Below are 57,267 nucleotides of genomic sequence, written 5' to 3'. Positions count from 1 at the left end.
AGCGGGGTAACCCCCTCCCCCGCTGCAATATTGACAATGTATGTGCGCCGCCGCAGCTGCGGAGTACGTTCCATCGCAACCGATGTCTCGATCGCCGCATCCATCGTGCGCAGGAGACGGATCACGCGGCGCGCAACGGCGGCGCTCGCCGCCTCGAAGCGCAGACCGAGCCCGTGCGCTCCATCCGTCACCATGGAGGCGCCCATGCGCAGGAGTGCGGCAAGCTCTGCCGTCTGGCAGCACGCACGCTCCTCATCCGTGCGTGAGAGCGCGTTCTTTACATCCGAGGCAAAGGACGGCATCTCAGCTCACCCGCAGATCGTAGATCATGCGCATGACGTTGCGGCTGAGCTTGTCGGGATCGTGCCGCACGGCATCCGACTGATTGATGATGTCCGCTGCAACAAAGCCAATGCCGAGCGCATTGATCTGCGCCTCGTCCACCACAACGGGCGCAATTCCCTCCGCCGCGTACTTCTCACGCAGCGCATCGGAAATCGGCGCGTTGTTGACGAGCATAAAGTCGATTGCCCCGCGCCCCGCATGCCGCACGATCGCCTCCGCATGCATGGCGGCAGTATAGCCGTCCGTCTCGCCCGGCTGCGTCATGACGTTGCAGATGTAGATTTTGAGCGCACGGCTCTTCCGAAGCTCCTCTGCCACGCCATTTACGAGAAGGTTCGGCATAATGCTCGTATAGAGACTGCCGGGACCAAGGATGATCGCGTCCGCCGTGCGGATCGCCTCAAGCGCGGACGGCACAGGCGCGACATCTTGCGGGTAGAGGCGCACGCGGCGAATGCGCCCCTCCACCTCCGGAATATGCGACTCGCCCTCGACTACGGTGCCGTCTTCGAGGATCGCGTCGAGGCGCACGGACTGCTTCGATGCGGGAAGCACGCGCCCCTTAACCGCGAGAACCTTTGAGGACTCGCGCAGTGCCGTCTCCATATCGCCCGTGACCTCCGCCATCGCCGCGAGAAAGAGATTGCCGAAGCTGTGTCCCGCGAGATTGCTCTCGCCCGCAAAGCGGTGCTGGAAGAGCTTCTCCATCAGCGGCTCCGTGTCGGCAAGCGCGACAAGACAGTTGCGCAGATCGCCCGGCGGGATGATGCCGAGCTCCTCGCGCAGACGTCCCGAGGAACCGCCGTCGTCCGCGACCGTCACAACCGCCGTTACGTTGCTCGTCAGCTCCTTGATCCCGCGCAGCAGTACGGAGAGGCCGTGGCCGCCGCCAATGACCGTGACCGCAGGGCCGCGGCTCAGACGAGTCTTTTCGTAGACGAGATCAACGAGGCGCGTCGATGTCCCCTCCGGCATCAGCGCTGTGATGACAGAACGAATGATGTGGCGTGTTGCCACCAGCATGAGTGCAGTGCCGAGGAGGGCAACCGCCGCCCCCGCGATTGCCGTGAAACCGTAGTTGTAACTGCCCTGCCACGTATAGACGAAGCGGAAGATTGCCTCCTCGATGCTGTCGATGTATTTGTAGTTGAAGATGAGTGCAGCTCCAAGCCCCACACAGAGTGTCCCGACGGCAAAGACAAAGAGCCATCGTTTGAACCCCATGCCCGGGTAGAGCCATTTGATAAGATGCATGAATTACCCCTCGCTGACGTGCTCCTGCACCTCGTTCTTCATGAGATCGCGATGCTCGAGACGCGCCGCATAGCTGCCCTTGATGCGATCGTAGAGATGCTTTGCGATGAATACGCTGCGATGCATGCCGCCCGTACAGCCGACGGCAATGACGAGCTGGCTCTTGCCTTCCTTCACATAGTTGGGCAGGAGGAAGTCAATCATCCCGTCGAGCTGTTGCTCGAACTTCTGCGTCACGTCCCACGACTCGATGTAGGAAGCGACCTGCGGGACGGTACCGCTCTTATTGCGCAGCGAATCCACGTAGAACGGATTCGGCAGGAAGCGCACGTCAAAGACAAGATCGGCATCGAGCGGGATGCCGTATTTGAAGCCGAACGAGAGGATATTGACATTCATCTCCGCGTCCCGCCCCGGCGTATCGTAGTGCTGACGGATGATGTCGCGAAGCTCCGCCTTGCGCAGATTCGATGTGTCGATCAGCTGCGTCGCACGCGCACGCACGGAAGCGAGCTGTCCGCGTTCGCGCGTCACTCCCTCCGAGATGCGCGCATCGGGTGCGAGCGGATGCGGACGGCGCGTCTCCTTGTAGCGGCGAATGATGACGTCGTCGGACGCCTCGATGAAGAGCAGCTCATAGGCGACATCGCCCGCATCCAGCTCTCCGAGGACGCGGACGAAATCATCGAAGAACTCACGGCTGCGCGTGTCCACAACGATCGCCGCACGGCTGATCTGTCCGTGTGTCTCGCGGCAGAGGTCGATGAACTTCGGAATGAATACCGGCGGAAGATTGTCCACGCAGAAGTAGCCAAGATCCTCCATATAGCGTGCCGCGAGCGATTTTCCGCCGCCCGACAGCCCCGTCACGATCACCGGGCGGAATTTCTCCGTCGCCCGTTTTGCTTCCCCCATCGTACTCACCTCACAGTACAAATTTCTCAATCGCAGCGGCAATCCCATTCGCATCGTTCGATGCCGTCACATAACGGGCGCGCTCTTTTGCCCCGGGGAGACCATTCGCGGGAACGACGGAGAACGCACCCATCGAGAGCATCTCAAAGTCATTGTCCGCATCGCCCGCAACCATCACCTCGTCAAGGCTGAGCCCCATCGCGTCCGCGAGCGCCTGCACGCCGACCGCCTTGTTGATGCCGGGTGGGTTGATGTCAACGCTCGTGCCCGTATTCTGCTGCGGCACAAGGCGTCCGCCGAAGTGTTCCCGCACCTCGCTGACGTAAGAGTCAACCCCGTTCTCCATCTCACGGAGGACGAACTGCGGTACGTTCTCCGTGTAGCTGAGATAGTCGTTCCCAACCTCCGTCACCACGAAATTCGCCGTCGTTCGATAGGCGGCAAAGCACTCTGCACGGTACTCCGGCGCGTAGATCTCGATGCCGTTGTACCAGTTCACGTACCAGCTGCGCTCGTAGGCAAATGTCAGAAACTCTCGTGTAAGTGCAGGCTCAAAATAGCGCGCAAAGAGCGGATCGCCCTTCGCCGTTCCGACATATCCGCCGTTGCAGCAGATAACGGGCGCATCGGATGCAATGAGGCGCGCGAAGTAGAGCGCCGAGCGCAGCATGCGCCCCGTTGCAATCGTCACCGTCACACCGCGTGCCATGGCGCGCGCGATGATATCCTTCGTGCGCGTCGTGATTTGCTTTTCCGAATTGAGCAGAGTCCCGTCCAGATCGAGCGCAATGAGTTTAATTGCCATGACTTAGCCCCTCGTCATTGGTACGGGGGCATCCGCTCCCATGCCGAGCACATAGTGGTAGATTGCCGCTGCAAGCCCGTTCTCCTCACAGGAGAGCGTCTCGTAGTCCGTCACCTCTTTGACCTCGGGGAACGCGTTGCCCATCGCAACGCTCTTGCCTGCTGCCTTCAGCATGGGCAGATCGTTGTACGCATCGCCGATCGCCATCGTTTCCTCGATGGCGATGCCGAGTTTGCCCGCAAGAGACTTCAGTGCCGATGCCTTGGAGATGCCCTTCGGCACAATCTCGATCAGATGATTCGCTGAGCGCATTACATCCACTCGTTCGCCGAATGCAGCAAGCACCGCCTCCGCGCGCGTAAGCGTCACTGAAAGCTCCTTTGTCACGAGAACCAGCTTGCAGTTTCCTGACGTGTGTGCAAAGAGGCCGTCCCAGCCGACCGCCTCGCCCGTGAGTTTCTGCGAATTCTCATAGAAACGTGACTCATCGCACGGCTCGACATAGCGCAGCACGCCGCCGCTGTAGCTCTGAATGTACCATCCGCGCTCCTTGCAGAACGCGATGAGATCATGTGCAAGCGCGGGATCGACCGTGTGCTCCTCGTAGACACACCCGCTCGGGCTCTTGATGAGCCCGCCGTTGTAGGAGATGATGGGCACATCCACGCCGAGCGCCTCGGCAACGGGCAGCGCCGCCTCGAACATGCGCCCCGTCGCAATCGTCACCGTGACCCCCGCCTCCGCCGCGCGGCGCACCGCCGCGATATTCTCCGCAGAGACCACATTGCCGTCCGGCAGCATCGTCCCGTCCAGATCTGATACAAACAGCTTTACCGCCATTTCATCCCCTCCTGTATCCCATTTTCATCAACTGCTGACAAATCCCATTCCCCTATGTTATAATACCACGAAACAAATTATCGAAAGGAGGCGCGCCGTGCAGAACCTGTTCCGTCAACTCGTCATCCTCATCGCCCTGCTCCTCATCCTCGTCGGCATCTTCGGTCTCTCCTACACCTACCAGATCGACCATCGCACAGCGCGCAGCCTCTCTGCCTACGCACGCATCGACTTTCAGACATCCTACACGGGTGAGGGGCGGCTCGAAGGTGCAACCCTCACGCTGTGGGACTACCGCTTTGACGAGGCAAAACTCCTGCCCGACGTTGTCCTCTACACGGACGGTACCGCATGGGAAATGAAGGCATCTACCAAGTATACGCCGCGTCCTGTGCCCGAGGCGGACAGTCCGTACAAAAACGAGAATAAATTCTTCGTCGAACTCCCCCGCGCCAGTCTCCCCTCCGTCCGCAAGGCAACGACCATCCGCGTCCGCTTCTGCTACGACAACGGACAGGCCATTGACCTGCCTCTGAACGAGCCCGATCTTGCCTACTGGCAGCGTGAGCTTGGAAAAGGCATCTAAAAGCTATTGTACTGTGATCGAAAACATTCGTCAAGGCAAGGAATCCCAATGAAGAAAAACGATCTTGTCCTCATCGGCGCACTGCTCCTCCTCTGTGGGATCGGTGCCGTATTTTTTTTCACACGCACGGACAATGAAATACGGCATGCCGTAATCACACAGAACAATGTGCAGCTCTATGATATCCCGCTCACGGGACACACGGGCACGGAGGAGATTGTCATTGCGGACGAGGACGGAACGAACACCATCCGCATTGAGGGCGAAACGATCGCCGTCATCCATGCCGACTGCCCTGACCTCGTCTGCGTGCACACGGGCAAAGCATCGAAAAAAGGCGACGTGATCGCCTGCCTCCCGCATAGACTTCTGATCGAAGTGAAATGATATGAGCAATATTCACCGAATCACACACATTGCACTCCTCACCGCACTCTCCCTCATTCTCTTCGTACTTGAAGGCTTCCTCCCCCTGCCGCTGCCCGTACCGGGCGCAAAGCTTGGGCTCGCCGCCATTGTCACGCTGATCGCGCTCTGCATTCTCCCGATGCGCGATGCTGCACTGATGCTCACACTGCGCATCCTCCTCGCCTCTGCTCTCGGCGGCGGACTTGCTCCCCTGCTTTACAGTCTCGCGGGCGGCGCGGCGAGTTTCGCGGCGATGGTGCTGCTGAAACAGCACTCGCAGCTGTCCATCGTCGGCATCAGTGCGGCGGGCGGCTTCCTGCACAACATGGCGCAGCTTCTCGTCGCCGCTGCTGTCATGCAGACCTCCGCACTCTTTTCCTACGCTCCCGTGCTCGGCTTCGTCGGGATATTGACGGGCATCGGCATCGGCATTGCCGCACAGACGATTTTACAGAAAATTTATCATAATTTTGCAAGATAAACATTCTCATTTTCATTGTTTTATGCTATACTCTCATTAGCAGATTTTTCTCTCTACTATCATAATTTTAAGGAGGACAATCCAAATGGAGTATCGCATCGAACACGATTCCCTCGGCGAGGTCAAGGTTCCGGCGGACAAGTACTGGGCGGCGCAGACGGAGCGCAGCTTTGAGAATTTCCCCATTGGCATTGAGAAGATGCCTGCCGAGATCATTCACGCATTCGGCATTCTGAAGAAATCCGCCGCGATTGCAAACAACAAGCTCGGCAAGCTCGACGAGAAACGCTTGAACGCCATCAAGGCGGCCTGCGATGAGATCATCGCGGGCAAGCTTGCGGAGCACTTCCCGCTCGCGGTCTGGCAGACGGGCAGCGGCACACAGTCGAACATGAACGTCAACGAGGTCATCGCGAACCGCGGCAACGAGATCGCAGGCGAAAAGATCCTGCACCCGAACGATCACTCCAATATGTCGCAGAGCTCGAATGACACGTTCCCGACGGCGATGCACATCGCAGCGGTCATCGCCATTGAGGACGGCCTCTTCCCGAGCATCGATCTCCTCGCGAACACATTCCGCCGCCTGATGAAGGAGAACGAGGGCATCGTCAAGACAGGGCGCACGCACCTGCAGGATGCCGTTCCCATCTCCTTTACGCAGGAGATCAGCGGCTGGCTTGCCATGCTCGAGCAGTCTAAGAAGCAGCTGCAGGCAGCACTGCCCTTCCTCCACGAACTCGCACTCGGCGGCACCGCTGTCGGCACGGGGCTCAACACGCCGAAGGGCTTCGATGTCGCCGTCGCACAGGCGGCAAGTGAGCTGACGGGCAAGAAGTTCGTCACCGCGCCGAACAAGTTCCACGCGCTCACGAGCAAGGACGCAATCGTCTTTGCACATGGCGGACTCAAGGGACTCGCCGCGAACATGATGAAGATCGCGAACGATATCCGCTGGCTCGCAGCAGGGCCGCGCTGCGGTCTCGGTGAGATCACGATCCCCGCGAACGAGCCGGGCAGCTCCATCATGCCGGGCAAGGTCAACCCGACGCAGTGCGAGTCCGTCACGATGGTCGCCGTACAGGTCATGGGCAACGATGCCGCCATCGGCATTGCCGCCTCACAGGGCAACTTCGAGCTGAACGTGTTCATGCCCGTCATGATCTACGACTTCCTCCAGTCCGCACGACTCCTCACCGACTCCCTCAAGTCGTTCAACGACCGCTGCGTCACGGGGATCACGGCGAACCGCGAGAAGATGCACGAGAACCTCCACCGTTCGCTGATGCTCGTCACGGCTCTGAACCCGTACATCGGCTACGAGAACGCTGCGAAGACCGCACACAAGGCATTCGACGAGAACATCAGCCTCAAGGAGGCGTGCGTTGCCCTCGGCTTCCTCACCGCCGAGAAGTTCGACGAGGTCTTCCATCCCGAAGAGATGGTGTAAGATTTACGTTTCCTCATGAGAAAAGACCTGCTGCAAAAAAGCAGCAGGTCTTTTTGCGTGCTTCCTAAACTGCTAAAAAATCCGGATTAAGCACGCGCAGGGTCTTGCGGTCATAGTCGATGATCCCCTCGTCGCGCATGTGGCTCATCTCGCGGCTGAGTGCGCTGCGCTCCACGCCGAGGTAGCGTGCAAGCTGGGTCTGGTTCAGATCGCGTACAGCGGTACCGTCCCCCTCAACAGAGATCGCCTGCAGATAGACGCTGAGCTTTGCGCGGATGCTCTTCTGCCCCATGATGCGGATCTTGTGCTGATAGAATATGCCCTTCTGCGAAATTCTGCGCAGCATATTCAGCGTAAAGCGCCAGAGATGCGGATCGCTGCACGAGGAACGCTCGTAGAGCTGTCGAAACTGCAGGCGCAGGATCAGCGTATCGCTGAGTGCCTTGACGAACATACGGCTTGCCGCGAGATTCGCCCCCTCCATCGTCTCGCCGAAACTCTTGCCCGCCTCGAAGATATTCATGTCGATCTGGTCGGCGTTCTCGTTGAGGAACGATACCTCGATTGCCCCTGTGAGGATGATGCCCGTCACAATCGGCGGACGCCCCATGCGCATGATATCCGTCCCCGCCGCATAACGCTTCATCTCGCCGCCAAGCGCATTCAGAAGCACCGGCAGAGCATCTGCCGGGATTCCCTCGAACAGATCGTGCTGCAGCAGGAGTTCTGTATGCGGTGCCAGTATTTCATGCGTCAGCATAGTCCGCTCCTTTCCATTGACAGAGAATAATTATCTATCATTATAAGAGGAATCCTGTACTTTGTAAATGAGATGCACATTTTTTCCACAATATTTCTCTTCACTGTTTCAAAAAATGCTATAATAACAACAGTCATATAAATTTCAACAGAAACGGAGCATATCCCATGCAGAACACATCATATCAAAATCTCATCATCGGCTTCGGCAAGGCAGGCAAGACGCTCGCGGGCTTCCTCGCGAAGAAGGGCGAAACGGTCGCCCTCGTCGAGCGGTCAAAGGAGCGTTACGGCGGCACCTGCATCAACGTCGCCTGCATCCCGTCGAAGTCGCTGGAGTACAGTGCACGGCTCTCGGCAGCGGCAGGCGGCGACTTTGCGGCAAAGGCGGAGCGCTATCGTGCGGCGATTGCAGAGAAACGCCGCCTCACAGCGATGCTGCGCGAAAAGAACTACGCCAAGGTGACAGGGACGGGTGCTGTCGTCATTGACGGAGAGGCCTCGTTTGTCGATGCACATACCGTACGCATTGTCGGCGCAGACGGAGAGCAGACCGTCACGGCGGACCGCATCTTCATCAATACGGGTGCACTGCCCTTCGTCCCGCCGATCGAGGGTGCGGCAGAGAGCATGCACGTCTACACGAGCGAGACGATGATGGAGCTGGACGAGCTGCCCGAGAAGCTCGTCATCATCGGCGGCGGCTACATTGGGCTGGAGTTCGCATCGTACTACGCCAACTTCGGCTCGTCCGTCGCCGTCGTACAGGACGGCGATGCCTTCATTCCGCGTGAAGACACGGAGATCGCCGCACGCGTCCTGCAGCACACAAATGATCGCGGCATCCATATTCTGATGGGGGCGAAGGTACAGCGCATCGAGGACAGTGCCGGCGGTGCGAATGTCGTCGTGCAGACGGCGGACGGAGAGAAGACGCTCGCGGCGAACGCCATCCTCATTGCAACGGGCCGCCGCCCGAACATCGAAGGGCTGAATCTTGCGGCGGCAGGCGTTGCTGTGACGGAGCGCGGTGCGGTCGCCGTTGACGAGCACCTCCGCACGAACGTACCGCACATATGGGCGATGGGCGATGTCGCGGGCGGCCTGCAGTTCACCTACATTTCTCTCGACGATTTCCGCATTGTAAAGGATCAGCTTGCGGGCAGCGGAACACGCACAACGGCAAATCGCGGAGCCGTCCCCTACTCCGTCTTCCTCGATCCGCCGCTCTCGCGCGTCGGTATGACGGAGGCACAGGCAGAGGCAGCGGGCTTTGACGTACGCATCCTCCGCCTTGAGGTCGCCGCCATCCCGAAGGCACAGGTCTACAAGAAGCCCGCCGGCATTCTCAAGGCAGTTGTTGACGCAAAGACGGACACGATCCTCGGTGCTCATTTCTTCTGTCCCGAGTCGCAGGAGATGATCAACCTCATGAAAATGGCAATCGACCACGGCATCACTGCCGCCGCGCTCGGCTCTGCCATCTACACCCACCCGACCATGACCGAAGCACTGAACGATCTGTTCAGCTGAAAAGGAGACGACGATGACATTCGCGCACAAAGCCGCGCGGTACTGCTTCGCCGCCATATTCGTTCCGCTGCTCTTTCTCGGAGCGGAAGCTGCGGCGGCCCCCGAGGCAGCACCCATGCAGCCGACAAGAACCGCCCCGTCCGAGCACACCGAAATTCGGCAGCTGACGATGGAGTTCCGCCACCCCGTCACGGACGGCACACTCATGCGCATGATCTGGCAGATTGACGGTTTTGTCAAGGATGCATTCTCGGCGGAGGAAATCGCAGAACAAGGGCTGGATCCGAACGCTCTCATCCCGTGCCTCGGGGAATTTGTCGCCAAGGAGTTCACAAACGGCCGCCGTCTGGATATCCGTGAGAGGTACATTCCTTGGACACCCGAGCTCGAAGCGAGCCTGCATAAGATCATTTCCGAGCGAAATATTGCCGCCGAGAACGACTACGGCGCACGCGCGGAGACCGTGACGAACCCCGCCTATAACATCCTCATCGCCTACGCGGACGGACGCAGCCTTTACATCACCTCGGAAGGGCAGACGCTGAACGAACATGAGGCGGGTGTCGAGGATGCACTCCTCACATGGGCAGACGAGGCATTTGCCACAGGCGGGAAACAGACGCCATGAACACATGGAAGCGATATATCAGTGCTGCTGCCCTTATCCTTGGGCTTGCTGTCCTTCCGCACTGTGGATTTGGTGAAACATCCGCCGTCCCCGAAGTGCGCGGCATCGTTCTCACAGGCGAAGCGAAACAGGCGTACATCAAGACACAAATGGACGCACTCTACTGCCCGCCTGAGGACAAAAAACCTGCGTCGTTCACCGCCCCCGAGGGCTGGGCATATGAAAAGACCTCCATCGGAAACGTTCCGGTCGAGCGTCTCGCACCACCGAAACCAACCACCAAGAGGGTTGTGCTCCAACTCCACGGCGGTGCCTATATGAGCGGTCTCACGGATCTCTACCGCACGTTTGCCGTGCGTCAGGCAGAGTGTACGAACGCACGCGAAATATACTGTGTGGACTACCGACATGCACCGCTCCATCGCTATCCTGCTGCACTTGAGGATGCGGCGACGGTCTATCAGGGGCTCCTTGCGCACGGGACACGCCCCTCAGATATCATCATCTTTGGCGACTCTTCGGGCGGCAATCTCGCCGTAGCACTTGCGCTCCACCTGCGAGACAAGGGGTTGCCGCAGCCTGCGGCACTCATCCTCCTCTCGCCGTGGGCGGACTTCGAGCACAAGGATGGCACGTCACGCACGGAGAACTTTACCAAGGACAAGGTGCTCGGTGAGGGCACACCGTTTGCGCCCCACTTGCGCAAAACACCGCCGTATGCTGGCAGCCTCCCGCTCGACGATCCGCGCCTTTCTCCGATTCACGCCGACCTCAGCGAACTGCCGCCGATGCTGATCCAGACCGGCGGTTACGACCTCCTGCTGACGGAAGACGAACAGCTTGCAGAAAAAGCGAAGGCGGACGGAACGTCTGTGACATTCACCGTCTATCCCGAAATGCCCCACGTCTTCCCGCTCGTTCTGCCGGAACTCGCGGAGAGCATCGCTGCATACGAGGAGGTACGGGACTTCGTCAATCGATATACGATGAAACAACCATATTAAAATACAAAGGGACATTCTGCCACAATAACAGAATGTCCCTTGTTTTTTGCAAAAAGAGAGTCTAAACATCCATTACAAATTAATATATCACACTGAGGTCCGATCTATATGAATTTCAACAATATCCCCTGTAAGTTTTGATACCGAAAAAGAAAGATACCCCACACCTTTTTCGTTATAGTAATAGTAAACATCGCACTGAGAATTTGTAAACACCCTATCTGCCGTTCCATAAACATCCGTGAGACGATATGCAGGATCACCTACGGACACATCATCAAACGTAACAAGACCAGGTTTGGTTGCAGTAGCCGTAAGGAATTTATATCTACGATGAAGAATTGACAATCCTGAATCCCAATTCCATCGAGTATATCCAGATGCAGATGAATCGACATAATCAGGTCTTCCATATTTATCTTTAATCTCTTCAAGGGTTGTCTTCATTCCAAGACCGTCTAACTGTATTCTAGATGGTAGAATTGTTGCTTGTGCAATACTAAAAGGAGTAAAACATATCATTGCAAATAGAGCCCCAATCAGAATTTTTTTCATGATCCTTTCTCCCAAAGGTAAGCTTTTCTAGGCACAGTGTAAATATACTCCAAAAGTATAGAAATGTCCACTTGTCAAACAAGTAATTTTTCACAACATTAATCGCTATTGTGAAAGATAATATTAGTATTTCTTCCATGCTAGACAGCATTGTATATAAACAAGCGGGAGATATTGTCACTGCGACAATATCTCCCGCTTGTTTTCTATCATGCCTCTCTGCGATCGAACGGTACCTGTCCGAGCTGCAGATCGGGGTTGTTCTCGCGAATCCAGCCAAGTGCCCACTCGTTATTCACGAGAAGGACGGGGTTGCCGTTGCGGTCATGGACGAACATGCCGCGATCCGCACCGCGCAGATCGGCGGGCTTGATCGTGCGCCCGTCGGGGAACGCCAGCCAGCGTGCCGTCTCGAACGGCTGCATCTGCATCGTGATCTCCGTGTTGTACTCGTTTTTCAGCCGATACTCGAGCACCTCGAACTGGAGCGTGCCGACCGTGCCGACGATGTAACTGTCGAGCCCTGCGCCGACCTGCTCGAAGAGCTGAATCGCGCCCTCCTGCGTGAGCTGTTCGATTCCCTTGACGAACTGCTTGCGCTTCATCGTGTCCTTTGCCGCAACACGCGCAAAGCGCTCGGGCGGGAACACGGGGAAGTCCTCGAACTTGAACTTGTGCGCGGGGTCGCAGAGCGTATCCCCGATGCCGAATACGCCGGGGTCGAACAGCCCCACGATGTCGCCGGGATATGCCGTGTCGATGATCTGGCGATCCTGCGCGAGGAACTGCTGCGGCTGTGCAAGCTTGATAAGCTTGCCCGAGGGTGCGTGCCAGACGCTCATATTGCGGTCGAACTTGCCCGACGAGATGCGGATAAATGCGAGGCGGTCACGGTGCGCAGGGTTCATATTCGCCTGGATCTTGAACACAAAGCCCGAGAATTTCTCGTCGTCCGGCTCGATCACGCCGTCCGAGGACATACGCGGCGCGGGTGTCGGCGCAAGCCTGATGTATTCCTCGAGAAAGTTCTGCACGCCGAAGTTCGTCATCGCCGAGCCGAAGAACATGGGTGTGAGTTCGCCCGCATCCACGGCTGCGCGGTCGAACTTCTCACCTGCGTCGCGCAGCAGTTCGATATCGTCAGCGAGCGCCGCGGCAGCATCTGCGCCGACACGCTCCTTCCACGCAGGATCGTCCATCTCGAATACCTCAGAGACACGCGTTTCCTGCCCGTGCGTCACGTCCTCGGCAAAGAGCTCGATGCGGTTCTTCTCGCGGTCATAGACACCGCGATAGGTGCCGTCCGTCCCGATCGGCCAGTTCATCGGATACGAGCGGATGCCGAGGACGTTCTCGAGTTCATCCATCAGGTCAAGCGGCGCTTTGCCGAAACGATCCAATTTGTTGACGAACGTGAAGATAGGGATGCCGCGCTGACGGCAGACGCGGAACAGCTTGCGCGTCTGCGCCTCGACGCCCTTCGCCGCGTCGATAATCATGACGGCGCTGTCCACCGCCATCAGCGTGCGGTAGGTGTCCTCGCTGAAGTCCTGATGCCCCGGTGTATCGAGGATGTTGATGCGGTAGCCGTCATAGTCGAACTGCAGGACAGAGGATGTGACGGAGATACCGCGCTGCTTTTCGATCTCCATCCAGTCGGAGACGGCATGACGCTGCGTCTTGCGCGACTTGATCGAGCCGGCGAGATGGATTGCGCCTCCGTAGAGGAGCAGCTTCTCTGTGAGCGTGGTCTTGCCCGCGTCCGGATGTGAGATGATGGCAAATGTGCGCCGTTTTGCTATTTCGCGCGCGAGTTCTTCTTTCAATTCTGCCATAGTCTCCCCTATTTCAACGTCAATGATACGGGGCAGTGATCGCTCCCGAATACATCCGCATGGATCTCTGCCGCTGCGATGCGGCCCTCCAGCTCCTCGGAGACGAGGAAGTAGTCGATGCGCCATCCCGCATTTGTCTCACGCGCGTGGCGCAGATACGACCACCATGTATAGGCTCCTGTCTTGTCCGGATAGAGAGCGCGAAAGGTATCGACGAACCCCGAAGCAAGAAGCTCCGTGAATTTGCCGCGCTCCTCGTCCGTAAAGCCCGCATTGCGGCGGTTGCTCTTCGGATTTTTGAGGTCGATCTCCGTGTGTGCAACATTGAGGTCGCCGCAGACGACAACGGGCTTTTTCGCACGCAGGTCAAGCAGGAAGGCGCGAAAGGCATCCTCCCATGCCATGCGGTAGTCGAGGCGTGCGAGTGCGTTCTTCGAGTTTGGTGTGTAGACGGTGACGAGATACACATCCTCGTACTCCATTGTGATGACACGCCCCTCGTGGTCGTGCTCCTCGATGCCGATCCCATAATTGACGGAAAGAGGCTTGATCCGCGTAAAGATCGCCGTACCCGAGTACCCCTTCTTCTCCGCGCTGTAAAAATACTGCTCATAGCCGGGCAGATCGAGGATCGCCTGCCCCTCCTGCATCTTCGTCTCCTGCAGGCAGAACGCATCGGCATCGAGTTCCTTGAAGGACTCCATAAAGCCCTTTTTGAGGGCGGCGCGCAGTCCGTTGACATTCCATGATACAAAGCGCATGGCGTTCCTCCGTCAGAGCGTCTTATACTGCGAAATCGGCCAGAAGACAATCATCGCCTTGCCCTTTATGAGGTCGTACGGCACGAAGCCGACATCGGCAAAGCGACTGTCCTCGGAATTGTTGCGGTTGTCCCCCATAACGAAGACACGCCCCTCGGGTACGGTGGACTTCGGGTACTCGCTGCGCGTCTTTTCGAGGATGTAGTCCTCCGTGAGCAGCTGATCGTTGACGAGCACGCGCCCCTCGCGGATCTCAATCGTATCGCCCGGTGTCGCGATCACGCGCTTGATGAAGTCACGGCTCGGGTCGCGCGGATACTGAAAGACGAGGACTTCGCCCTTCTCCGGCGGGCGGAATCGGTAGATGAATTTATTGACGACGAGGCGCTCCTCCGACTCGAGCGTCGGACGCATGGACGGGCCGTCGACGACGTAGAGCTCCACGATAAAGGTACGGATGAACATAGCGAGTGCAACGGCAACGACGATGGAGATAACCCAGTCTTTGATTTCGGCTGCAGTCGATGTTTCCTTTTCCATAAACTCCTCCTCTCAAACAGGAACACAGAGCAAAATAGGGACTGCCGCAGCAGTCCCCATCCATTCTGAATCAGCGCTTTTCCCGAATGCGAGCCGCCTTGCCCGTAAGTCCGCGCAGATAGTAGAGCTTCGCACGACGGACGATGCCGCGGCGCGTCACCTCGATCTTTGCGATACGCGGGGAGTGCACGGGGAAGAGACGCTCAACGCCGACGCCCGATGCAATGCGGCGCACGGTGAAGGTCTCGCGCACGCCCGTGCCCTGGCGGCCGATCACCACGCCCTCGAACACCTGAATGCGCTCGCGCGTGCCCTCGACGATGCGCGCATGGACGCGGATCGTATCCCCCGGTGCAAACTGCGGGATGTCGGAGCGAAGCTGCTCCTTTTCAAGAACCTCGATGATATTCATATGTTTCCTCCTTCGTTCGGACGTTCATAGACAGCTCATGCCGCCCAGCGGACCATCCACACACATACTCAGTGACTATAGCATAAGATGCGCCTTCACGCAAGAAAAATTTTATCAGCTCTTATGATGCCAAACGGCTCAGTGATCCCGGAGCCCCGCCGTATTCATCTCGGAGCGATTGCCATCACGCATTTTTTCTTTTGACTTCTGACGCGGACGGCGCGGCGGCATATGTGTCTGCCAGTCCGGCTCGCAGGTGATGCGGTTGCGTCCGTTCTCCTTCGATTGGTAGAGCGCCGTATCCGCACGCTTCACTATGTGTTCTGCCGTATCTGCCTCCGTGCCGTACCAGACGGCAACGCCGCCGCTGCACGTCACCTGATCCGAGGGATGGATATGTGCCGCAGCGACCGCCTCGCGGATCGTGTTGGCAAACGCCTCCGCCTCCACCCCGTCGTAGTGGAGGCAGAGCAGAATGAACTCCTCGCCGCCCCAGCGGATGAGGATGTGCCGACGATCAAGAAACCCGCTGATCGTCTGCGCGAACCCCACGAGCACCTCATCGCCGACATCGTGCCCGTAGGTATCGTTGATGTGCTTGAAATGATCGATGTCAAGCATGATAACGGCGAACGGCTCTTTAATCTCGAGCGAGATCCGCATGAAATCTCGCGTCGCCGTCGAGAATTTGTTGCGGTTAAACACGCCTGTGAGCGGATCGACCTCCATGCGTTTCGTCACCGCACTGACCTCATTCTCAAGGCTCGCGGAGAGTTCGGTAAGGTAGCGCTCATGGGCGGCACGCTCCAGAATCAGCTGGACGATAAAGAAGCCGATCGTATAGATGCCGAACGGAACGTAGTACGTATGCCATGCAAAGAGCCGATACTGAAGTGCCATTCCGTCAATCACAGCAAGCCCCGAGAGTGTGCCGAACGCAATGAGGAGCGAGCGGCAGCGCTCATTGCCGGCTTTGTGGCACGACCAGAGCCAATACCCCGTCATCAGACCGCAGACAAGAAGTGTGGGATAGAAGAAGAACCGCATAAGGTACAGCCCGTTCTGCCCCGAGAATTCCAGCAGCACGGCAAGCAGGAGAATGATTCCATAGACGAAGGATGTTTGAAGGATGTTCTTTTGATAGCGTTCGTCAATCACTCTGTAGATGAGCAAATTCGCAGAAAGCGGGATAAGGTAGGAAAAAACAAGCTCCACGTCCAGCCAGAGCACAGGCCAGTCAAACCACAGGAGCACGACACTAGATGCACTGAACATCCAAACAAAGAAGACGAACAAGACGACAATCATGCGCAGGTAGAGATCCCTGAGATCCGTCTCTGCAAAGAAATAGACACCGAGGAGCAGAATGAATACGAGCAGTGCAGTAATGCCGCTGACATAGGGAAAGTCGTAGACAAAGACATCCTCGATCTGATGTGCGGCGCGGTCCAGCTGAACGCGGTCGAACTGTCCGAGCACCCATATGTTATCGGAATGGATCTGCATAATGAGATGACGCCCGACCGCCCACGCAGGCAAATCGACGAGATGCCACTTCCGACCGTAGGAGCTGTTCTGATCGTTGAGATCACCGTAGCGGTAGATGGAGACCCCATCGAGGAAGATCTGCACACCCTGATCCGTCGTGGTGAAGAAGAGACTCTCGTCGACACCCGTATCGGGCGGAATGTAGACGCGCACCCAGACATAGTGTGTCCCCTCGGGGACGGCGACGCCGAACTGCGGATTGAACTGCCGCCAACGCCCCTCTTCCTTGGGAAACGCAGGAACTGTCTTCGCCGCATGTGCATCGGACTGCGGCGTGTTCGTCTCCCAGTACTCCCATGAGAGCTTCGAGGTCTCAGCGGAAACGGTATGCCCCATGCAAAGAAGCATGGCAAAAAAAAGCACCTGCACGAATACACATAATTTCTGATTCATGTTCCGCTGACCTCCTCTCAGAATTATTTCGTTGTAAAAGAATAAATACTTAATAGTTATTAGTAAGAAAGTCCCAACAACGTTTTGCGCACCACATCTTCCGGCACATCGCTGTGCACGGAGACGGTTCCGATCCCCTCGGCAAGTACCCAATGAATACGCCCGCCCACCGTCTTCTTGTCGTGAAAGAGATCGGCGTACATCGCATCTGCCGTCACGCCCTCGGCAGAGTACGGCAGTCCCATGTCGCGGATCAGGTCGTTGATACGGATGCGTTCACCGTCCGCGAGGAGTCCCATCTGCACGCTGATATCCGCCGCGCCGACCATGCCGATCGCGACCGCCTCGCCGTGCCGATAGCGCACATAGCCCGTCTCCTTCTCAATCGCGTGGGCAATCGTATGACCGAAGTTCAGGATGCGTCGGAGCCCGCTCTCGCACTCGTCCTGCCGCACAACATCCGCCTTGATCTCGCACGAGCGCGCAATCATATGCACCGCTGCAGCAGGTTCAAGGGCGAGCACGTCTGCGCGGTTCTCCGCAAGCCACGCAAAGAAATCGGCATCGCAGATGATGCCGTACTTGATGATCTCGCCGAGCCCCGTCGCAATCTCGCGCTTCGGCAGACTGCGCAGGAAATCCAACTCCATAAAGACCGCATCCGGCTGGTAGAAGGCGCCGATGAGATTCTTTCCGAGCGGGTGGTTGACAGCGACCTTGCCTCCGACGCTTGAATCAACCTGTGCGAGGAGACTTGTCGGGAACTGGATGAAAGGTACACCCCGCATATAGGTGGCCGCGACGAAGCCCGCAAGATCGCCGACCACGCCGCCGCCAAGCGCGATGATCGGCGAGCGCCGATCCAGACCAAGCTCAATCGCGCGCGTAAAGAGATCGTTTGCCGCCGTGAGGCTCTTCGAGGACTCGCCCGCCGGAATCGTCGCGATCTCTGCCTGCACGCCCGCACGGACAAGCAGCTCCGCAGTCTGTGCTGCATAGAGCGGCGCGATGTTCGTATCCGTGACGAGCATGCCGCGCGCGGAATACCCCGCCGCGCGCACGAATGAAATGATTTCATCGGCGAGCCCGCTTCCGATCACGATTGGATAGCTGCGTGCCCCAAGTTCGACTGTTACCTTGCGCATATCATTTTCTCCAAATCCGCAGTGCCTGCAGGATGTGCTCCGCCACCTCGAGCGGCGCGCGGCCGCTCGTATCAATCGTGATATCTGCCCCATCGTAGAGGCTCTTTCGCTCTTCGAGCAGCTGCACGACCGCCGCACGGCGATCGCCCTCGTCCACATGATCGAGGACGGGACGTGTGCCGCGTGCCCGCGTCCGCTGAAGGATCGTGTCAACATCGGCGGTCAGCGCCACAAGGATCCCGTTTTGCCGCAGCAGCGCGATATTTTCGGGATCCTTGACCGTGCCGCCGCCCGTTGCAATAACGAGATTTGCACGCCCCGCCGCATCGCGCACGGCTTCCTTCTCGCGTGCGCGGAAATACGACTCACCATGCTGTGCAAACATTGCAGGGATGCTCATGCCGTGCTGCTCCTCGATCTTTCGGTCAAGGTCATGGAAGGCACAGCCGAGCCGCGTGGCAAGCAGACGCCCAATGCTTGTCTTGCCCGTGCCCATAAAGCCGATCAAAACAACGTTCTTCATCGGTTCATCCATCGACTTTCCAGCCGCTCGCGGTAGGCGGCGAGCGAAGCTGTGAGATCGGTCATGGAGTCCGCGTGGAACTGCGTGCAGATCGCGTCCGCGAGGACAAAGGAGACCATCGCCTCACCGACCACGGAGGCGGCAGGAACCGCACAGGCATCGCTGCGCTCCTTGCTCGCCGAGACCGCTGCCCCCGTGGCAAGATCGACCGTCTGCAGCGGTGTCATCAGCGTCGGAATGGGCTTCATCGCCGCACGCACGACAAGCGTCTCTCCATTCGTCATGCCGCCCTCGAGTCCGCCTGCGCGATTCGTCTTGCGGCAGGGGCGGCCGTCCGCTCCCCGGTGGATCTCATCGTGGACCTCGCTGCCCGGCAGATGCGCACACGCAAAGCCCGCGCCGATCTCCACGCCCTTGATCGCCTGAATGGACATCACGGCACCGGCAAGCCGCCCGTCAAGACGCCGATCCCACTGCGTATGGGAACCGAGCCCGACGGGCAGGCCGTGCACAACAACCTCAAATACGCCGCCGAGCGTATCGCCCGCTGCCTTCGCCTCGTCAATGCGCGCCTTGATACGCGTCTCAGCCGCGGGGTCGCAGCAGTTCAAATCGCTGCTGTTCGTCACACCGACATCCTCATCCCGAATCGCCGTGCGATCCACCGTCACACCGCCGATCTCCGTCACATGGGAGGCGACGGTCACGCCCATAGCCGCAAGCAGCTGACGGCAAACCGCACCGACGGCGACGCGCATCGTCGTCTCGCGGGCACTGGAGCGTTCGAGGATATCGCGCGCGTCCGCACGGTCGTATTTCAGCACACCCGTAAGATCGGCGTGCCCCGGACGAACGGCAGTTACCTTTGCGCCCGTTGGTTCCTCAAAGGGATCCATGCGCTCCGTCCAATTTGCAAAGTCATGATTCACAACCTGCAGCGTGATGGGCGAGCCAAGCGTCTCGCCAAAGCGCAGTCCCGAAAGAACCTCGACGCGATCCGTCTCAATCTTCATGCGGTCGCCGCGCCCATACCCACGTTGGCGGCGCGCAAGCTGTTCGTCGATCGCCTCGCGCAAAACACGCAGCCCCGCCGGCATTCCGTCGAGAATCGCCGTCAGTGCTGCGCCGTGTGATTCACCACCCGTGACAAACCGCAGATGCCCCATGCACAGTCCCCCTATACAATCTGTAAGTATTTTTGTCTATACGTAAACTAAATTCGATAAAAGACGGTCTTTTCCTGCAAATACATCCGTCTTTGTTATGCTGCAGGAAGCCCCCGCAGACACTACTGCTGCACACCTCCTGCGTATGCAGCAATGTGAAGAAGAAGAACGCCGTGCAGTTCCGCCCCCTCTGCCGTGAGTGCAAAGGAGGCAGCCTTGGCACAGCGTTCTCCCTCCTGCACGGCACGCAGAAAGGAAAGCACTGCGAAATAATTCCCACGGAACTTGAGTTCAATCGGTTGAAGTACAATCTCTCCCGCAGTCTTGACAGGCTGCGGCGCAATCCCCTCAATCGTCACACCGCTGCGCCGTGCAAGCACCTCCACGGTGTGAATGAACTCCCCCTGCCCGCCCTCCTCGGGCAGAGCGTCTGTCAGGCGCGCCTGCCGCACACGCAGCTTTGCCTCTGCCTGTTCATCCGTGCGCAGCATCTGCTGGTATACATCGATGCGCGTGAGCATTGCCTCAGCCGCTGCACGCTCGGCGTATGCCGCATCACGCTGCGCCGTAAAAAACGGTGCGAGCACGAAAAGATAGAGGAGGAGAAGGGCAAGCGCCCATATCAATGCGATCTCGATACGCTGCCGCTCGGATAACTGTCCCATTGCGCCTCCCTACCAACTGCTGTGCAGAACAAAGTGAATGTGCTCCGGTGCATCAGCAGACTGCTCCTGCACCGCCTGTTCGAGCATGATATCCGCAGGGAAAAAGGCGTCCTCCTCCATCGTCCCCATCCACGCGGCGAGTACCGCATAGTCTGCCGCGTTCCCCTCGATCCGAACTCCGTGCTCCTCCGCGTAGATCCCCGTAAGCTGCACTCCCTCCACCGTCACGGCACCAAGATGCACAAGCAGAGCGCGGGCCGGCAGAGAGGCCGCCGTAAACTCTGCCAGAAGCTGCTCCCGCTCCATGACAGCGCTGTGCAGCGCGAAGAACTCCTCCATGCGCAGACGCTCGGACTGCCGAAGTGCAAGCTCCTCCTCCGCGTGCGCGCACGCCGTACGCGCCGTCACGCAGGCGGCAAGATCTGCCGTCACCTGCACAAGAAAGAGCGCGGCAGCAAGAACGGCGATCAAGACAGACATCTGTGGCCGCAGCGCTCCAATGAGGCGCGGCGGCGCAGACCAATACAGATGCTCCGGCATTCCCCTACGCACAAGGAGTCCCGCATAGACGGCAGGAGCAAGCATATCCTCTTCCATTGTCTCCCACGGCATACGCGGCGCACACACGCCCTCAATCTGTGCCGCCAGCACATCGTTTGTCGGCGGGCAGACGGTGAGCCGCCGCAGATCGAGCCCCGCAGCGGCAAACGCAGAGAAGTATCCCTGTATACGTCGCTCCTCCATACGTGCAGTCCAATAGCACGGCGGCGCAGTGTCCGGCAGCTCCATACAGCAAAGCCGCATCTCATCGGACAGTGGTGTCCCCGCCTCATCCGTCTCAGCGCGCAGCGACCAGAGGAGCGCCTCCCTTAGTTCCGTGCCCGTCAGCTGCACGGGCAGGGTGCGCTCCTCCGTGTGGGCTTCAGACGAGGGGAGTGCAAGAGAGAGCGGCAGCTTCCCCCATCCCGCACGCAGGATCTCCTCCCGTACCGACAGGGAGAGCGCCGCTGCATCCGTAAGTGCGGGACAGGGCCCCTCTGACACGCGCGATTCTGCCAGTGTCCATGCTCCCCCGCGCTCCTCCGTGGAGCACAGACGGGCAAGCAGCAGTCCGCGTTCAGAGGGATAGATGCCGACTGCCTCGCTCGTCACCCACGGCAGCCTAATACCAGCGGCGCCAGACATAGCGATCTCCCTTCTTTTCCATGCGCCCGCGAACCGTCTTTGCCCGCGTCCAGTCCTCTCCATCGGGGATCCGCGTCCCCGCACGATCGACAGCTGCTGCGATCACATCGAGGAACTCCCTGCCGCTGCGCTCTTTCGACCGTTCAATATATACGTGAAGTTCAATCCCCGCCGCCATTGGAACGCCGTCCACATCGACACGCGTTCGCTCCCCCACGTTCGGCACAGCATACCGCTCAATCTGCGCAGCAGCCGTCTCCACACCGCTCTCGGCGGCGAGGCGCAGCTGCATCTCACGCTCATATTCAGCAGCGACACTGCTGCCGCTGCGCATGAACTGCATCGCGGCGAGACCAAGCAGGAGCACCGTCATCAGTATGCAAAGCCCGATTGCGGAGATCGCGCCGCGTTCGTTCCTATTTCTCACCCATATCCTCCCGCAGATAGACAGAAGTCGCAATGCTGTACGTGCGCCCTGTCTCAACGCTCCGCCCCGTCATCTCAATATGATAGAGGCGCGGATAGTGCCGATCCTCCTGCACAGAGAACGCCGTGATGCGCACCCGTGCGCCCACGAACGAGCCCGTGATGGGCGCCGTCACCGCATTGAACACCAACCGTCCCTCATCACTGAGCCAGTAGTAATCCAGCGGTGCACCGTCCTTCGTTGCCTGCCGCATTTCATACACGCCTCGCTGACGCTCTCCGATATGATCGGACAGCAGGGCGGACTCCACAATCCGCGCAGCGGCGATCTGCATCTCCTGCCGCAGCTCGGCATCGGCAATCTCGCGCTGATAACTGCGCCAGCTCCACACGAGGGCAAAGGCGAGAAAGGTCAGCAGCAGCGCGAAAATCGGCAGACTGACGGCAAGCTCCATGAGCAAAACGCCCCGCTCATCCTTCGCGTCCCTGTTAGGGACTGCTTTGCACCTGCACATGACGCGTCAGCCTCCGCACAAACTCTGCCTGCTCCTCGCGCCCCAAAATCTGCCACGAAAGGCGCAGAGATACATCGTAAAACTCCTCTGTACGCGTGACGATCTTCTCGACGTGATAGCGGTGCTCATGCGACTGGATCTCCGCAGCCTCACTCAGCGGCAGTATTCCCTGATCCAATTCCGCCTCCATCAGCGAAAATTGCGCCCGTGCAGCAAGCGCTGCCTCTGTACGCGCAGAGGCGAGATCTGCAAGGAGCGCCGTCCGTGCAAAAATACTCAGTGCCGCCGCAGTCGCGAGAACAAGGAGTCCGAGCACAGCGGTCTCGAGAAGAATCCATCCGCGCTCCTCATCAGCCCTCATCCACCGCATTGTCCTCTCCTCGGTGCAGACGAATCCGTGCCGCACGATCAATCACAACGCGCAGCGCCGCCTCCTCATGTCCCGCAGCATAGACGCGAATCGTCATGTTATGGCTCCCGTCCGCAATATTTCCATTCCGATCGAATATGACAGGCGTCTCCGTCGCCGTATCCTGCTTGAATCGTACGAGCGGCAGCAACGTATAGGAACGCACATCCTCACCGAAGGGACGATGCAGCGTATAGCCGTCAGCGCGGATGTTGAGACGCGGTGCGCGTTCCCATGAGAGCCTCCCTTCCAGCATATAGAGCGGCATCGCTGTCGTCCGGCTGATCGCCTGTATGCGGCGCAGTTCGCCGATGAGGTGCACTGCCTCATACTCCACAGCCGCACGTGCATAGAGGGTAAACGCGGCGGGAAGCGCCGTCGAGAGCAGTATGCCGAGCACGGCGAGCGCGATGAGCACGTTCAGCAGCACCGTTCCGCGCATATCAACGCGCCGCATTACAGCGCCCCCCAGTAGAACTGCCAGAGCTGCGCCCCTGCGACAAAGGCGATATAACCGCCGACCGCGAGAAACGGCCCGAATGGAATTCCGTCACGCCGCCCTTTTCGTCCAGTAATCAGGAGAAACGCGGCTGCGATGCCGCCCAGCATAAATGCAATCCATACGGCGATCACCGCTGCCTCCCATCCGAGCCAGACACCGAGCGCAGCGGCAAGTTTGATGTCGCCGCCGCCGAGTCCGCCATGAGCCACGATATACAGGCAATAAAATAAGACGCCGCAAAGCGTCCCACCAATCAGTGCCTCCCACAGAGGAATCATCTCTGCGAGTGCCGGAACAAGCCCAAACACGGCAAACGGAATGGTGATGCAGTCGTAGAGCATACCATCCCTGATGTCGAGATAGGAGAGCCAAATGAGCACCGCAGAAAAGGCCGCGCCGCACAGGCTGCGCGGATGCAGACCAACGAGGAGCAGAATGCCGACCACGGAGATCAGCCAGAGTACAACAAGCCGCAGGCGTTCATGGGGTGCGGGAAAAAGCGTCTGCGCCTCTTCCTGCATTCCATACGCCTCCTTTACTTCTTCGCGTGAAACTCCTCCGCCGTATGTCCCGCACAAGTTGCGCGCCAGACATTGTCCTTCTTCTCGATTTTATAGGTCTGACCTTCCATCGAGAGTTCCTGCGCGCCAACGTGCACATTACCCGAGGGCGGCTTGAGATTTTTGATGTCGGTCACATATTCTGTGAGATCATCGAGGCTCTTCGGCGGCTGCCCCTTCGTCGTCTGATAGAGCACCACCGCCGTATCGAGCGCTGTGAGATCCGCCTGCACCTTCACCGTATTCGCCGTCACCATGGCAGCCGAAAAGCGCGGCACGGCGATGGATAGAATCACCGCCAGGATCATGACGGCCAGCAGCGTCGACAGAAGCGAGAATCCTCTCTCATGGTGCGGCGCGGCTGCACGTTTACTTAAAGTCGACAAACTCATCAATGCGTGCACCGCCCTTCGCCATCGGCTCCACGAAACTGCGCCACACATCCATTACGATTACGCGCGGATGCACAGCGTCCTCGAGAGCGGTGCGGAGTGCCGCAGCGAACTCCTCCTGCGTCGAAACTGCGACCGCCCTGATACCGAAACTCTCCACGTATTTTACATAGTCCATCTCGTGATCGAGCTCACAGGCGATGTACCGCTCCTCGTAGAGCACCTTCTGCAGCTGCCGGATCATGCCGAGACTGCGGTTGTTCACAAGGATCGAGAGAATGGGCAGGTTGAGGCGCGCAATCGTGTAGAACTCATTGCCCGTCATCTTGATTCCGCCGTCACCCGCAATGTGAACCACGCGGCGCCGATCGCCCCATGCGAGCTGTGCGCCCATTGCGGCAGGGAGACCATAGCCCATCGTGCCGAGTCCGCCCGACGTCAGCCATGTCCGCGGTTTCTCCACGCGCAGGTGGAGTGCCGCCCACATCTGATGCTGTCCCACGTCCGCCGCATAGGCATACGCCTTGCCCGTCGTGCTCTGCGCCACCTGATGCAGAGCCCACGGCACAGTCAGACGCCCGACGTGATAGTCGTAGTCATACTCCTCCTGCCATGTACGGATCTGCTCCCACCATCCAGCGAGATCGCTCTTCGGCGACTGGCGCATGAGAAGTCCGAGGATCGTACGCATATCGCCCGCGAGGCCGAGACTGTTTTCGATGTTCTTGTCGATTTCGGCGGGATCGATGTCGATGTGGATGAACTTGCGGTTTGCCGTATACTTGCTGAGATTGCCCGTCTGACGGTCGGCAAAGCGGCTGCCGATCGCAATGACGAGATCGGCAGCTCCGATTGCGTAGTTCGCTGCCTTTTCCCCGTGCATTCCCGCAAAGCCAAGCATCTGCGGATGCGTGCTCGGTACGGCCCCCATGCCCATCAGCGTGTGCACCACGGGCAGATGGTATTTCTCGATGAATGCCGTAACTTCCGCCGAGGTTCCCGCCGAGATCACGCCGCCGCCCACGATGACCAGCGGATGCTCTGCGGCGACAATCTCCGCCGCCGCCTCTGCCGCACAGATCATAAAGTCTGCATCCGGTTTGCCCGGCGTGCGCACGCGCGGCTCCTCCGCAGCATAGGCAACCTCTTCAAAGAAGAGGTTGCGCGGCACATCGAGGAGCACGGGCCCCGGCCGTCCGCTGCGTGCAAGTTCGAAAGCCTGACGGATCGTCGGCACGAGATCCGCCGCATTTTTAATTTTATAGTTGTGCTTTGTGACAGGCATTGTCACATCGAGAATATCTGTCTCCTGAAAGGCATCGCGTCCGAGCATGGCGATGTCCACCTGCCCCGTGATCGCGACCATCGGGATCGAGTCCATGTACGCCGTCGCGAGTCCCGTCACAAGATTCGTTGCGCCGGGGCCCGAGGTTGCGATGCAGACCCCGACGCGCCCTGTTGCACGGGCATAGCCGTCTGCTGCATGTGCGGCGTTCTGCTCATGCGTCACAAGGATCTGGCGCACGTCGTCCTGTGCGTAGAGGGCATCATAAAGCGGCAGGATCATCCCGCCGGGATAGCCGAATACCGTGTCCACGCCCTGCTCGCGCAGACACGCCAAAACAGCCTCCGCACCTCTCATACACGCACCTCTAATCTACGATACAATGATAAGAATATTATAGCATATGTGATACAACTATTGCAATAATATTTCCCGCGCCCACGAAATCTCTTCTTTACACTTCTTCTCTGTCTGCAGTATAATTATTGTGTATAATTTTATAGATTCCGCACTTCATCGAGATAGAGACATCGACAAGAGGTTCAAAAGCACTTTCGAATGTCTTTTTCTCTACCGCCCAAAGGGGAGTGTGTACAGGGAGATGAATGCGGAGGGAAAGGGGTATAGAGAAACATGAAGGATGAAATCTTTAGTGTGCTCCAACGCGTCGGGCGCAGCTTCATGCTGCCGGTCGCGATCCTGCCGATTGCAGGTATCCTGCTCGGCATCGGCGCGTCGTTCACGAACCCGACAACGATCGAGACGTACGGGCTCGGCGGTGTCCTCGGTGCGGGCACGGCGCTGCATTCACTGCTCTCGATCATGGCGAGTGCAGGCAGCACGATCTTCGGCAATCTGCCGATCATCTTCGCGGTCGGTGTCGCCATCGGCATGGCAAAGGCGGAGAAGGAGGTCGCGGCACTCTCGGCGATGATCGCGTTCTTCGTCATGCACACCGCCTGCAACGCAATGCTGAAAATCGGCGGACAGATCCTGCCGGACGGTTCGATTGCACCGACGGTCCTCGAAGGCACGATTGCCTCCTCCTGTGGTATCATGTCATTCCAGATGGGCGTGTTCGGCGGCATCATCGTCGGAATCGGCGTGGCGTGGCTGCACAACAAGTATCACAAGATCGTTCTGCCGAATGCACTCTCCTTCTTCGGCGGTTCGCGCTTCGTCCCCATCATCTCGACGATTGTCTTCCTCTTTGTCGGCATCGCGATGTACTTCCTCTGGCCGCTCGCCCAGCAGGGCATCTTCGCCCTCGGCAGTCTCGTCACGGGTACGGGCTACATTGGCACGCTGATCTTCGGCATCGTCAAGCGTGCACTCATCCCGTTCGGTCTGCACCACGTCTTCTACCTGCCGTTCTGGCAGACGGGCGTCGGCGGCTCAATGATGATCGACGGGCAGCTCATCCAGGGCGGTCAGAACATCTTCTTTGCACAGCTCGCCTCACCCAACGTCGCGCATTTCAGTGCGGACGCGACGCGGTATTTCTCGGGCGAGTTCATCTTTATGATCTTCGGTCTGCCGGGCGCGGCACTCGCAATGTACCACTGCGCACGTCCTGAGAAAAAGGCGGTCGCGCGCGGACTTCTGCTCTCGGCGGCGCTCACCTGTATGCTCACGGGCATCACGGAGCCGATCGAGTTCTCCTTCCTCTTCGTGGCTCCCGCACTTTTCGCCGTGCAGGTCGCACTCGCGGGCGCGGCGTACATGATTGCACACATGCTGAACATCGCCGTGGGACTTACGTTCTCGGGCGGTCTCCTCGATTTCTTCATCTTCGGTATCCTTCAGGGTGAGGCAAAGACGAGCTGGATGTACGTCATCCCCGTCGGCGTGATCTACTTCTTCCTCTACTATTTCATCTTCCGCTGGATGATTCAGCACTTCAACTTCAAGACGCCGGGCCGCGAGGACGACGACGAGGAGACGAAACTCTTCACAAAGGCGGACTATCAGGCACGTGAGGGTGCGGGCGGATCTGCCGCCGACGGAGCTTCGGGGGACGCAAAGAGCGCTGCGATCGCGCGCGGGCTCGGCAGCAAGCGCAACATCACGTCCGTCGACTGCTGCGCAACGCGTCTGCGCTGCTCCGTGGAAGACTCCTCACTTGTAAATGAAAAACTGCTCAAGGCGACGGGCGCGGTCGGCGTCATCGTCAAGGGCACGGGCGTGCAGGTCATCTACGGACCGCAGGTCGCCGTCATCAAATCGAACCTCGAGACCTATCTTGAGACAGCCCCCGATGTCGAGCCGGAGGACGATGTGCCTGCCGCAGCCGCCGTTGAGGAACATCCCGCCGCTGCAGAAACAACAGCAGCGGCTCCCGCAGGCGAGGGACGCACACTTTGCAGCCCCGTCACGGGCACGGTGCATCCGATCACGGAGGCGCCCGACGAGGCGTTTGCAAGCAAGATGATGGGCGACGGCTTCTTCATCTATCCGAGCAAAGGAGAGGTACTTGCGCCCGACGACGGCGAGGTGGTCTTTGTCTTTGACACGAAGCACGCCATCGGCATGAAGAGCGCGGACGGCACAGAGTATCTGCTCCACATTGGCGTGGACACGGTCGCGCTTGGCGGCAAGGGCTTCAATGTCTTTGTCGAATCGGGACAGCAGGTGAAGAAGGGCGACAAGCTCATGGAGTTCGACATCGACTACATTCGTGAGAATGCGAAATCCGATGCCTGCCTTGTGATCTTCACAGGACTGCCCGAGGGCACAAGCATCGAGATGACTGCTACGGGCGAAGTCACGGCGCTCGATCCGGTTGCTAAGTTCTGATATCTAATTTTCACCCAAAAGGGACTGTTGCACGCAGTTAGAAAACTTCGTGCAACAGCCCCTTCTTTTGTGGTATTTGTGACTTGAGAAACATTTCCAAAGTGAGATTCTATGTTATAATAACGCAAACACAATAATACAACAGGGGGAATTTCAATGAACAATACAAAGGCACCATTCCGCTATGACATCGTGGGGAGCTTCCTGCGCCCCGCCGCTCTCATGAAGATGCGTGAGGCATACGCCGCAGGAAACGCATCGGCAGACGATCTGCGGCAGGCGGAGGATGCGGCGATCCGTGATCTCGTCACAAAGGAGAAGGAAGTCGGGCTCTGTGCCGTCACGGACGGTGAGTTCCGCCGCCGCTACTGGCACCTCGACTTTCTCGCGGCACTCGGCGGCGTGGAGGAGATTGGCGCCGCGCATTGGTCGGTCGCATTCAAGGGCGCACAGCCAAAGGCGGCAACGGTAAAAATTGTGGACAAGGTGGACTTCGGCGCACATCCGTTTCTCGGTCACTTCCGTTTCCTAAACGATCTCGCAGGCGATGCCGTCGCCAAGATGACGATCCCCTCCCCCAGCATGCTGCACCTCATCTGCTGCGTGTGCGCGACGGACTACACGCCGATTCCGCGCTACGAGAACGAGGATGCGCTCTTTGAGGATATCGCACTCGCCTATCAGAAGGCAATCCGTGCATTCTACGAGGCGGGCTGCCGCTATCTGCAGCTCGATGACACATCCTGGGGCGAGTTCTGTGATCCGGAGAAGCGTGCAGCGTACGAGGCGCGCGGCTTCGACCTCGACCGCATCGAGCGCGCCTACGTCACGATGATCAACCGTGCATTGGAGGCAAAGCCTGCGGACATGACGATCACCATGCACATCTGCCGCGGCAATTTCCGCTCGACATGGTTCTCCTCGGGCGGCTACGAGCCCGTCGCGGAGATTCTCTTCGGCGGCTGCAGGGTCGACGGCTTCTTTCTCGAATACGACTCCGACCGCGCAGGTGGATTTGCCCCACTCGATCACATCAAGAATCAGCGCGTCGTACTCGGACTGGTCACCTCGAAATCGGGCACACTCGAAAAGAAGGAGGATATTGTCGCACGCATCCATGAGGCGGAAAAGCACGTTCCGCTCGATCAGCTCTGCCTCAGCCCGCAGTGCGGCTTCTCCTCGACCGAGGAGGGCAACATCCTGACGGAAGAGGAGCAGTGGAACAAGCTGCGCTTCATCAAAGAGGTCGCGGAATCGGTTTGGAAATAGAAAACTTCATCGTGTAAAGTGCAAAACGGCGACGCATCAGTCATCTCGACCGATGCGTCGCTGTTTTTTCTATTCGTATTTACTTGATAAACCCGACCTGCTTGCAGATCTCCGCGCACGCTTTTTCCTTGCGTTCGTTGAAGATCACCTTGTTCTCCTCGAAGATGTTGCGCCCGTGACTGTCGATGGAGACGATGAGGGGACCAAACTCCTTCACCTTGCACGTCCAGAGAGTCTCCGGCATGCCGAGGTCGAGCCAATTCGCAGCGACAATCTCCTCGACGCATTCGGCGGCGACAACGGCGCAGCCCGCCGGGAATACACAGTGGAGCGCCTTGTGGTCGCGGCACCCGCGCATCGTGCCGTCCTTCATGCCGCCCTTGCCGATGATCAGGCGCACGCCCGTCTCCGCGATGAACGCCTCCTCAAATTTCTCCATACGCATACTGGTCGTGGGACCGACCGTGACCATCTCATACTTTCCCTCGCCGTGCTTGCGGATGATCGGTCCTGCGTGGAGAATCGCGCCGTCCTTTACGTCGACGGGAAGCTTTCGTCCCTCCTCAATGACGCGGCGATGCGCCACGTCGCGGCAGGTTGTAAGGTATCCCGTGAGGTAGATCACGTCACCGACGTTGATGTCCGCGAGATCTTCGGGCTGAATCGGGGTTGTCAGAACTTTCTTCTCCATCAGAAATCCACCTCCGCGTGTGAGAGAATCCTATAGTCGAGGTTCCTGTCAAAGACGATGTGTCCGCGCCTGTGTGACCAGCAGCCGACGTTCACGGCGACGCCGATCACAGACGGATGGCGCGCGCTGTTCTCGATGTTGACACCGAGCACGGAGTGCTTCCCCATCAGTCCCTGCGGTCCGAGGCCGATGGCGTTGATGCCGTCCTCAAGCAGCTGCTCCATCTTGGCGGCGCGCGGGTTCGGATTATGCGAGCCGATCGGGCGCATGAGCGCCTTCTTCGAATGGAGTGCCGCGACATCGACCGATGTGCCGACACCGACGCCGACGAGGAGCGGCGGGCAGGCGTTCAACCCGTAGCTCGTCATGACATCGAGAACGAAGCGCGTCACGCCCTCGTAGCCCTCGCCCGGCATGAGCACCATCGCCTTGCCCGGCAGCGTACAACCGCCGCCCGCCATGTACGTATGGATCTCGATGTCGTCACGCTCGGGCACGATCTCCCAGAAAATCGAGGGAATCTGCTTGCCGACGTTCTTGCCTGTGTTGAACTCGTCAAACGTCTCCACGGCGTTGTGACGCAACGGTGCATCCACCGTCGCCTGCACGACCGCTGCGTGCAGGATCTCCTCCATCTCAGCCATGTACGGAAAGTTCGACCCGCATTTGAGAAAGAATTGCGCTGCACCCGTGTCCTGACAGCTCGGGCGGTTCAGCTTCACCGCAAGTTCCTGATTCCTTTCCATCGTTTCATAGATGGACTTTGCAAGAGGAGCGTCCTCCTGCGCGGCGAGTTCCGCGATCTTTGCGCGCACATCGTCCGGCAGCCGTTTGCCCGTGTACGCCACGAACTTTGCGAGCACATCCGTCATGCGCGCAGAGGCTTCCGCTTTCGTCATAGAAATCTCTCCTTTATCCTAAGAAAGCACTGATACCAATACACAGTTACCAAATCCCGAGGATCTTCCACCAGACGGAGCCGATGCCGATCCATATAATGATGTTGATGACGGAGCAGACGAAGCCCAGCTTCCACCACTGCCCCTGCGTCACATAGCCCGCGCCGAAGTAGATGGGTGCCGAACCCGTGGAGTAGTGTGTCAGCCCCGCCATGAGGTTCGAGAGGAAGGCGAGCCCAAGTGCCGCAAGATAGGGAGGTGCGCCCGCCGCAACGGCAACGGCGAGAAATGCCGCGTACATCGCCGTCGCATGCCCCGACAGACTCGCAAAGCCATAGTGACTGTAGAGATAGACAAGGAAGAGAATGCCGAGAGTCAGCCCCCATGAGACGCCCGTCATCGCCCCCGTAACGCTTGCTGCGAACCACGGGATGAAGCCGATCTTGTTCAGTGCACCCGCGAGGCTCACAATGCCGCCCATCCACATCATACCGTCCCACGCGCCCTTTTCCCCCAGCACATCCTCCCATGTGAGGACATCCGTGAGGAGCATCGCCGTCACACCGAGGAGGGCGGCAATGGTCGCGTTCACGCCCGTGTAGCCCGACGTACTCCAGAGGAGGAGCGCACCGACAAAGATGCCGCAGATGATTTTCTCATCCCGCGTCATTGCGCCCATCTCCGTGAGTTTTTCGCGCGCAAGTGACTGTGCCTCGGGCGTCCTCTGAATCTCGGGCGGATAGAGCTTGTAGAGCACATAGGGCAGAACAACCATCGAGAGCAGGACGGGCACGATGCCCGCCATCGCCCAGAGCCCCCACGAGATCTCAAGCCCTGCCGTGTCCCGTGCGAGCTCCGCCATCAGAGGATTCGGTGCGCACGCCGTCAGAAAGGCGGCGGCGATCGGCGCATCCACTTGAAACGACACGACGAGGAGGAACGCGCCGATCTTTCGTGCCGTCGCCCCCGGCTCCGAGCCAAAGACCGAAGCGAGGCTGCGCACAATGGGAAAGAGAATCCCGCCCGAACGTGCCGTATTCGACGGCGTTGCAGGCGCGATAATAAAATCACTCAGAACGAGGGTGTAGGCAAGTTTCAGGCTGCTCGACCCGAATTTCAAAATGAGATAATATGCTATCCGCCGCCCCAGCCCCGTCTTGATAAAGCCCTGCGCGAACAAAAACGCCGACACGATCAGCCAGATCACCGTATTGCTGAAGCCCGCCAGCGCCTCTGCCGGCTTGATCGTATTCGTCAGTGCTGCAAACGTGATTGCCGCGAGCGCGACCGTCCCGAGCGGGAACGGCTGTAAAATAAAGCCGAGGATTGTGCCCGCGAAGATTGCGAACAGATGCCAAGCTGCCGGTGTCAGCCCCTCGGGCACTGGCAGGAACCAGAGGACGGCGATTAGTCCCGCCGTCAGAAAACATCGTACTCCCTTGCTCAAAAGAGTCCCCTCCCGTGATGATAATACACATTGTTTTGAGCGTTTATGCGCCCATTCATCCGAGAGAGTCTGCGCAGACCCTTTACTTATTTTGCATTATACGCTATCCTTCCTTATAAGTCGAATACGTAAATTCCTATTCTCTCTATAGGAAAATAGTTATAAGGAGATAGCTTTATGGAGTTCCGACAGTTTCGCTACATTTTGAAAATCGCCGAGGAGGGTACGCTCTCGCTCGCCGCGAAAAAACTCTACATCTCACAGCCGTCGCTCTCGCAGTTGCTCGCCGCGCAGGAGAAGAAGATCGGTGCGCCTCTCTTTGACCGCGGCGGCGCACGCCTCACGCCGACCGCCGTCGGCAGGCTCTACCTCGAAACGGCGCGCTCCATCATCGCGCTCGACGAGGCGTTTCATCAGCAGGTGGATGACTGCGTGCACGGCGCGGCGGGCGACGTGACACTCGGACTCACGCAGTTTCGCAGCACACATCTCCTCGCGCCCATGCTCCCCGCCTTTTGCGCGAAGTATCCGAAGATCACACTGCATCTGCGCGAGAACACAACCTATCGCCTCGAAGAACTTGCCGAGGCTGGAGAAACGGACTGCATCATCTCGTTGCTGCCGATCAATGAGCACCGCTTTGACTATGATGTACTCTTCGAGGAGCGGCTCCTGCTCGCTCTCCCGCCCGCGCATCCCGCATGCGCGTCACTCGGACTGTGCCCCGGAGTGCGCAAAAACATGCCCAAGGTGTCGCTCGACGCGCTCCGCGAAACACCATTTCTACTGATGCACCGTGAGCAGAAACTCCACGATACGCTCTTCTCTCTCTGCGAGGCGGCGGACTTCCTGCCTCAGATCACGCTCGAAACGCGCAGCATGAACACGGCGCACGCACTTGCGGGTGCGGGACTGGGTGCAGCGATCCTTCCCGAGACGCTGATTGCCGCCGCGCCGCCCGCGCATCCCCCCTGCTACGCCGCCATCGAGGGGGATCCGCACCGCACAATCATCCTCGCCCGCGCAAAGAAACGTTACCTGCCGCGCGCTGTCAATATTTTCCGCGAGGAGCTGCAGGCGTTCTGTGCGAAGTGAACACGAAAAAAGATTGCTGCAGGAAGCTTTTTACTTCGTACAACAATCTTCATTTATCGGTGGTGATTATTTCACGACATCTCCGTGCCAGTCCTTGATGCCGCCCATCTCGACAATGTTCGTGTAGCCCATGTCGGCAAGTTTCTGCGCCGCCTGCTGGCTGCGCGAGCCGCTGCGGCAGTAGACGAAGATCCTCTGATTCTTGTCCGGCAGTTCCTTCGGCGGTGCTCCTCCAATGGATTCATTCGGGATGTTGATCGCCTTCGGGATATGTCCGTCCGCGAATTCCTTCACCGTCCGCACATCCACAATCAGGTACCCCGACTCTTCCGCCATCATCTTCGCCGCCTCATCCGAACTCACGCGCTGAAATGCTGCCATGCTTTGCTCCTTTCCGCCGTTCGTCTCGGAAGACTGCGCACTTCCGCAGCCACAGAGTCCAAGCGTCAGTACACTCAGACAAAGAATCATAACTAATTTACTCATATACAATACCTCACAATCAATTATTTCTCAATCGCGCCGTGCCAATCCTGAATGCCGCCCATCTCGACAATATTCTTGTACCCCATATGCGCGAGCCGATTCGCGACGTTCATACTGCGGATTCCCTTGACGCAGTAGACGAAGATCGTCTGATTCCGGTCGGGCAGCTCCTGCGGCGGCGCCTCGCCGAACCGCTCCATAGGGATATTGATCGCATGCGGGATATGCCCCTCTGCGAACTCCTCCGGTGAGCGCACATCAAGAATCAGATAGTCCTGCGTCTGCTGCATGAGAACCTGCGCCTCATCGGCGGTGATGCGCCGATACTTTGCCTGATCCTTCCGCTCCTCTGCCGTGTCCCCGCCACAGCCTGCGATGGTTAAGCCAATCACAATGAGCAGCAGTATTGCCAAGATCTTTCCCATAGATTTCCCCCCAAACTCTCTGCCGCACAGCGGCAATCTATCGAAAGAATACCATGATCGTACCGCCGATCGTCGGCAGCGCGACAATCCAGAACCGCAGCACGGGCAGAGGCGCAAGGTGCGTCAGCTTTGCCCCGAAGAACGAGCCGACGGAGAGTGCAGCGAGGGTCTGGATGAAGATCCACGGCTCGAGCTGTCCGTAGAGGATATAGCCGATGCCGCCGCTGATCGAGATCGGGACAATGATCATCATCGTCGTCCCAATCGCCTGCAGAAGAGGCACACCAAAGACCACCATGAGCGCGATCTGGATGTACGCCGCAGAGCCAATCCCGAACGCACCCGAGAGCACGCCACAGACGAAACCGACGGGCAGCCCATAGAGATAGAGCCGCCGCCCCGTCAGGAGTTCCTCACGCACGTTGATCTGCCGTCCGAGCCATTCCGCCTGATAGATGCGCAGATAGAGGAGGAATGCGCTCGAGAGCAGCATAAGCCCTGTAAACAGGCTGAGATTTGGCGCCTCGATGTGGTTCGAGAGAACGGCACCGATGAGCGCCCCGATGAGTCCGCCTGTACCGAGCACCGCACCCGTCTGCGGCACGACTTCACGCTCGCGGTAGTGGCTGACCGCGCCCGAGAGCGTGGTGAACGCCATCGAACCGAGCGCGACGGCGAGCGCCTGATGAATGGGAACACCAAACCCCACCACGAGCAGCGTGATGATGACGCCGCTCCCGCCCGCCCCGACAAAACCAATGATTCCCCCCATGAGAATCATGGATAAAAAAAGCATAACACTCTCCAACAGGCGCATGAATTGCTGCGCCCCTCCCCCATAAACACAAAAGGAGCTGCATAGCAGCCCCTATCTATATACGATGGTGACGCCTATGGGATTCGAACCCATGAACCCGCCGTGAGAGGGCGGTGTCTTAACCACTTGACGAAGGCGCCGAAGAATTGGTGACGCCTATGGGATTCGAACCCATGAACCCGCCGTGAGAGGGCGGTGTCTTAACCACTTGACGAAGGCGCCACATTATGTCAACAGGAGATACTATATCATGGAATCAGGAAAAACGCAAGCACTTTTTTCGTGTCACAGGTCATGCCGAAAGCTGTGCCAGTGCGGCTTTCAGGCGTGCAAGCCCTGCCTCCCTGCCGAGGATAGCAAGGATCTCCGTCGCGCCGCCCGGCGTCACCGCCTGCCCCGCTGCCGCAATGCGCAGGATCCACATGACCGTGCCCTTCTTCCAGCCCTCACGCTCAATGCACTCCTCGAGCAGTGCGTAGAGCAGATCGTTCTCCCAACGCTCTGCGGGCAGCGCCGCGAGAATCTCAATGAGTTCCGGCAAGAGTTCCTTCGCCGCATTCGGGGTCACCTTGTTGCGTTTGTTCTCGTAGAGCGCGGCATCAAAGGGCGGAGTCTCGATGAGGAATACGATCGCGGGACGCACGTCGCCGAGCTTCGTGACACGCGTGCGCAGAAGGCGTGCAATCGCTCCCCACTGCTCTGCGAGATGTGCAGGCAGTTCTCCCGCAAAGGGACGCGCGGCGGCGGCAAACTCCTCGTCCGTCATCGCCTTGAAGTACTCCCCGCTCATCCAGCCGAGCTTGTCATAGTCAAAGACGGCAGGCGACTTAGACAGTCCTTCGAGGGAGAACGATTCGATCAGCTCGTCCATTGAAAAGACTTCCTGATTCGTTGTCTTCGGGCTCCATCCGAGGAGCGCCACGTAGTTCACAATCGCCTCGGCAGGATAGCCCATCTGCACGAGATCGTCAAAGCTCGTCGCGCCGTGGCGCTTCGAGAGCTTGCTCGTCTTACCCGTCGCATCGTCGCGCCCCATGACGGGCGCGAGATGGACGAACACCGGGGCCTCCCAGCCGAACGCCTCGTAGAGGAGGACGTGCTTCGGCGTTGAGGTAATGAACTCCGTCCCACGGATGATATGTGACACCTTCATGAGGTGGTCGTCAATGACATTCGCGAAGTTATACGTCGGCATGCCGTCACGCTTGAGGAGTACCTGATCCTCGAGCTCCGTGTTCGGAATCGTGACGCTGCCGTGGAGCACGTCGTAGAATGTCGTCTCCCCGACGAGCGGCATCTTCTGCCGAATAACGTATTCCTCACCGCGTGCGAGATGTTCCTCCACCTCGGCGGCACTGAGATCACGGCAGGTGCGCGGGTAGCCGCCGAACGACTTCTCACCGTCTGCGGGTTCCGCCTCCTCCGTATGATGACAAAAACAGCGGTAGGCGTGCCCGCTCGCCACGAGCTGCTCCGCATATTCCCTGTAGATCTCCATGCGTTCGCTCTGCACATAGGGGCCGTAGTCCCCGCCGATGCCGTCGGGTCCCTCGTCCGGCACGATGCCCGCTGCATCGAGTGTACGGCGGATGAAGTCTACCGCGTCCGCCACGTAGCGATTGCGGTCGGTATCCTCGATGCGCAGGATGAATGTACCGTCGTTTGCCCGCGCAAACAGCCATGCATAGAGTGCAGTGCGCAGATTGCCAATGTGCATATAGCCCGTCGGACTCGGTGCAAAACGGGTGCGAATCTCCGTAGTTGTCAACGTATTTCCCCCTAAAAAGCAGATCAGCCGCGCAGATAGCTGCACAGTGCACGGAACATGATGAGCGAACTCATCGCACCCGGATCCTCAATGCCGATGCTGCGCTCACCGATGAGCGCAGCTCTTCCGCGCCGTGCCGCAATGGTCTTTGTATACTCCGCGCCCGCGCGCCCCTCGTTCAGAGCATCCTCGAGGCATTCGCGCAGACTCTTCCCGTCCGCATTCTCCGCGCGGAATGCATCGCGGATCGGGATGAGCGTATCGAGCATCGTCTTGTCCCCGCGCTCGGCGCGTCCGCGCCGCTGGATCGCTTCGACCCCCGCCGTAAAGAGTTTTTCAAAGCTGTGCACGTCGAGCCGTGTTTGATCATTCACTGCCTCGCCCGCACGCACGAAGGCAATGCCGTAGAGCGGTCCCGCTGCACCGCCGACATTCTCGATAAATGCGCGCCCGATGTGATGAAGCACATCGCTTACCGGGGCTTCAGCAGGCAGCTCTGCCAACCGTTCCCGCGCCGCCGTAAATCCGCGCGCCATATTCAGGCCGTGATCCCCATCTCCGGTCTTTGCATCCAGCGCCGTCAAGTAGTCTTTCTGCATCATAATCGCGGTGATGACTGCATTCACCGCATCCCGTACGTTTGCCATCTCCATCGCACCAGCTTTCCCGAAATTAGAGTTTTCCATATTCTCATATCTATTATAGCACGGTATTTTCCATAGGAAAAGAGGGTACATATATTTCGATGAAGTTTTCCGAAAAGACAGATTTCAAATTGTTGGAACAAATTGTTATTCCTGTATTTGTCAAGTCTTGCGGCTCATTTTTTTTTATGTTATCATAATGCCAAGAAGGTGAGCCTTAGATGTGCGTATGCCTTAGCAATGTCTAACCTACAGATCTTTTAGGGAACTCGAATTGATTCCGGTGAGCGCGACGCTCCTTTGGAGAACGCGTTAGTCGGACTTAGGGTACCCACCTGCTTTACGCAGGTATAGACATATAAGTCATACGGCATTTCAGACCCCTCTTGTGGTCAGAGTGGAACTGCCCTTGCGGCGGCTTCATTCTGACCTTTTTGTGTGCGGTGTATGGCAGGATTTTTTTGAAAAGAACCGAATAAGTAAAAATAGTATACGTTAGTTTTCAAGGGAGATCGAAATGCCGGATCTGGATAAGACAAACGAAGAGATACACGCAGATACGCCTGCGAAGAAGCGTGGCCGCCCGAAAAAACGCGTGCAGGAGGAGATGGAGGACACCACCGCCAAAAAACGCGGTCGTCCAAAGAAGGTCGAGGCGGGTGTCGTGCACGCTGCATCACACCGTGAGCGCCCAAGTGAGCTCGTCTTTGCACTCGACATCGGCACGCGCAGCGTCATCGGCATCGTCGCCGAGCAGCGGGAGGGTCTCCTCCACATCCTCGCCACCGAGCGCATGGAGCACAAGACGCGTGCCATGCTCGACGGACAGATTCACGACGTGCCGCAGGTCGCCGCCATCATCCGCGAGGTCAAGCGCCGCCTCACCGAGCGCACGGGAGCGCTGAGCAGTGCTGCCGTAGCGGCGGCGGGACGTGCGCTCTACACAATGACCGCAGAGGCGGAGCAGGATGTCACGGGCACGATCACGCCCGCGCAGCAGCGTGACCTCGACTTTGCGGGCGTACAAGCGGCGCAGAAGAAGCTCGCCCATTCGCATACGGTCGACGATCCCACGCGTTACTACTGCGTTGGCTACAGCACGATCCGCTACACCCTCGACGGCAACGACCTCAAGACCCTTGTCGGTCAGCGCGGCAGACATGCACAGGCAACCGTCATTGCAACCTTTCTCCCGCGTCAAGTCGTGGACTCAATGCAGTCCGCGCTGCGCGAGACGCACCTCGAGATGCGCGCACTCACCCTTGAGCCGATCGCGGGCATCAACGTCCTCATCCCGCCCACCATGCGCCATCTGAACCTCGTCCTCGTCGACATCGGCGCGGGTACGTCCGACGTTGCCATCACGCGCGGCGGCTCCGTCATTGCCTATGGAATGGTGCCGATGGCGGGCGATGAGATCACGGAAGCGATCTCACGCGAGTACCTCCTTGACTTCAATATCGCGGAGGACATCAAGCGCAAGGCGGCGGACGGACAGGATGTATCGTTCACGGACATCCTCGGCATGAAGCTCTCGCTCACCGCAGAGCAGGTCGTCACTGCCATCCGGCCGGGCGTCGAGCATCTCGCAAACGCGATCGCAAAGCAGATTCTGGAGCTGAACGGCGAACCTCCGCAGGCGGTCATGCTTGTCGGCGGCGGCGCACTCACGCCCATGATGCCGGAACTTGTGGCGGCAGCGCTCGGCATTCCAGAGGCGCGCGTCGCCGTACGTCAGCCCGAGGAAGTGGACGGCGTTGTGGAGCTCCCCGCCGAGCTCCATGCACCTGACGCGGTCACGCCGCTCGGCATTTTGAAGATCGCCTCCATCAACACCCTCCATTTCCTCGCCGTCTGGATCAACGACATCGAGTATAGTCTCTTTAACTTCCGTGAGCTCAATGTTTCCGATGCTCTGCTTGCCGCCGGCATCAGCCTGCGCAAATACAACGGACGCCCCGGCATGGGACTCATGATTACCGTGAATGGAGAGCGGCGCAGCTTCCCCGGCACGATGGGCACGCTGGCACAAATCACGATCGACGGCAAGAGTGCGAGCCTCGACTCCCCCATCCACGACGACTGCCGCATCAAGCTTGTTGCGGGAGAAAACGGCACACAGCCAGAGATACGGCTGAGTGAGATCATCGGCACAGTCGACAGCTATACGGTCTCCCTCAACGGAGAGGAGACCGCTGTCACCGCGAATATCCTCATCAACGACAGCGTGCCTGAAGGGGATCCCATCCTGCGCGACGGCGACGTCATCGTCTCACGGCGTGAGCGCACCCTCGGCGAAGTGCTGCGCGCGGCGAACCTCCCGCCCACGGGACGGCGCATTTCCTACACGCTGAACGGAGAGGCGCGCCGCTTCTCGACGCAGCCGCACATCACGCTGAACGATGCGCCCGCACCGCTCTCCACGATGCTGCATGAGGGCGACGTGATCGAGTATGAGGAGACCGCCATCCCGACCGTCGAAACCGTGCTCGATCTCTCCGCGGCAGCATCTTATGCGACGATCACCTATGAGGGCAGAGAACACGCAGTACCCGCCTCCGGCTTTGGTCTCACGATCAACGGACGTGAGGCCTCGGCAAGCACGGTGGTCGAGGATGGCGCAGTCATTGCCTACCAAAAGGGTACAGGCAGCGCAAACGTCAGCGAGGCTCTGCTCGCCGTTGGATTCACGCCGCCGCCCGCAACAAGCCGTGTCACCTTCGCAATCCTTGTAAACGGCATCAAGGCAGATTTTACCAGTCCCATCCACACAGGTGATACGCTGGAGGTGGCATTCACCCCGCTTGATTCGCTGAACCCGACCACAGAGAAAAGCAGCGAGAATACCCCTGCTGCAAGCGCCATTCTCGGCAGCATCGCCGCGCGTACGAATCTCACGCAGGCAGAGGAGCACACTGCCGCGCCGCAGGAAGAAGTACCGTCCGCCAATGCTGCACAGAACGACATAACGATTGACTCGCTGATGCGTTACGATTGATTTGCAGCACCATAAAAGGGTGTGTTGTACAAAGCCGTTGGTTTTGTACAACACACCCTTTTCACGTCTGTTCCTCCCGCAGGGACTTCCAGCGGTCATGCAGCCAGAACCACTCCTCGGGATATGTCCGAATCCATGCCTCGATGCGCCTGCTCACGATCTGCGTCACACGCTTCACGTCTGCTGCGCGATCGTCCGTCTTTTCGACCATGATGCCTGGCTGGACGGTGAGGATGTGATGTCCGTTCGGTTCGCGATGGATAAAGACGGGGAAGATCGGCACACCACAGCGCCGTGCGATGGCAGCTGCACCGGTGAACGCATTCGTCCGCTGACCAAAGAAATCGATGACAACACCATCGCGCAGCGACGGATCCTGATCGCTGATGAGCCCGATGATCCAGCCCTCGTCGATCATCCGAAACATCTCGCGCACGCCCGTCCGATACGTGACGTGCATCCCGACGAGTGTACGATACTCGTTGATGAAGCGATCCATCCCCGCCGAGCTCTGCCGCTTTGCCACACCGACGATAGGAAGCCCTGCACAGGCGAATGCACCGCCCATGAGCTCCCAGTTGCCGCTGTGCGAGGTAGCAAAGATCGCACCACGTCCGCCGGCGATTGCTGCGCGCACCTCATCCATAGCACCCGTGATCGTAACGTAGTCGCGCATGCGCGGCTTCATGACAGGAAAGCGGAGGACCTCCATCAGCATGGGGCCAAAGCGCAGACTGCTCTCACGCGCGATGCGCTCCGCCTCCGGCTCCGAAACATCAAGACAGCGCATGATCTGTTCCCTTGCGAGCGTCCTACGCTTTGCGGGAACAAAGATCCACGCGAGCCGTGCAAGCACCGCACCAAGAGCCATTGCGATGCCGTGCGGCAGCAGACAGAGGATGCGGCTGAGGAATTTCACCGCATAGTAGGAGAACATCTCAGTCCTTCCCGGAGAGATCCTCGAGCCGCTTTTCGAGGGTCTTTATTTTTTTCACCATCTCGGGCAGACGGCGGATCGCCGCCTGTACACGCAGCCATTCCGCGTGCGGCTGCACGGGGAATCCCGCGCAGAAAACGCCCTCGGGCATATCTCCAATGATGCCGGAGCGCGCAGCATAGACCGAGTTTGCACCGATGTTGATGTGTCCGACCGTGCCGACCTGACCGCCGAATGTGACGTTATGCCCGACCTTCGTCGAGCCGGAGATACCGGTCTGGGCGACGATGAGGCAGTTCGCGCCGATATTGCAGTTGTGCCCGATGTGAACGAGGTTGTCGATCTTCGTTCCCTTTCCGATGACGGTTGCACCGAGGGTCGCACGGTCAATGCCGACGTGTGCACCGATCTCCACATCGTCCTCGATGATGACACCGCCCACCTGCGGCACCTTGGTATGGACGCCCGCCTCGGTCGTAAAGCCGAAGCCGTCCGCGCCGATGACCGCGCCGCTGTGAATCGTGCAGCGCGCCCCAATGCGGCAGTGCTCGCGCACGGTCGCACTCGGGTAGAGAACGGTATGATCGCCAATCGTCGTATACTGCCCGACATAGGCATGAGGATAAACAGTCACGCCCGCGCCGATGACCGCATGGTCGTCGATGCAGGCAAAGGGCAGGACGGTCGCGCCCGCCCCGATCTGAACGTCCGCGCCGATGTATGCCTCATCGCTCACACCTACGGCGTGCTCGATCGGCGGGGTAAAGATCGCCATCAGCTTCGCAAATGCCGCCTTCGGCTCTGCAGCAAAGATAACGGTGCCGTCAAAACCCTCCGTTCCCTGCGGCAGAAGCAGCGCCCCTGCCTTTGCCCCGCGCGCCTCCTCAATATGCGGCGGAACGGCAAAGGCAAGATCATCCGCACCCGCCTCGTCAAGAGAGGCAAGGCTTCGTATCACACGTGCACCGTCACCGCACACACTGCCGCCGACAAGCGAGGCAATCTCATTGACTGTCTTTTCCATGCTTATGCCCCTTTATTGGAGTTTGCCGATCACTTCGTCGGTAATGTCCACGCCCCCTGTGATTACGCTCGGATAGGTTTTGGATGAGTCCATGACGATGTCCAGCTTCTTTTCCTTGACGATGTCCTCCACAGCGACGTTCAGCTTCTGTTCCAGCTGAATGCTGTACATCTGGTTGAGGCCTGCCAGCTTGCGCTGCGTCTCCATCTGGAGCTGCTGCGCCTCCTCCTGTGTCATGTTCGGATTCGCCTTGAACTTCTCCTGCGCCTCCGTCTGTGCCTCCATGAGCTTCGTATTTGCCTCGGTAACCACCGCCTTGATCCCGGGTGCCTCCTCCTGCACGCGCGCACGATCCAGTGTGCCAATGTGCACCTGACCGCAGCCGGCAGCGCATATGCTTGCAGTGACAAGAACGGCCGCAGCCGCCTTACTGAAATAATTCATCTGTAGATTGGTCCTTTCATTGAATGCTCTGCATCTCGCGCACCATCTCCGCCGTCACATCGCGCGCCGTGTTGCTGAGGATCGGCGCGTAGCGCGGCACGGCAAAGAGGTCAGCAGCTGGCAGCAATACTGTGCTGTCAGCCGCCGGCGAGGCGAGCACAAGGGAGAGATGATGCTGCAGCGCAATCTTTGCCGCGCGGCTGCGCACATCGCGCAGAATCTCCGCCTCGAGTGCATCTGCCTCGGCGCGCACAGCAGCAAGACGCGCCACACGCACGGAAAGCACCGATTTCCCCTCCTGTGCCGCACGCGCGCGCGCCATCTCCTGCGCATTTCTCTCCTCTACCTCATTCTTCAGCCGCATGGCCTCTGCCTTCTGGGCATCCACAGTCTCCTGCGCCTGCTTCGTCCACGCTGCCTGTTTGGGCTCCATCCGTGCGGCAACGCGTGCGCGGATCTCCGCCTCCCACTGGCGGCGGAGCGCCATCTGGCGCTCTCCGCGTTCATGCTTCAATGCCGCACGCTCCGCTTCCCATTGTGCGCGCTCGCGTACAAGTTCCTCTTCCGAAACCTGCGGGCCGTGCATGGCGCGCTGATTGTCGATCTTAAGGTTGATGTTCAAAATGGCGTTCAGATACTCGTCATCAATCGCCTTTTTGCGTGCCTCATAGTCCGCCTCCGTCTGCTTGCGGTAGAGCTCGGTCAGATGCTTCTGCTCTCGTTCAAGCTCCACGCGCGTAGAGACGACCGTCTGTGCGTTCTTCTGCCAGACGGAATCCTCGAACGGTGCACCATCCGTCTCGGGCGGCTTGATCTCCGGCATCGTCGGCAGATCCCGCAGAAGGAAGGACAGCATTCGCTCCTCTGCACGCAGCTCTGTGAGGTGTGCATAGGAGGGATGTGCCGCAAGCACCTCTGTCATCCGCATCGTACCGACATCGCTCTCCGCCTGCGGCGTCTGACGCCCCGGTACGAGAAGAAGGGACGCTGCAAGGAGGAGCAGGAGACATACGCCGCCTGCGAGAATTTCTCTGCGTTTCGTCTGCCAAAGTTTTTGCACAGAGCCGTCCTCCCCCACTTATAAAAATGTACCGAGCAGCGCTCTGCCCGGTACATATGCGCATCTCTGCCAGATTACTTGCTCAGCTGTTTGACGACATCCTGCGTGATATCCTGTCCGCCGTAGACCACAGCGCCCTTCTCAATGACGACGGAGAGCCCCTTCTTCTCAGCGACACTCTGGACTGCGTCCTGAATGCTCTTCTCGATGGGTTCCATCAGTTCCTCATTCTTCTGCTGGAGACGCATCATCGTCTGCTGGGAGTAGTCCGCCTTCTCCTGATCGTTCATATTCGCAGATTTCGCTTCAAAATCTGCCTGTGCCTCCTGCGTAGCCTTCTGCATCTCTGCATTTGCCGCTGCGAGCTGCGGGTGCTGACTGCCGACCTGACGATAGTCCACAACGCCGACGGAGGACGTCGCCGCCGAAGCGATGCCCGAACCGCTCTGCGTGAGAGCAAGTGCAACCACCGAGCCGACGAAGACAACAGCGATGAGAATGCTGATAATCTTAACCTGCTTCTGCTGCAATTTGATCATGAATGTAATCTCCTTTTCTATCAGACCTTTCGGTCAACCGAACGCTCCCATTATAGCAAAGAGCGGCGTGCAGTTCAATATTATTTTACAACACGCTGTGCCACCATCGGCATCTCCGTGAACTCCATATCGGTAATTTGGGGACGGCTGAGCGGATTGTTCAGACAGTTCTCATGGGTAAAGGTCACATCCACAATCTTGGGTCCGTCCTGGAAACGATAGGTGGAGCTGTAAACACCGTCCACAATACTCTGCTGAAGCAATGTCGCCTTGCCGTACAGGCCCTCCATATCGCTGAGGCTCAGGCCCGTCGAAAGACTGTCAAAATTCTCCTTTGTGATGACATTCTGCGGATCTCCCACACTCTGCCACGCTCCGGGAGCCGGTGCACGCTCTGCCACCTTTGCGCTGCTGCCGCAGCCCGCAATGAGCATGGACGATGCGGCAAATGCTGCTGCAGCAAGACTGAGTTTGCTAATTTTCATCATGACAATCCCTCTTTCTTAGAGAACTCTCCTAAATATTCCTCTCTTATCATACACTATTCTGTGGGTTCATTCAAGGACAACGATAAAAAAGGCGCAGAAAGCTGATCGCATTGCTCCTTCCCCGCTAGCGAATCTCTGCTGCACGCCGATAGACGCGCAGCTTCGCCTTCCCCTCGGCGGGCAGCACGCCGAGTTCTTCCCAGTTCTGTCCCGTAAAGATCTCCTCGAATGCATCGAATGCGTGCCGCTCTAAGACGAGATACACGGTCCGATCGTACGGCAGCTCGTCGATGGGGAGGAACGGCATGACATTCTTGCTGTTCCAACTCATCTCCTTCGGCGCGCGTGCGGCGATCTCCTCACGCGTCGCGAGTTCGTACATCATATGGCCCGTATAGTACGGAACCGTCGCCGTGTAGTCGCCGCAGCAGACGAGCAGGTCATCCTCCTTCATCGTCTGAGAGATGATCGCCGCCGCCCCCTTGCCGCTGAAATGCCCGTCACGTTCAGAGTAGTTCGTCACGATAAAGACCACGGCGAGATACAGCCCCATCCCGAGGATTGTCCCCGCTTTCAGCAGACGCTGATTATTGTGCACGAGAAGGCGTGCCGTGAGGATCGCCGTCGGCAAAAAGGCGGGGAAACTGTACGTCGGATACTTTGTCGCCATAAACTGGAAGAACACGGGCACGACAATCGCCCACGCCAGCAGAAATTGCGTGCGCACATCTATGAAGGGGCGCACCCGCCATGCACGGTAGAGTGCTAGCGGCAGTGCAAAGCTCCATGGGAACATCCCGAGGAAGTAGATGCCGAGATAGAAATACCAGACATCCCACTGTGCGTGCTCAGACACCGTTGCACGCAGAACATTGTGAATCCCGAGGAAGGTGTTTACGAACTCCGCGCCGTGCACAAAATACATATAAATGTACCACGGTGCGCAGACCGCTGCAAAGACGAGGAAACCCGTGGGGAGCGCAATGCGTCCGAGCGCCGCGAGATCGCGCCGCATAAGCAGGAAGACGAGGATGACAAGCCCCGGCAGGAGGAAGCCGATCGGCCCCTTCGTGAGGACACCGAGTCCCGCACAGGCGTAAGCGATGTAGAAGTATTTCCGCCGCCCCTCGTAGTATCCGAGAAAGAACGCGCCGAGTGTCCCGCCGAAGAAGACAAAGAGGCTCATATCCGTGAGGATAAGCTTTGCAAGCACCGAATAGAGCACGCCCGTCCCAAGGATGATCGCCGACCAGAACGCCGTTCGCTCATCGTAGATCCGACGTGCAAAGGCATAGGTCAGACACAGTCCCCCTGCAGCAAAAAGCGCAGGAAAGAAGCGTGCGGCAAAATCCGTCACGCCAAACAGGGAGAATGCCGCAAGGAGTTCCCAATAAAAGAAAATCGGCTTGTCGTACCAGTAGTTCCCATAGATCTGCGGCGAGAGCCAGTCCCCCGCCGCCAGCATCTCCTTTGCCGTCTGTGCATAGTTCACCTCGACGGGAGCTGTTACGGCAAGCGCACCGTTGCCCCAAAAGTAAAGCAGGACGAGGCAGAGAATCGCCGCAATGGTCGAGATTCGCTCATTCATCACGTTCCCCCCTCGGCTCCTCCCCGACACGCCGATTATCACATGCGATGAGATAGAGCGGACGATTTTTCACCTCTTGCAGAATCCGCGCGATGTACTCACCGCAGACACCGAGCATCATCATCTGCATGCCGCCGAAAAAGAGGCTGCACACGACGATGGTCGACCACCCCGCCACCGTCTCCCCGCGCAGTGTCTCAAAGAGTACGTGGAGAAAGAGCACCACCGCGAGTACAGCCGAGAGAATGCCTACATAGAACGCCGCACGCAGCGGCTGCACGGAGTACGCCAGAATGCCGTCCAGTGCGAACGAGACCATCTTGTGCAGGGAGAATTTCGAATGCCCCGCAAAGCGCTCCTGCGCCACAAACTCCACCACTGTCCTGCGGAACCCCATAGCTCCCACGATGCCGCGAATAAAGCGTGCGTGCTCGTGGTAGCGGCGCAGGGCAAGCACCGCCTTGCGATCCATCAGGCGGAAATCCGAGCCGCCCTCCTGTATGTCCACATCAGTCATTGCATTGAGCAGACGATAGTAGTACTTCGAGGTCAGTCGCTTGAAGAGGGAGGCTCCCTCCGTCGTGAGACGCACCGTCTGGACGATCTCATATCCCTCTTCCCACTTTGCGAGCAGCAGGGGCAGAAGCTCCGGCGGATGCTGCAGATCGCCGTCCATCGTGATGACCGCGTCCCCGTCCGCATGATCCGTACCGCAGGTCAGGGCAATCTGATGCCCTGAGTTCCGCGCAAGGAAGATCGACTGCACGTGCGGATTCTTCTCCCCCAGTTCGCGCAGAATTGTGCGGCTGCGGTCGCGTGAACCATCGTCGATAAAGAGGATCTCGTACGCATAGGGAAGCTGCTCCATAACGGCTGCAACGGCCTCCACAAAATGCGCAATATTCTCCTCCTCGTTGTAAACGGGAACCACGATCGAAACCTGCTTCACCGACGCACCCCCTCCGCGTTCCTAGAAATTTCCAATCAGGCGCAGCCAGGCATCATGCCTGTCCACAAGCCCCGCAATGCTCAGAAAATCGTGCAGTCTGTAGCGCAGCTCCCACTCCCACGCATCCGTGTTCGTCCACCGCTCATAGCGCAGGAGCCAACGCGGATGAAGCTCGTAATTCCCCACAAGGGACAGCTGATCCGCACGCAGATCATAGCGCAGCTCCCCCGTCAGGCGCGGCAGAATTGCACGCGCATAGCCCACACGCCAGTCAAAGCGTACATCCTCGGGTGCCGCGTCCGTCTCCACATAGAGTTCATCACGCGCGCTCATCATCTGTCCCGCATGCAGGCGTACGCGCAGGTCGCGCCGTGCCCCATTGCGGTCATCTGCACTATGCCCCACATCCATCCATCCCGTGAGACGCAGACGGTAGCGCGTCGTATCCGTCCGGCTCATGACTGCCATTCGTTCCCCCGGTGTGATTGTCACACGCGAGGTGAGGTGCAGACGGCGAAAGCCGCCCGCTCCGTCCAGATCAGCCGCAAGCTGCTGCTCAAACACGGAGCGGTGCCGCGCAACAAAGGCGACAGGCACTCCGACGAGGCGATTCACCGCCCCCTCCATCGCCGACCGCTGCGAGAGCAGGGTCACGTTTGGAATCGTGTCCGAGCGCATCGAGAGATCAACTGTACGCACAACGGGCAGGCGCGGATAGACCGTGAGCTGTACTGTCGCCGCAGATCCCACGTCGAGGTCATAGTCCGCACGGAACTCCGGCAGATGGGCCTCCATGTACGCGGTCAGGCTGCGTTTCAGCGCACCCGCCGCCCAGTCCGTTGCCGCAATGGGCAGACCCACGAGTGCATCTGAGAAGACGGCTCCAACGCCCGCCATGTCGGCACGTACGATTTCCTCCACGGCGGGCGGCATACCCTCGACGGCAATTTGAACACGGACATCTTGAATCGTATCCGCCCACGGCGCGAGATGGATCTCCACCTCTGTGTGCTGTGCAGGGCGCACGAGGGTTTCCGTCACCGTATATCCGACGAGCAGACGATCAAAAACCGCACCGATGATCTCCGCCTCCTCCGCCGCAGAGATCGCCGCCACTTCACGTCCCTCCATGCGTTCTGCCGCAATTGCCGCAACCGTGCGTTCCATGCGGGCACGCACAATGGATGGAATGGTTTGGTCACCTATGACAATCGCCGCAGTCTCCTCCACGCGGGAGGACGCTGCGGCGTATGCGGGGGCAGAAAGCCCCCATCCTGCAAATACGAGAAGAACGAGCGTCCACAAACGCAAAGGCAGGCAGACCGATCTCATCAGAATGTGCCGCCGACGCGGAAGTGTACGCGGCCGCCCTGCGAACCGCGCCCGTAGTCAAGACGCAGCGGTCCGATCGGCGTGTTGAGGCCAAGCCCAACACCGATGCTTGCGTGCATATCCTCCGGCATAAAGCCGCTCATCCACGCCCCGCCATAGTCTGCAAAGACCGCTCCCGTCACCTTGGACACAATCGGGAAGCGATACTCGACTGAGGCGAGTGCCATGCGCGTCCCGCGGAACTGATCCTCGCGGTAGCCGCGCACTGTATCCTGCCCGCCCACGCGGAACTGACTGTACTCGGAGATCGAACCTCTGCTGATGCCGTACTGCCCGCGCACGAGGAACACCTGCGAGCGCCCTGCTTTGAAATAGTGCGTGTCCCCCAGCATATACTTCTGGTAGCTGAAATCCCCGCCGAATCCGGCAAACTCCGCCGAGAGCGAGGCACGTGAGCCCATCGTCGGCTCATAGATATTGTCGCGCGTATCCGTCACATGCTCGAACGTAATGCTGCGCGTCGTGCCGAAATTATCCTTGAGCCACGACGTATTGCCGCTTCGGTTGCCCGCATTGCCCGACTCTGTGTGCTTGACATATTTATCCTTGCGGTTGCGCAGCGTGAGGAAGTTCGTCGAATACTCGCTCATCGGGCGGCTCAGGGTAAACTCACCGCCGGAGTACTTACGCATGAACGACTCCTTGTGGTGTCCGTCTGCATCGTAATCATCGTACTCGTATGTGCGGTTGTAGACGCGCAGCGTCCCTGCCGTCTCCTTCTTGTCGAGCCACGGACGGCGATACATGAACGTGTAGCCGCGCGCATCCGTATCGTCGCCGCTCATCTCATAGGTGATGCTGATCGTATCGCCCATGCCGCGGAAATTCGTGTCGCTGACGCTTACCATTCCGACCATGCCGTCTGAGCTGGAGTACCCTGCACCAATGCCGAACGAACCCGTACGCTTCTCCTTGACATCGATCTCCATGATGACGGCATTCGGCTCGACACCCGGATTCATCTTGACGTTGACATCTTCAAAGAAGCCGAGATTGTAGACGCGCTGCATACTGCGGCGTGCCATATTCGCATTGAACGGCTCGCCCGTCTTCTGGCGCATTTCGCGGAGAATGACGTGCTCCTTTGTCTTCTTGTTGCCCTTGACTTTATAGCCTTCGAGTACGCCCTCACTGATCTTGATCGTGAGCGTACCGTCCTGCGCGATATTCAGATCTGTAATCTTCGCGAGGATGTAGCCATCCGCACGGTACTTCTCCTGAATCGCCTGCACATTCTGCTGCAGTACACGGGAATTCAGCAGCTCGCCATTTTTTAGCGTGATCAGACCCATCAGCGTCTCGGTTGACTCGACTGTATTGCCCTCGATCTTCACTTCCTTGAGCTCCGGATTCTCGAGCACCTGATAGGTCAGAACAACGCCCTCAGGCACCTGCTCAAAGGTCGGATAGAGATCATAGAAATAGCCCGTCGCGTAGATCGCGTCACGATCCTTCACGAGCCCCTCCTCGGACACGGCATCCCCGACATGCATGGCAAGCGCCGCGCGCGCTGTCTTTTCTGTCGCCTCCGTCGCACCATTGAAGTTGATCTCCACGATCGTCTTTCCGACCTGTGCCGCAAGATAATTGGAGATCTCATCCTCTGCCGGACGCTTTGCCGCCCACGCGGCAGCACGCTCATCTGAGGTTGCGGCAGCGGGTGTCGCCGTCAGTGCAGGTGCGTCTGCAGCGACTGTATCCCCAGGCGCACTCACATTTGCTCCCGCCGGATTACTCAGTACAGGCGCGGATGATGTCTCCATCGTCTCGGCATTCGCATCGGTCGCCGTCATCTCCGCAGGTGCGGAACTCTCTGCAGCGGTCTCCTCAGCGGCAAAGCCGTGCGGTAAGGCAGCTGCAGATACACCTACGCCAAGTGCAACGGCGAGCGTGAGTCTCTGATATTTCTTGCTGTTCAAAGGCGAACCCTCCTAGATATGCGCGCTGTCAAGCGCTCTATTTCAATCCACCCGCAGTCTGCGGGGAACCGATCGACTATTCCCGTAAGATCTTGCCGCCCACCTGCATGAGCCGCTGCATATCGGCATCCGGCATACGCGAAGGCTGGGCTGCAGCTTTGGGCTGCACGGGAGCAGACGCTGTGACCTGCATCGGCGGCTCCTGCACAGCACGCTCCTCGGCCGCAGGTGCGCGTGTCTCTGCAGGCAGTATGGCTGCAGCGGAATCCTCCGTCGCTGCGGAGCGTTCCGCAGACTCTTTCGCAGGTGCAGATACTTCCACACGCTGCTCTGTATGCGGGATTGGCGGCTGAACGACAGCCTTCTCCGCAGGAGGAGGCTCCCACAGGAGCCACGCAAGAACCATCGCTGCAGCGAGCGGCGGCAGCAGACGAAGTGCCCACCGTCGGAGACGTGCGCGGCGGTCTGCCGCGATACGCGCAAGCTCTGCGCGTGCAAGCATGAGCTTTAGATCTCCCGCGAGATCGTCCTCGCCCGCGAGCGCATGCTCCGCGCCCGTGAGCCAGTCACGCGCCGCGCGTATGGATTTCGCACGTTCCGTGCGATCTGCGTCCATCTCCGCTCCTCCTCTCTGGGATTATACTACAGTCCATAGGATGGATTCAAGAAGTCAAAGTTAAAATGAGGTCTTAATTTTATAAAATTATGGAATTGCTGATAAAGTGAAGTCCGCCGGATTGGGCAGTTTTTCGCTTGGTCGACAAAGAGTATGTGGAAAAGATTTGCCAAGACGATCTGCTGCATTGATCCGTGCTTTCTTACCAATGCTGCATAAAACGCGAGAGCATTCCGCGAATGCGGCGAATCCCGTTCTGCTGCAGACGATAGATCTGCGCCGGCGTCACGCCGAGCGATGCCGCCATCGTCTGGGCGCGTGCACCGCCGATGGTCACCCCCTCAAGCACGAGTCGCTCCCGTGCAGGCAGGCGTTCCATCGCCGCACCAAGCACGCCGACCAGCGCATGTTGCTCCGCGAGCTCTGCAACCGAGGGACACGCATCGACAAGAAGTTCCTTTGCCGTCTCCACCGTTCCCATCTCCGCTTCGAGGCAGGGCAGATCCGCCTGCCCCTCATGCCGGAGGAAGTCGCGAATGCGTCCGCGTATGCGATGCACCGCGTAGAGACTGAACGCCGCCCCGCGTCCAGGGTCGTAGCGTTCCACCGCCTCGATCAAGCCGATGGTGCCCTCCTGTACCGCGTCCATGACGGAGGACAGTGCCCGATAAGGCATGACCTCACGGAAGACGAGCGGCTGATAGGACTCGATAATCCGCTGCCGTGCCGCCTCATCGCCCCTCTTCTTATAGGCGCACCACAGTTCCCGCTCCTCTGTTGGTGTTAATTTCTGCACGTCGGCAAGCTTTTTTACATACTCCGAAAACATGGGCACACCTCCTTTTTAGAATCTGATTCGAGCCTCCACACCGATCAGCTGATCGGAGCCCTCACGGTCATACGAGATGCCGAACTTGTCGCTAAAATCGTACTGCACACCAAATCGGTGCTTGTCTGATGCCGCTCCCAGCCCCTGCACATAGCGCACGAGCACGCGATCACCGAGGTACTTTCCAATCTCAATGTTGTATTCATTCTCGTACTTCTTTACCGCCTCATCGTTCTTTGTTTCAAAGAGTGCACCGCTGCCGCTCGAAAGGCGCAGCACGTCGAGATGGAGGAAATTCTTTACAGAATCTTCCACTTCGGAGAGAACACTCATCTGAAGTCCGATGGAGAGGATGTCTGCCGCCGTAATGCCGCCCTCGCCGCTCCGGTAAGCACTGCGCAGGGTGAGCATGCGGATGATCTCCTCCTCCGACATCTCCGGACTCGATCCGAGACGGAAATCCATATGATCGAGCGGTCCGTGTGCAGAGAGGAACACACGCGTATACGTGAGCCGCGTCTCTGCATAGAACGCGATCTCCGGCAGGAACGACTCCATTTGATTGAACGTCGCCGTCCCCTCGCGGATCTTGAACACCGTCCGCAGATAGCTGACGGTATCACCGCGCCGTACACCAATCGTCCCCGTCGTGTGCGGGTGACGCGTGGTACCGCCGAAATGCACATAGCCGGACGGGTGCATATCGTAGAGATTTGGACTGAAGAAATGAACGTGCCGATCGACCTGCAGCCCCACATCGAGGATGATGTGCGGGAGTTCGTCGTCCGTGTCCGGAATCGACGGAATTGTTACAAGTGCGCGGTCGATGTCGATCGTCCCCGAGAGTTTCGGCAGTTTTTCGCCCATATACTCGTCCTCTGTCAGACGCAGTGAACCGCTGATCGGCCCATCAAAGAACGAGGTCTTGATCCCGAGCCCATTCATTACAAACGAAAAATCATATGCTGTCGGGTGCATCCCCGCGAGCTCCATGCGCCCCGTCATCATGCAGGCACCCGAGCCCATGCGTGCCGTACATTCCCGCACGGATATGGCATCGCCGAACGCATCGAGCTGAATCTGCAGGTCCGTCAGCGGATGCTCGAAATAACGCAGTTTCACCGCACCGTTTATGACACGCAGTGTGCCCGTAAGACGCGGTGCCGCAAGCGACCCCTGCAGCTTCAGGCTGCCCTCCGTGCGCCCGAGAGCCCACTCCACCTGTTTTGAAAACACAGGCAGAAGGGAGAGGTCGGCCTTGTCGAGTGAAAGCGTCAGATCGAACTGCTCATACGCGCTCAGAACTTCATCGTGCTCCGCACGCAGCGCGCGCAGGGGCAGCGTCCCGCGGGCGCTTGCCTGATAGGCAACGCCATCGACATATTTCGTCACCGTCAGCCCGTTCAAGTGAATAACCGAATTGCGCAGCTGCGCCTCCCCCGTCAGTTCGTCGAACGAAGCACCGTTCACGCCGCCGTTCTTCGCCGTAATCTTCACATCCGCCTCAGGGTTCTGCGTAAGGCCGCCGATATGCGCGGTCAGGGATGCCGTCCCCGTCACATCCTCCGCAACCCCCGCAAAGGTTGTAAAGAGACCGAGTGCAATATCCGACGCTGCAATATCGACGTTCGCCATGCCGTCAAAATCCGCTGTTCCAACGGCAGAAAACGACCCGCTCCCCTGCGTCCCCGAGAGGTGCCGCAGGGTCAGCACGCGATCCGCAAGCTCCATATCAAGCGCCACATCACTGAGCGGATAGGAGGCAAACGCCCCCTCCGCGATCTCTCCGGTCAGCGCAATGGACGGATTGTCCAGCGTGCCGCCAAGCTGCACCGCACTCGTCATTCGCCCCGCAATACGGTTCTCACTTTGGTTGGCAAGCGCGAGCAGCGCCGCCACATCCATGTTCTCCATATCCATCGAGCCGCGCAGCGCCCGCGTCTGTATATCGTAGTGCAGCGCTGCCGACACACGGCCTTCCTCTCCTTGGCGGAAGCCCGTTTTCTGCATCTCAATGATGCCGTTTTCATAGTGAACGAAGCTGTGTATATCGCGCAGCTGCACACCATTCATGGTAATCACATCAGCCTTGAGTGTGCCGCGAAAAATCGGACGAGAGATCGTGCCCCCGACCTTTCCGTTGAACACGCCATGTCCCTCGACCTCATACGGCAGCTTGTGCTCGAAGCGCTTCATGTCGAGATCGCGCACCTCAGCGTCAAAATTCAGCAGCCCCTGTGAACTGATCGTACCGTTCAGAACCATGTCCACCATCGGCGAATAGATGTGGAACACCTGCACGCGAATGATCCCGTCCTCGAGGAAGTAGTCGCCGTCCATACCAGAGAGCACGGCTCCCGCATAGCTGCCGCGATAGAAGTGGACATAGCCGACCGCATGGGGATTGTCGAGCGTCCCCGTGAACTTGATGATGTTGTCGATGTTGCCCGTAATCGGCTGATCCGGCGCAACGAGAGCCGCCACATCCTCCATGCGCGCACCCATCGTGTCAATCTGAAGATCAATGCGCCGCTCGCCCGTGAAACCGATCGTACCGTTCACGAGCCAGACCTCACGTCCGCCGCGCTCCATCGAGAAATCATAGATGCCGATTCCGGAGAGCGAGCCGTCTGCACGAAAGAGCAGGCTGTCAAACGGCTGATACAGGAGATCGCCGTTCGTTGCAGAAACCCGCATATCTACATGAGGATCGTGAATATCGCCGTGAACCTCTCCCGAGAAATCCGCCAGCCCCGAAAAATGGAAGCGGTCGTCCAGATGATTCAGCAGCGAGAGATCTGCATGCCCCCCGTAGAAGTGCAGGTCGAGCGCAGAGCCGCCCATAATCCGCCCCTCGACCCCGAGATCCGTATCGTTGGCAAGGTTCAGGCTGAGAAAGTCGATCGTCAGATCTTTTCCCTGCAGGAGGAAGGACGCACTCGCACGTTCCACAGGAATATTGCGGTATACGCCGTCCAGCACCTCTGCACTTCCATAGACCCGCAGGGCAGAGGACTCCGTCCCCCTCCCGCTGATGCCGAGATCGACGCGCAGCGTGCCGTCCATCCCCTCCGGCAGAGGCACGTCTGCTGCACGCAGCTGCGCGAGTGAGGCAGCATCCGCCGTCAGATGCGCCGTATAGGATTTGTCGTCCGTATCAAAGATGCCCTCCCCTGAGAGCCTGCCGCCAAAGATCTCCCCCGTCAGGCTGCGCAGCAGGATTTCTCCGTCGGCATAGGAAACATCTGCCGCTGCCGCATGGAAGGGCGTTCCATACACAGTGCCCTCCTCCGCAGTAAGCTGTCCCGCAGCAGAGAGTGCACCGAGCGTCCCCGTTACGTGGATCTCCCCCGACACAGCCCCCGCATAGGGGCTGTCACGGAGAAGCCGATCCACGGCAAAATCCTGCGCATGCAGCATGAGGTCGAGATAGGGCGCCTCCGTATCGAACCGAATTGTCCCATCGGCGCGCGCCGTCTGCCCCTCTGCCTCTGCCGTCGCTGCGAGAAACAGCGCATGCTCGTCGAATTTGAGGGCAGAACTCTTTAGTTGCATCTCCGTTCCATAGATATCCGCCATTCCACGCGCACCGTCAACATGCCCGTCGAGTGTCAGCACACCATCCACACGGCGGAGGTTCAGCCACACGTGATCAGCGTGCAGTGCATTGATCTGTACATCCTCCGACAACGCACCATCGGGGAGATAGTCAAGGAGCGGCAGGAGCTCCGCATCGTCTGCGGAAAGATACAGTTCCTGCGTGCCGCCGACGTAGGCGCCGCGCGCATGCAGGGGAATCCCAGCGAGCGCGCCTGTGAGATCGTAGGAGATATCACCTCGGTCAATCTCAGCCATCCCCGTAATGTTATCCAATTCGTACGTGCGCCCATCCGTCACAACCGTTGCCGTCGCACGTTCTGTGCGAATACGCCCCTCGAACGTACTCGGCTCTGTGTCGTCTGCACCAATGTCGCCGTAGTTCCACGAGCCGTCGGCACGCTGTACGACGGCGGCGTGCGCCCCCACGAGAACGATCTCATCCAGCGAGGTTTCAGGCGATAAAAGCAACGAAAGCAGACGAAGAGTCACCCGCGCCTCGTCGGCACGGAGGACAGGCTCCGCCTGCTTATCATAGATAATGACATCGTCCATTTTCAGTTCATGCAGAGAACGGATCTCTACCGCACCAATGTGCACAGCTGTCCCAAGCTTCTGCGCCACGAGACTCTCTGCCATCCGACCGGCCTCCGCCATGAAGGCCTGGGCGCGTATAATATGAATGAGGACTGCTGCGCAGATGAGAATTGCCGCGATCGCTGCAA

56 protein-coding genes, 2 tRNA genes and 1 other RNA gene (2 of these 59 only partly in view) are annotated in these 57,267 nt (G+C 58.7%); 12 read left to right on the top strand and 47 right to left on the bottom strand.

Annotation, left to right across the window (positions count from 1 at the left end; translation table 11 throughout):
- The 5 genes in view from whiA to BCS37_RS02090 are tightly spaced (at most 10 nt apart) and all read right to left on the bottom strand, a layout consistent with a single transcriptional unit that may run on beyond the window.
- Positions 1-302, bottom strand: partial view of a DNA-binding protein WhiA gene (whiA, locus tag BCS37_RS02110; RefSeq protein WP_069179930.1) — the 5' end (the start) only. The gene continues 625 nt to the left of window position 1, outside the view; only the first 302 of its 927 coding nucleotides appear in the window; its start codon is at positions 300-302; the stop codon falls past the left edge of the window.
- 1 nt (position 303) lies between these two features.
- Positions 304-1,599, bottom strand: a complete 1,296-nt coding sequence (locus tag BCS37_RS02105) for a gluconeogenesis factor YvcK family protein (RefSeq protein ID WP_069179929.1) — start codon at positions 1,597-1,599, stop codon at positions 304-306.
- A gap of 3 nt (positions 1,600-1,602) precedes the next feature.
- Complete coding sequence (gene rapZ, locus BCS37_RS02100; protein ID WP_069179928.1) at positions 1,603-2,514, bottom strand: RNase adapter RapZ; 912 nt, start codon at positions 2,512-2,514, stop codon at positions 1,603-1,605.
- Positions 2,515-2,524: 10 nt separating this feature from the next.
- Positions 2,525-3,319 (bottom strand): Cof-type HAD-IIB family hydrolase, encoded by a 795-nt coding sequence (locus tag BCS37_RS02095; protein ID WP_069179927.1) that lies wholly within the window; start codon positions 3,317-3,319, stop codon positions 2,525-2,527.
- A gap of 3 nt (positions 3,320-3,322) precedes the next feature.
- Positions 3,323-4,159 carry a Cof-type HAD-IIB family hydrolase gene (locus tag BCS37_RS02090; RefSeq protein WP_069179926.1) on the bottom strand — a complete coding sequence of 279 codons (837 nt, stop codon included), beginning with the start codon at positions 4,157-4,159 and terminating at the stop codon, positions 3,323-3,325.
- Positions 4,160-4,256: 97 nt separating this feature from the next.
- Between BCS37_RS02090 and BCS37_RS02085 the strand changes: the two genes are divergently transcribed.
- The 4 genes from BCS37_RS02085 to fumC all read left to right on the top strand — a co-directional run bounded on the left by BCS37_RS02085 (position 4,257) and on the right by fumC (position 7,084).
- Positions 4,257-4,745, top strand: coding sequence for a hypothetical protein (locus BCS37_RS02085; protein WP_069179925.1), 489 nt, complete (start codon positions 4,257-4,259; stop codon positions 4,743-4,745).
- Positions 4,746-4,793: 48 nt separating this feature from the next.
- The gene (locus BCS37_RS02080) at positions 4,794-5,132 is read left to right on the top strand and encodes a NusG domain II-containing protein (RefSeq protein WP_069179924.1); all 339 of its coding nucleotides are present in this window, start codon (positions 4,794-4,796) and stop codon (positions 5,130-5,132) included.
- A gap of 1 nt (position 5,133) precedes the next feature.
- Positions 5,134-5,634 (top strand): Gx transporter family protein, encoded by a 501-nt coding sequence (locus BCS37_RS02075; protein WP_069179923.1) that lies wholly within the window; start codon positions 5,134-5,136, stop codon positions 5,632-5,634.
- Positions 5,635-5,719: 85 nt separating this feature from the next.
- Positions 5,720-7,084 (top strand): class II fumarate hydratase, encoded by a 1,365-nt coding sequence (gene fumC / locus BCS37_RS02070; RefSeq protein WP_069179922.1) that lies wholly within the window; start codon positions 5,720-5,722, stop codon positions 7,082-7,084.
- Between the two features lie 64 nt (positions 7,085-7,148).
- Here the strand turns inward: fumC and BCS37_RS02065 are convergent, their stop codons facing one another.
- The gene (locus BCS37_RS02065) at positions 7,149-7,844 is read right to left on the bottom strand and encodes a Crp/Fnr family transcriptional regulator (protein ID WP_069179921.1); all 696 of its coding nucleotides are present in this window, start codon (positions 7,842-7,844) and stop codon (positions 7,149-7,151) included.
- Between the two features lie 167 nt (positions 7,845-8,011).
- Between BCS37_RS02065 and BCS37_RS02060 the strand changes: the two genes are divergently transcribed.
- Genes BCS37_RS02060 through BCS37_RS02050 form a run of 3 tightly spaced genes read left to right on the top strand, consistent with a single transcriptional unit; the run spans position 8,012 to position 11,008 of the window.
- Positions 8,012-9,376 (top strand): FAD-dependent oxidoreductase, encoded by a 1,365-nt coding sequence (locus tag BCS37_RS02060; RefSeq protein WP_069179920.1) that lies wholly within the window; start codon positions 8,012-8,014, stop codon positions 9,374-9,376.
- Positions 9,377-9,389: 13 nt separating this feature from the next.
- On the top strand, positions 9,390-10,004 hold the full coding sequence (locus tag BCS37_RS02055) for a hypothetical protein (protein ID WP_069179919.1): 615 nt from the start codon (positions 9,390-9,392) through the stop codon (positions 10,002-10,004).
- Positions 10,001-11,008 (top strand): alpha/beta hydrolase, encoded by a 1,008-nt coding sequence (locus BCS37_RS02050; protein WP_069179918.1) that lies wholly within the window; start codon positions 10,001-10,003, stop codon positions 11,006-11,008. The genes BCS37_RS02055 and BCS37_RS02050 overlap by 4 nt, the downstream gene beginning before the upstream one ends.
- A gap of 87 nt (positions 11,009-11,095) precedes the next feature.
- Here BCS37_RS02050 and BCS37_RS12030 read toward each other — a convergent pair whose 3' ends face one another.
- The 18 genes from BCS37_RS12030 to ilvB form a co-directional block, all read right to left on the bottom strand.
- Positions 11,096-11,563: a hypothetical protein gene (locus tag BCS37_RS12030; RefSeq protein WP_159057705.1), complete on the bottom strand. Its 468-nt coding sequence runs from the start codon at positions 11,561-11,563 to the stop codon at positions 11,096-11,098.
- A gap of 209 nt (positions 11,564-11,772) precedes the next feature.
- Complete coding sequence (locus BCS37_RS02045; RefSeq protein ID WP_069179917.1) at positions 11,773-13,398, bottom strand: peptide chain release factor 3; 1,626 nt, start codon at positions 13,396-13,398, stop codon at positions 11,773-11,775.
- 8 nt (positions 13,399-13,406) lie between these two features.
- Entirely contained in the window at positions 13,407-14,159 is a 753-nt protein-coding gene (locus tag BCS37_RS02040) for an exodeoxyribonuclease III (RefSeq protein WP_069179916.1), read from the bottom strand.
- Positions 14,160-14,171: 12 nt separating this feature from the next.
- Complete coding sequence (gene lepB, locus BCS37_RS02035; protein ID WP_069179915.1) at positions 14,172-14,699, bottom strand: signal peptidase I; 528 nt, start codon at positions 14,697-14,699, stop codon at positions 14,172-14,174.
- Between the two features lie 70 nt (positions 14,700-14,769).
- A complete protein-coding gene (rplS, locus tag BCS37_RS02030) occupies positions 14,770-15,111 on the bottom strand; it encodes a 50S ribosomal protein L19 (protein WP_069179914.1) in 342 nt (113 codons plus the stop codon).
- A 138-nt stretch (positions 15,112-15,249) separates the two neighbouring features.
- Positions 15,250-17,052 carry a GGDEF domain-containing protein gene (locus tag BCS37_RS02025; protein WP_069179913.1) on the bottom strand — a complete coding sequence of 601 codons (1,803 nt, stop codon included), beginning with the start codon at positions 17,050-17,052 and terminating at the stop codon, positions 15,250-15,252.
- Between the two features lie 59 nt (positions 17,053-17,111).
- Complete coding sequence (gene aroB, locus BCS37_RS02020; protein WP_069179912.1) at positions 17,112-18,197, bottom strand: 3-dehydroquinate synthase; 1,086 nt, start codon at positions 18,195-18,197, stop codon at positions 17,112-17,114.
- Between the two features lies 1 nt (position 18,198).
- Complete coding sequence (locus BCS37_RS02015; protein WP_069181521.1) at positions 18,199-18,720, bottom strand: shikimate kinase; 522 nt, start codon at positions 18,718-18,720, stop codon at positions 18,199-18,201.
- The gene (gene aroC, locus BCS37_RS02010; RefSeq protein WP_069179911.1) at positions 18,717-19,886 is read right to left on the bottom strand and encodes a chorismate synthase; all 1,170 of its coding nucleotides are present in this window, start codon (positions 19,884-19,886) and stop codon (positions 18,717-18,719) included. Before aroC ends, BCS37_RS02015 begins: the two co-directional genes overlap by 4 nt.
- Before the next feature lie 122 nt (positions 19,887-20,008).
- Positions 20,009-20,551, bottom strand: coding sequence for a type 4a pilus biogenesis protein PilO (pilO, locus tag BCS37_RS02005; RefSeq protein ID WP_069179910.1), 543 nt, complete (start codon positions 20,549-20,551; stop codon positions 20,009-20,011).
- Positions 20,552-20,560: 9 nt separating this feature from the next.
- Complete coding sequence (locus BCS37_RS02000) at positions 20,561-21,736, bottom strand: PilN domain-containing protein (protein WP_069179909.1); 1,176 nt, start codon at positions 21,734-21,736, stop codon at positions 20,561-20,563.
- Positions 21,714-22,163 (bottom strand): hypothetical protein, encoded by a 450-nt coding sequence (locus tag BCS37_RS01995; RefSeq protein ID WP_069179908.1) that lies wholly within the window; start codon positions 22,161-22,163, stop codon positions 21,714-21,716. Before BCS37_RS01995 ends, BCS37_RS02000 begins: the two co-directional genes overlap by 23 nt.
- Positions 22,153-22,677, bottom strand: coding sequence for a prepilin-type cleavage/methylation protein (locus tag BCS37_RS01990; RefSeq protein WP_069179907.1), 525 nt, complete (start codon positions 22,675-22,677; stop codon positions 22,153-22,155). The genes BCS37_RS01995 and BCS37_RS01990 overlap by 11 nt, the downstream gene beginning before the upstream one ends.
- Positions 22,652-23,047, bottom strand: coding sequence for a hypothetical protein (locus tag BCS37_RS01985; protein WP_069179906.1), 396 nt, complete (start codon positions 23,045-23,047; stop codon positions 22,652-22,654). The genes BCS37_RS01990 and BCS37_RS01985 overlap by 26 nt, the downstream gene beginning before the upstream one ends.
- Positions 23,028-23,543 (bottom strand): pilus assembly FimT family protein, encoded by a 516-nt coding sequence (locus BCS37_RS01980; protein WP_069179905.1) that lies wholly within the window; start codon positions 23,541-23,543, stop codon positions 23,028-23,030. Before BCS37_RS01980 ends, BCS37_RS01985 begins: the two co-directional genes overlap by 20 nt.
- Positions 23,543-24,109, bottom strand: coding sequence for a prepilin peptidase (locus tag BCS37_RS01975; protein ID WP_069179904.1), 567 nt, complete (start codon positions 24,107-24,109; stop codon positions 23,543-23,545). The genes BCS37_RS01980 and BCS37_RS01975 overlap by 1 nt, the downstream gene beginning before the upstream one ends.
- Before the next feature lie 14 nt (positions 24,110-24,123).
- On the bottom strand, positions 24,124-24,540 hold the full coding sequence (locus BCS37_RS01970; protein ID WP_069179903.1) for a competence type IV pilus major pilin ComGC: 417 nt from the start codon (positions 24,538-24,540) through the stop codon (positions 24,124-24,126).
- Positions 24,518-26,182 carry a biosynthetic-type acetolactate synthase large subunit gene (gene ilvB, locus BCS37_RS01965; protein ID WP_069179902.1) on the bottom strand — a complete coding sequence of 555 codons (1,665 nt, stop codon included), beginning with the start codon at positions 26,180-26,182 and terminating at the stop codon, positions 24,518-24,520. The genes BCS37_RS01970 and ilvB overlap by 23 nt, the downstream gene beginning before the upstream one ends.
- A gap of 276 nt (positions 26,183-26,458) precedes the next feature.
- Between ilvB and BCS37_RS01960 the strand changes: the two genes are divergently transcribed.
- Both BCS37_RS01960 and BCS37_RS01955 read left to right on the top strand, forming a co-directional pair.
- A complete protein-coding gene (locus BCS37_RS01960; protein ID WP_069179901.1) occupies positions 26,459-28,621 on the top strand; it encodes a PTS transporter subunit IIABC in 2,163 nt (720 codons plus the stop codon).
- 156 nt (positions 28,622-28,777) lie between these two features.
- Positions 28,778-29,890, top strand: coding sequence for a 5-methyltetrahydropteroyltriglutamate--homocysteine S-methyltransferase (locus tag BCS37_RS01955; RefSeq protein ID WP_069179900.1), 1,113 nt, complete (start codon positions 28,778-28,780; stop codon positions 29,888-29,890).
- A gap of 79 nt (positions 29,891-29,969) precedes the next feature.
- On the opposite strand, the gene ttdB is transcribed toward BCS37_RS01955, so the two are convergent.
- The 3 genes from ttdB to BCS37_RS01940 are packed head-to-tail and all read right to left on the bottom strand — an operon-like array spanning position 29,970 to position 32,927.
- Positions 29,970-30,581, bottom strand: a complete 612-nt coding sequence (gene ttdB, locus BCS37_RS01950; RefSeq protein ID WP_069179899.1) for a L(+)-tartrate dehydratase subunit beta — start codon at positions 30,579-30,581, stop codon at positions 29,970-29,972.
- Positions 30,581-31,480 (bottom strand): L(+)-tartrate dehydratase subunit alpha, encoded by a 900-nt coding sequence (gene ttdA / locus BCS37_RS01945; protein ID WP_069179898.1) that lies wholly within the window; start codon positions 31,478-31,480, stop codon positions 30,581-30,583. Before ttdA ends, ttdB begins: the two co-directional genes overlap by 1 nt.
- A 46-nt stretch (positions 31,481-31,526) precedes the next feature.
- Entirely contained in the window at positions 31,527-32,927 is a 1,401-nt protein-coding gene (locus BCS37_RS01940) for an anion permease (RefSeq protein WP_069179897.1), read from the bottom strand.
- Positions 32,928-33,104: 177 nt separating this feature from the next.
- Here BCS37_RS01940 and BCS37_RS01935 point away from each other — a divergent pair, with 177 nt between their 5' ends.
- Positions 33,105-34,022 carry a LysR family transcriptional regulator gene (locus BCS37_RS01935; protein ID WP_069179896.1) on the top strand — a complete coding sequence of 306 codons (918 nt, stop codon included), beginning with the start codon at positions 33,105-33,107 and terminating at the stop codon, positions 34,020-34,022.
- A 66-nt stretch (positions 34,023-34,088) separates the two neighbouring features.
- Here the strand turns inward: BCS37_RS01935 and BCS37_RS01930 are convergent, their stop codons facing one another.
- From BCS37_RS01930 to dhaL, 7 genes are all read right to left on the bottom strand, one after another.
- On the bottom strand, positions 34,089-34,508 hold the full coding sequence (locus BCS37_RS01930; protein WP_069179895.1) for a rhodanese-like domain-containing protein: 420 nt from the start codon (positions 34,506-34,508) through the stop codon (positions 34,089-34,091).
- A 20-nt stretch (positions 34,509-34,528) separates the two neighbouring features.
- Positions 34,529-34,933, bottom strand: coding sequence for a rhodanese-like domain-containing protein (locus tag BCS37_RS01925; RefSeq protein WP_069179894.1), 405 nt, complete (start codon positions 34,931-34,933; stop codon positions 34,529-34,531).
- A gap of 37 nt (positions 34,934-34,970) precedes the next feature.
- A complete protein-coding gene (locus BCS37_RS01920) occupies positions 34,971-35,729 on the bottom strand; it encodes a sulfite exporter TauE/SafE family protein (protein WP_069179893.1) in 759 nt (252 codons plus the stop codon).
- A gap of 86 nt (positions 35,730-35,815) precedes the next feature.
- Positions 35,816-35,890 (bottom strand) — tRNA-Glu (locus BCS37_RS01915).
- A gap of 7 nt (positions 35,891-35,897) precedes the next feature.
- A tRNA-Glu gene (locus tag BCS37_RS01910) sits at positions 35,898-35,972 on the bottom strand.
- Between the two features lie 70 nt (positions 35,973-36,042).
- A complete protein-coding gene (gene gltX / locus BCS37_RS01905) occupies positions 36,043-37,467 on the bottom strand; it encodes a glutamate--tRNA ligase (protein WP_069181520.1) in 1,425 nt (474 codons plus the stop codon).
- Between the two features lie 74 nt (positions 37,468-37,541).
- The gene (gene dhaL / locus BCS37_RS01900; protein WP_069181519.1) at positions 37,542-38,165 is read right to left on the bottom strand and encodes a dihydroxyacetone kinase subunit DhaL; all 624 of its coding nucleotides are present in this window, start codon (positions 38,163-38,165) and stop codon (positions 37,542-37,544) included.
- A gap of 207 nt (positions 38,166-38,372) precedes the next feature.
- On the opposite strand from dhaL, the gene ssrS reads away from it, so the two are divergent.
- A non-coding RNA gene (gene ssrS, locus BCS37_RS01895) (6S RNA) lies at positions 38,373-38,548 on the top strand.
- Between the two features lie 131 nt (positions 38,549-38,679).
- A complete protein-coding gene (locus tag BCS37_RS01890; RefSeq protein ID WP_069179892.1) occupies positions 38,680-41,160 on the top strand; it encodes a cell division FtsA domain-containing protein in 2,481 nt (826 codons plus the stop codon).
- Positions 41,161-41,221: 61 nt separating this feature from the next.
- Here the strand turns inward: BCS37_RS01890 and BCS37_RS01885 are convergent, their stop codons facing one another.
- The 13 genes from BCS37_RS01885 to BCS37_RS01825 all read right to left on the bottom strand — a co-directional run.
- Entirely contained in the window at positions 41,222-42,097 is an 876-nt protein-coding gene (locus tag BCS37_RS01885) for a lysophospholipid acyltransferase family protein (RefSeq protein ID WP_069179891.1), read from the bottom strand.
- Between the two features lies 1 nt (position 42,098).
- The gene (gene lpxD / locus BCS37_RS01880) at positions 42,099-43,121 is read right to left on the bottom strand and encodes a UDP-3-O-(3-hydroxymyristoyl)glucosamine N-acyltransferase (protein ID WP_069179890.1); all 1,023 of its coding nucleotides are present in this window, start codon (positions 43,119-43,121) and stop codon (positions 42,099-42,101) included.
- Positions 43,122-43,133: 12 nt separating this feature from the next.
- Positions 43,134-43,565, bottom strand: coding sequence for an OmpH family outer membrane protein (locus BCS37_RS01875; RefSeq protein WP_069179889.1), 432 nt, complete (start codon positions 43,563-43,565; stop codon positions 43,134-43,136).
- Positions 43,566-43,581: 16 nt separating this feature from the next.
- Entirely contained in the window at positions 43,582-44,625 is a 1,044-nt protein-coding gene (locus BCS37_RS01870) for a hypothetical protein (RefSeq protein WP_069179888.1), read from the bottom strand.
- A 74-nt stretch (positions 44,626-44,699) separates the two neighbouring features.
- Positions 44,700-45,164, bottom strand: a complete 465-nt coding sequence (locus BCS37_RS01865; RefSeq protein ID WP_069179887.1) for an OmpH family outer membrane protein — start codon at positions 45,162-45,164, stop codon at positions 44,700-44,702.
- A gap of 80 nt (positions 45,165-45,244) precedes the next feature.
- Complete coding sequence (locus BCS37_RS01860; protein ID WP_069179886.1) at positions 45,245-45,652, bottom strand: hypothetical protein; 408 nt, start codon at positions 45,650-45,652, stop codon at positions 45,245-45,247.
- A gap of 124 nt (positions 45,653-45,776) precedes the next feature.
- Positions 45,777-47,240 carry an ArnT family glycosyltransferase gene (locus BCS37_RS01855; RefSeq protein ID WP_069179885.1) on the bottom strand — a complete coding sequence of 488 codons (1,464 nt, stop codon included), beginning with the start codon at positions 47,238-47,240 and terminating at the stop codon, positions 45,777-45,779.
- Entirely contained in the window at positions 47,233-48,189 is a 957-nt protein-coding gene (locus tag BCS37_RS01850; protein WP_069179884.1) for a glycosyltransferase family 2 protein, read from the bottom strand. Before BCS37_RS01850 ends, BCS37_RS01855 begins: the two co-directional genes overlap by 8 nt.
- Positions 48,190-48,210: 21 nt before the next feature.
- Positions 48,211-49,521: an acylphosphatase gene (locus BCS37_RS01845; RefSeq protein ID WP_069179883.1), complete on the bottom strand. Its 1,311-nt coding sequence runs from the start codon at positions 49,519-49,521 to the stop codon at positions 48,211-48,213.
- On the bottom strand, positions 49,521-51,500 hold the full coding sequence (locus BCS37_RS01840) for a BamA/OMP85 family outer membrane protein (protein WP_069179882.1): 1,980 nt from the start codon (positions 51,498-51,500) through the stop codon (positions 49,521-49,523). The genes BCS37_RS01845 and BCS37_RS01840 overlap by 1 nt, the downstream gene beginning before the upstream one ends.
- A gap of 76 nt (positions 51,501-51,576) precedes the next feature.
- Positions 51,577-52,116: a preprotein translocase subunit SecG gene (locus BCS37_RS01835; RefSeq protein WP_069179881.1), complete on the bottom strand. Its 540-nt coding sequence runs from the start codon at positions 52,114-52,116 to the stop codon at positions 51,577-51,579.
- 202 nt (positions 52,117-52,318) lie between these two features.
- The gene (locus tag BCS37_RS01830) at positions 52,319-52,945 is read right to left on the bottom strand and encodes a sigma-70 family RNA polymerase sigma factor (protein WP_069179880.1); all 627 of its coding nucleotides are present in this window, start codon (positions 52,943-52,945) and stop codon (positions 52,319-52,321) included.
- Positions 52,946-52,960: 15 nt separating this feature from the next.
- Positions 52,961-57,267: the 3' portion of a translocation/assembly module TamB domain-containing protein gene (locus tag BCS37_RS01825; protein ID WP_069179879.1), read on the bottom strand. 25 nt of this gene lie beyond the right edge of the window; 4,307 of the gene's 4,332 nt are visible here — the last part of the coding sequence; its start codon lies off the right edge, out of view; its stop codon occupies positions 52,961-52,963.

It is taken from the genome of Selenomonas sp. oral taxon 920, assembly GCF_001717585.1.
Classification (GTDB): domain Bacteria; phylum Bacillota; class Negativicutes; order Selenomonadales; family Selenomonadaceae; genus Centipeda.
This window is presented reverse-complemented; position numbering and strand designations above follow the sequence as displayed.

Coding starts and splice junctions, on each gene's coding strand:
- BCS37_RS02105 (WP_069179929.1), bottom strand. CDS start 1,599: ATGCATCTTATCAAATGGCTCTACCCGGGCATGGGGTTCAAACGATGG.
- rapZ (WP_069179928.1), bottom strand. CDS start 2,514: ATGGGGGAAGCAAAACGGGCGACGGAGAAATTCCGCCCGGTGATCGTG.
- BCS37_RS02095 (WP_069179927.1), bottom strand. CDS start 3,319: ATGGCAATTAAACTCATTGCGCTCGATCTGGACGGGACTCTGCTCAAT.
- BCS37_RS02090 (WP_069179926.1), bottom strand. CDS start 4,159: ATGGCGGTAAAGCTGTTTGTATCAGATCTGGACGGGACGATGCTGCCG.
- BCS37_RS02080 (WP_069179924.1), top strand. CDS start 4,794: ATGAAGAAAAACGATCTTGTCCTCATCGGCGCACTGCTCCTCCTCTGT.
- BCS37_RS02075 (WP_069179923.1), top strand. CDS start 5,134: ATGAGCAATATTCACCGAATCACACACATTGCACTCCTCACCGCACTC.
- fumC (WP_069179922.1), top strand. CDS start 5,720: ATGGAGTATCGCATCGAACACGATTCCCTCGGCGAGGTCAAGGTTCCG.
- BCS37_RS02065 (WP_069179921.1), bottom strand. CDS start 7,844: ATGCTGACGCATGAAATACTGGCACCGCATACAGAACTCCTGCTGCAG.
- BCS37_RS02060 (WP_069179920.1), top strand. CDS start 8,012: ATGCAGAACACATCATATCAAAATCTCATCATCGGCTTCGGCAAGGCA.
- BCS37_RS02055 (WP_069179919.1), top strand. CDS start 9,390: ATGACATTCGCGCACAAAGCCGCGCGGTACTGCTTCGCCGCCATATTC.
- BCS37_RS02050 (WP_069179918.1), top strand. CDS start 10,001: ATGAACACATGGAAGCGATATATCAGTGCTGCTGCCCTTATCCTTGGG.
- BCS37_RS12030 (WP_159057705.1), bottom strand. CDS start 11,563: ATGAAAAAAATTCTGATTGGGGCTCTATTTGCAATGATATGTTTTACT.
- BCS37_RS02045 (WP_069179917.1), bottom strand. CDS start 13,398: ATGGCAGAATTGAAAGAAGAACTCGCGCGCGAAATAGCAAAACGGCGC.
- BCS37_RS02040 (WP_069179916.1), bottom strand. CDS start 14,159: ATGCGCTTTGTATCATGGAATGTCAACGGACTGCGCGCCGCCCTCAAA.
- lepB (WP_069179915.1), bottom strand. CDS start 14,699: ATGGAAAAGGAAACATCGACTGCAGCCGAAATCAAAGACTGGGTTATC.
- rplS (WP_069179914.1), bottom strand. CDS start 15,111: ATGAATATCATCGAGGTTCTTGAAAAGGAGCAGCTTCGCTCCGACATC.
- BCS37_RS02025 (WP_069179913.1), bottom strand. CDS start 17,052: ATGAATCAGAAATTATGTGTATTCGTGCAGGTGCTTTTTTTTGCCATG.
- aroB (WP_069179912.1), bottom strand. CDS start 18,197: ATGCGCAAGGTAACAGTCGAACTTGGGGCACGCAGCTATCCAATCGTG.
- BCS37_RS02015 (WP_069181521.1), bottom strand. CDS start 18,720: ATGAAGAACGTTGTTTTGATCGGCTTTATGGGCACGGGCAAGACAAGC.
- aroC (WP_069179911.1), bottom strand. CDS start 19,886: ATGGGGCATCTGCGGTTTGTCACGGGTGGTGAATCACACGGCGCAGCA.
- pilO (WP_069179910.1), bottom strand. CDS start 20,551: ATGGGACAGTTATCCGAGCGGCAGCGTATCGAGATCGCATTGATATGG.
- BCS37_RS02000 (WP_069179909.1), bottom strand. CDS start 21,736: ATGTCTGGCGCCGCTGGTATTAGGCTGCCGTGGGTGACGAGCGAGGCA.
- BCS37_RS01990 (WP_069179907.1), bottom strand. CDS start 22,677: ATGTGCAGGTGCAAAGCAGTCCCTAACAGGGACGCGAAGGATGAGCGG.
- BCS37_RS01985 (WP_069179906.1), bottom strand. CDS start 23,047: ATGCGGTGGATGAGGGCTGATGAGGAGCGCGGATGGATTCTTCTCGAG.
- BCS37_RS01980 (WP_069179905.1), bottom strand. CDS start 23,543: ATGCGGCGCGTTGATATGCGCGGAACGGTGCTGCTGAACGTGCTCATC.
- BCS37_RS01975 (WP_069179904.1), bottom strand. CDS start 24,109: ATGCAGGAAGAGGCGCAGACGCTTTTTCCCGCACCCCATGAACGCCTG.
- BCS37_RS01970 (WP_069179903.1), bottom strand. CDS start 24,540: ATGAGTTTGTCGACTTTAAGTAAACGTGCAGCCGCGCCGCACCATGAG.
- ilvB (WP_069179902.1), bottom strand. CDS start 26,182: ATGAGAGGTGCGGAGGCTGTTTTGGCGTGTCTGCGCGAGCAGGGCGTG.
- BCS37_RS01960 (WP_069179901.1), top strand. CDS start 26,459: ATGAAGGATGAAATCTTTAGTGTGCTCCAACGCGTCGGGCGCAGCTTC.
- BCS37_RS01955 (WP_069179900.1), top strand. CDS start 28,778: ATGAACAATACAAAGGCACCATTCCGCTATGACATCGTGGGGAGCTTC.
- ttdB (WP_069179899.1), bottom strand. CDS start 30,581: ATGGAGAAGAAAGTTCTGACAACCCCGATTCAGCCCGAAGATCTCGCG.
- ttdA (WP_069179898.1), bottom strand. CDS start 31,480: ATGACGAAAGCGGAAGCCTCTGCGCGCATGACGGATGTGCTCGCAAAG.
- BCS37_RS01935 (WP_069179896.1), top strand. CDS start 33,105: ATGGAGTTCCGACAGTTTCGCTACATTTTGAAAATCGCCGAGGAGGGT.
- BCS37_RS01930 (WP_069179895.1), bottom strand. CDS start 34,508: ATGAGTAAATTAGTTATGATTCTTTGTCTGAGTGTACTGACGCTTGGA.
- BCS37_RS01925 (WP_069179894.1), bottom strand. CDS start 34,933: ATGGGAAAGATCTTGGCAATACTGCTGCTCATTGTGATTGGCTTAACC.
- BCS37_RS01920 (WP_069179893.1), bottom strand. CDS start 35,729: ATGCTTTTTTTATCCATGATTCTCATGGGGGGAATCATTGGTTTTGTC.
- gltX (WP_069181520.1), bottom strand. CDS start 37,467: ATGCACATTGGCAATCTGCGCACTGCACTCTATGCATGGCTGTTTGCG.
- dhaL (WP_069181519.1), bottom strand. CDS start 38,165: ATGGCAAACGTACGGGATGCGGTGAATGCAGTCATCACCGCGATTATG.
- BCS37_RS01890 (WP_069179892.1), top strand. CDS start 38,680: ATGCCGGATCTGGATAAGACAAACGAAGAGATACACGCAGATACGCCT.
- BCS37_RS01885 (WP_069179891.1), bottom strand. CDS start 42,097: ATGTTCTCCTACTATGCGGTGAAATTCCTCAGCCGCATCCTCTGTCTG.
- lpxD (WP_069179890.1), bottom strand. CDS start 43,121: ATGGAAAAGACAGTCAATGAGATTGCCTCGCTTGTCGGCGGCAGTGTG.
- BCS37_RS01875 (WP_069179889.1), bottom strand. CDS start 43,565: ATGAATTATTTCAGTAAGGCGGCTGCGGCCGTTCTTGTCACTGCAAGC.
- BCS37_RS01865 (WP_069179887.1), bottom strand. CDS start 45,164: ATGATCAAATTGCAGCAGAAGCAGGTTAAGATTATCAGCATTCTCATC.
- BCS37_RS01860 (WP_069179886.1), bottom strand. CDS start 45,652: ATGATGAAAATTAGCAAACTCAGTCTTGCTGCAGCAGCATTTGCCGCA.
- BCS37_RS01855 (WP_069179885.1), bottom strand. CDS start 47,240: ATGAATGAGCGAATCTCGACCATTGCGGCGATTCTCTGCCTCGTCCTG.
- BCS37_RS01845 (WP_069179883.1), bottom strand. CDS start 49,521: ATGAGATCGGTCTGCCTGCCTTTGCGTTTGTGGACGCTCGTTCTTCTC.
- BCS37_RS01835 (WP_069179881.1), bottom strand. CDS start 52,116: ATGGACGCAGATCGCACGGAACGTGCGAAATCCATACGCGCGGCGCGT.
- BCS37_RS01830 (WP_069179880.1), bottom strand. CDS start 52,945: ATGTTTTCGGAGTATGTAAAAAAGCTTGCCGACGTGCAGAAATTAACA.